Source organism: Marinobacter sp., assembly GCF_046484525.1.
Taxonomy (GTDB): Bacteria; Pseudomonadota; Gammaproteobacteria; order Pseudomonadales; family Oleiphilaceae; genus Marinobacter.
Window position 1 is genome coordinate 1 of sequence record NZ_JAWOIS010000026.1, and the last position, 56,913, is coordinate 56,913.

General features: G+C 60.1%; 53 protein-coding genes, 4 tRNA genes and 2 pseudogenes (1 of these 59 only partly in view). 20 read left to right on the top strand and 39 right to left on the bottom strand.

Annotation, left to right across the window (positions count from 1 at the left end; all coding sequences use genetic code 11):
• Positions 1-715 (top strand): annotated as a pseudogene (locus R6W86_RS05880) (protein BatD); the annotation flags it as partial.
• 22 nt (positions 716-737) lie between these two features.
• On the opposite strand, the gene ccmI reads toward R6W86_RS05880, so the two are convergent.
• From ccmI to R6W86_RS05940, 12 genes are all read right to left on the bottom strand, one after another.
• The gene (gene ccmI / locus R6W86_RS05885) at positions 738-2,006 is read right to left on the bottom strand and encodes a c-type cytochrome biogenesis protein CcmI (RefSeq protein ID WP_410328448.1); all 1,269 of its coding nucleotides are present in this window, start codon (positions 2,004-2,006) and stop codon (positions 738-740) included.
• A 51-nt stretch (positions 2,007-2,057) separates the two neighbouring features.
• Complete coding sequence (locus R6W86_RS05890; RefSeq protein ID WP_410328449.1) at positions 2,058-2,537, bottom strand: cytochrome c-type biogenesis protein; 480 nt, start codon at positions 2,535-2,537, stop codon at positions 2,058-2,060.
• Positions 2,537-3,073: a DsbE family thiol:disulfide interchange protein gene (locus tag R6W86_RS05895; RefSeq protein ID WP_410328450.1), complete on the bottom strand. Its 537-nt coding sequence runs from the start codon at positions 3,071-3,073 to the stop codon at positions 2,537-2,539. The genes R6W86_RS05890 and R6W86_RS05895 overlap by 1 nt, the downstream gene beginning before the upstream one ends.
• A complete protein-coding gene (locus R6W86_RS05900) occupies positions 3,070-5,073 on the bottom strand; it encodes a heme lyase CcmF/NrfE family subunit (protein ID WP_410328451.1) in 2,004 nt (667 codons plus the stop codon). The genes R6W86_RS05895 and R6W86_RS05900 overlap by 4 nt, the downstream gene beginning before the upstream one ends.
• 32 nt (positions 5,074-5,105) lie before the next feature.
• Positions 5,106-5,576, bottom strand: a complete 471-nt coding sequence (ccmE, locus tag R6W86_RS05905; protein WP_410328452.1) for a cytochrome c maturation protein CcmE — start codon at positions 5,574-5,576, stop codon at positions 5,106-5,108.
• A gap of 14 nt (positions 5,577-5,590) precedes the next feature.
• The gene (ccmD, locus tag R6W86_RS05910; RefSeq protein WP_410328453.1) at positions 5,591-5,824 is read right to left on the bottom strand and encodes a heme exporter protein CcmD; all 234 of its coding nucleotides are present in this window, start codon (positions 5,822-5,824) and stop codon (positions 5,591-5,593) included.
• A gap of 3 nt (positions 5,825-5,827) precedes the next feature.
• The gene (gene ccmC / locus R6W86_RS05915; protein WP_410328454.1) at positions 5,828-6,571 is read right to left on the bottom strand and encodes a heme ABC transporter permease CcmC; all 744 of its coding nucleotides are present in this window, start codon (positions 6,569-6,571) and stop codon (positions 5,828-5,830) included.
• 125 nt (positions 6,572-6,696) lie between these two features.
• Complete coding sequence (ccmB, locus tag R6W86_RS05920; RefSeq protein ID WP_410328455.1) at positions 6,697-7,419, bottom strand: heme exporter protein CcmB; 723 nt, start codon at positions 7,417-7,419, stop codon at positions 6,697-6,699.
• On the bottom strand, positions 7,409-8,047 hold the full coding sequence (gene ccmA / locus R6W86_RS05925) for a cytochrome c biogenesis heme-transporting ATPase CcmA (RefSeq protein WP_410328456.1): 639 nt from the start codon (positions 8,045-8,047) through the stop codon (positions 7,409-7,411). The genes ccmB and ccmA overlap by 11 nt, the downstream gene beginning before the upstream one ends.
• Before the next feature lie 176 nt (positions 8,048-8,223).
• Complete coding sequence (locus R6W86_RS05930) at positions 8,224-9,333, bottom strand: ATP-binding protein (protein WP_410328457.1); 1,110 nt, start codon at positions 9,331-9,333, stop codon at positions 8,224-8,226.
• Positions 9,330-11,612 (bottom strand): ATPase, T2SS/T4P/T4SS family, encoded by a 2,283-nt coding sequence (locus tag R6W86_RS05935; RefSeq protein ID WP_410328458.1) that lies wholly within the window; start codon positions 11,610-11,612, stop codon positions 9,330-9,332. The genes R6W86_RS05930 and R6W86_RS05935 overlap by 4 nt, the downstream gene beginning before the upstream one ends.
• Positions 11,613-11,647: 35 nt before the next feature.
• Positions 11,648-12,454, bottom strand: a complete 807-nt coding sequence (locus tag R6W86_RS05940) for a MinD/ParA family protein (protein ID WP_410328459.1) — start codon at positions 12,452-12,454, stop codon at positions 11,648-11,650.
• Positions 12,455-12,620: 166 nt separating this feature from the next.
• Between R6W86_RS05940 and upp the strand changes: the two genes are divergently transcribed.
• On the top strand, positions 12,621-13,259 hold the full coding sequence (upp, locus tag R6W86_RS05945) for a uracil phosphoribosyltransferase (RefSeq protein WP_410328460.1): 639 nt from the start codon (positions 12,621-12,623) through the stop codon (positions 13,257-13,259).
• Between the two features lie 2 nt (positions 13,260-13,261).
• Positions 13,262-14,518 carry a uracil-xanthine permease family protein gene (locus R6W86_RS05950; protein WP_410328461.1) on the top strand — a complete coding sequence of 419 codons (1,257 nt, stop codon included), beginning with the start codon at positions 13,262-13,264 and terminating at the stop codon, positions 14,516-14,518.
• Positions 14,519-14,570: 52 nt separating this feature from the next.
• Here R6W86_RS05950 and R6W86_RS05955 read toward each other — a convergent pair whose 3' ends face one another.
• The 5 genes from R6W86_RS05955 to R6W86_RS05975 all read right to left on the bottom strand — a co-directional run bounded on the left by R6W86_RS05955 (position 14,571) and on the right by R6W86_RS05975 (position 18,903).
• Positions 14,571-14,918, bottom strand: a complete 348-nt coding sequence (locus tag R6W86_RS05955) for an Hpt domain-containing protein (RefSeq protein ID WP_410328462.1) — start codon at positions 14,916-14,918, stop codon at positions 14,571-14,573.
• The gene (locus tag R6W86_RS05960; protein ID WP_410328463.1) at positions 14,908-16,650 is read right to left on the bottom strand and encodes a PP2C family protein-serine/threonine phosphatase; all 1,743 of its coding nucleotides are present in this window, start codon (positions 16,648-16,650) and stop codon (positions 14,908-14,910) included. Before R6W86_RS05960 ends, R6W86_RS05955 begins: the two co-directional genes overlap by 11 nt.
• Positions 16,647-16,952 carry an STAS domain-containing protein gene (locus R6W86_RS05965; protein WP_410328464.1) on the bottom strand — a complete coding sequence of 102 codons (306 nt, stop codon included), beginning with the start codon at positions 16,950-16,952 and terminating at the stop codon, positions 16,647-16,649. The genes R6W86_RS05960 and R6W86_RS05965 overlap by 4 nt, the downstream gene beginning before the upstream one ends.
• A 113-nt stretch (positions 16,953-17,065) precedes the next feature.
• Positions 17,066-18,517 (bottom strand): sigma-54 dependent transcriptional regulator, encoded by a 1,452-nt coding sequence (locus R6W86_RS05970; protein WP_410328465.1) that lies wholly within the window; start codon positions 18,515-18,517, stop codon positions 17,066-17,068.
• 134 nt (positions 18,518-18,651) lie between these two features.
• Positions 18,652-18,903, bottom strand: coding sequence for a DUF1329 domain-containing protein (locus tag R6W86_RS05975; RefSeq protein ID WP_410328511.1), 252 nt, complete (start codon positions 18,901-18,903; stop codon positions 18,652-18,654).
• Positions 18,904-19,141: 238 nt separating this feature from the next.
• On the opposite strand from R6W86_RS05975, the gene R6W86_RS05980 reads away from it, so the two are divergent.
• On the top strand, positions 19,142-19,654 hold the full coding sequence (locus R6W86_RS05980) for a hypothetical protein (RefSeq protein ID WP_410328466.1): 513 nt from the start codon (positions 19,142-19,144) through the stop codon (positions 19,652-19,654).
• 51 nt (positions 19,655-19,705) lie between these two features.
• Positions 19,706-19,966, top strand: a complete 261-nt coding sequence (locus R6W86_RS05985; RefSeq protein WP_410328467.1) for a hypothetical protein — start codon at positions 19,706-19,708, stop codon at positions 19,964-19,966.
• A gap of 34 nt (positions 19,967-20,000) precedes the next feature.
• Here the strand turns inward: R6W86_RS05985 and R6W86_RS05990 are convergent, their stop codons facing one another.
• Both R6W86_RS05990 and lexA read right to left on the bottom strand, forming a co-directional pair.
• A complete protein-coding gene (locus R6W86_RS05990) occupies positions 20,001-20,492 on the bottom strand; it encodes a cell division inhibitor SulA (protein WP_410328468.1) in 492 nt (163 codons plus the stop codon).
• Positions 20,493-20,538: 46 nt separating this feature from the next.
• A complete protein-coding gene (gene lexA, locus R6W86_RS05995; protein ID WP_410328469.1) occupies positions 20,539-21,147 on the bottom strand; it encodes a transcriptional repressor LexA in 609 nt (202 codons plus the stop codon).
• Positions 21,148-21,344: 197 nt separating this feature from the next.
• On the opposite strand from lexA, the gene R6W86_RS06000 reads away from it, so the two are divergent.
• Genes R6W86_RS06000 through R6W86_RS06010 form a run of 3 tightly spaced genes read left to right on the top strand, consistent with a single transcriptional unit; the run spans position 21,345 to position 23,787 of the window.
• A complete protein-coding gene (locus R6W86_RS06000; RefSeq protein ID WP_410328470.1) occupies positions 21,345-22,346 on the top strand; it encodes an amidoligase family protein in 1,002 nt (333 codons plus the stop codon).
• Positions 22,339-23,088, top strand: coding sequence for a gamma-glutamyl-gamma-aminobutyrate hydrolase family protein (locus R6W86_RS06005; protein ID WP_410328471.1), 750 nt, complete (start codon positions 22,339-22,341; stop codon positions 23,086-23,088). The genes R6W86_RS06000 and R6W86_RS06005 overlap by 8 nt, the downstream gene beginning before the upstream one ends.
• A gap of 15 nt (positions 23,089-23,103) precedes the next feature.
• Positions 23,104-23,787: an SIMPL domain-containing protein gene (locus tag R6W86_RS06010; RefSeq protein WP_410328472.1), complete on the top strand. Its 684-nt coding sequence runs from the start codon at positions 23,104-23,106 to the stop codon at positions 23,785-23,787.
• 7 nt (positions 23,788-23,794) lie between these two features.
• Here the strand turns inward: R6W86_RS06010 and R6W86_RS06015 are convergent, their stop codons facing one another.
• Together R6W86_RS06015 and R6W86_RS06020 are read right to left on the bottom strand one after the other, a co-directional pair.
• On the bottom strand, positions 23,795-27,544 hold the full coding sequence (locus R6W86_RS06015; RefSeq protein ID WP_410328473.1) for a translocation/assembly module TamB domain-containing protein: 3,750 nt from the start codon (positions 27,542-27,544) through the stop codon (positions 23,795-23,797).
• On the bottom strand, positions 27,541-29,337 hold the full coding sequence (locus tag R6W86_RS06020) for an autotransporter assembly complex protein TamA (RefSeq protein WP_410328474.1): 1,797 nt from the start codon (positions 29,335-29,337) through the stop codon (positions 27,541-27,543). The genes R6W86_RS06015 and R6W86_RS06020 overlap by 4 nt, the downstream gene beginning before the upstream one ends.
• Positions 29,338-29,455: 118 nt before the next feature.
• Here R6W86_RS06020 and R6W86_RS06025 point away from each other — a divergent pair, with 118 nt between their 5' ends.
• Together R6W86_RS06025 and R6W86_RS06030 are read left to right on the top strand one after the other, a co-directional pair.
• Positions 29,456-30,463, top strand: a complete 1,008-nt coding sequence (locus R6W86_RS06025; RefSeq protein WP_410328475.1) for a hypothetical protein — start codon at positions 29,456-29,458, stop codon at positions 30,461-30,463.
• Between the two features lie 38 nt (positions 30,464-30,501).
• On the top strand, positions 30,502-31,977 hold the full coding sequence (locus R6W86_RS06030; protein WP_410328476.1) for an amidase: 1,476 nt from the start codon (positions 30,502-30,504) through the stop codon (positions 31,975-31,977).
• Between the two features lie 68 nt (positions 31,978-32,045).
• On the opposite strand, the gene R6W86_RS06035 is transcribed toward R6W86_RS06030, so the two are convergent.
• A tRNA-Met gene (locus R6W86_RS06035) sits at positions 32,046-32,122 on the bottom strand.
• Between the two features lie 227 nt (positions 32,123-32,349).
• Positions 32,350-33,675 (bottom strand): acetyl-CoA C-acetyltransferase, encoded by a 1,326-nt coding sequence (locus tag R6W86_RS06040; protein ID WP_410328477.1) that lies wholly within the window; start codon positions 33,673-33,675, stop codon positions 32,350-32,352.
• 321 nt (positions 33,676-33,996) lie between these two features.
• Between R6W86_RS06040 and R6W86_RS06045 the strand changes: the two genes are divergently transcribed.
• Positions 33,997-35,403: a 3-oxoacyl-ACP reductase gene (locus tag R6W86_RS06045; RefSeq protein WP_410328478.1), complete on the top strand. Its 1,407-nt coding sequence runs from the start codon at positions 33,997-33,999 to the stop codon at positions 35,401-35,403.
• Between the two features lie 214 nt (positions 35,404-35,617).
• Here the strand turns inward: R6W86_RS06045 and R6W86_RS06050 are convergent.
• From R6W86_RS06050 to R6W86_RS06075, 6 genes are all read right to left on the bottom strand, one after another.
• A tRNA-Val gene (locus R6W86_RS06050) sits at positions 35,618-35,693 on the bottom strand.
• A 9-nt stretch (positions 35,694-35,702) separates the two neighbouring features.
• A tRNA-Asp gene (locus tag R6W86_RS06055) sits at positions 35,703-35,779 on the bottom strand.
• A gap of 76 nt (positions 35,780-35,855) precedes the next feature.
• A tRNA-Val gene (locus tag R6W86_RS06060) sits at positions 35,856-35,931 on the bottom strand.
• Positions 35,932-36,097: 166 nt separating this feature from the next.
• The gene (locus tag R6W86_RS06065) at positions 36,098-36,340 is read right to left on the bottom strand and encodes a hypothetical protein (RefSeq protein ID WP_410328479.1); all 243 of its coding nucleotides are present in this window, start codon (positions 36,338-36,340) and stop codon (positions 36,098-36,100) included.
• Between the two features lie 102 nt (positions 36,341-36,442).
• Entirely contained in the window at positions 36,443-37,285 is an 843-nt protein-coding gene (locus tag R6W86_RS06070; RefSeq protein ID WP_410328480.1) for a DUF2846 domain-containing protein, read from the bottom strand.
• 139 nt (positions 37,286-37,424) lie between these two features.
• A complete protein-coding gene (locus R6W86_RS06075) occupies positions 37,425-38,393 on the bottom strand; it encodes a hypothetical protein (RefSeq protein ID WP_410328481.1) in 969 nt (322 codons plus the stop codon).
• Positions 38,394-38,795: 402 nt separating this feature from the next.
• On the opposite strand from R6W86_RS06075, the gene purE reads away from it, so the two are divergent.
• The 5 genes from purE to R6W86_RS06100 all read left to right on the top strand — a co-directional run bounded on the left by purE (position 38,796) and on the right by R6W86_RS06100 (position 44,027).
• Positions 38,796-39,287, top strand: a complete 492-nt coding sequence (purE, locus tag R6W86_RS06080) for a 5-(carboxyamino)imidazole ribonucleotide mutase (RefSeq protein WP_410328482.1) — start codon at positions 38,796-38,798, stop codon at positions 39,285-39,287.
• Positions 39,288-39,442: 155 nt separating this feature from the next.
• Positions 39,443-40,561, top strand: a complete 1,119-nt coding sequence (locus R6W86_RS06085) for a 5-(carboxyamino)imidazole ribonucleotide synthase (protein ID WP_410328483.1) — start codon at positions 39,443-39,445, stop codon at positions 40,559-40,561.
• Between the two features lie 127 nt (positions 40,562-40,688).
• A complete protein-coding gene (gene sodB / locus R6W86_RS06090; protein WP_410328484.1) occupies positions 40,689-41,267 on the top strand; it encodes a superoxide dismutase [Fe] in 579 nt (192 codons plus the stop codon).
• Positions 41,268-41,455: 188 nt separating this feature from the next.
• Positions 41,456-42,043 (top strand): LemA family protein, encoded by a 588-nt coding sequence (locus R6W86_RS06095; protein WP_410328485.1) that lies wholly within the window; start codon positions 41,456-41,458, stop codon positions 42,041-42,043.
• A gap of 10 nt (positions 42,044-42,053) precedes the next feature.
• On the top strand, positions 42,054-44,027 hold the full coding sequence (locus R6W86_RS06100; RefSeq protein WP_410328486.1) for a M48 family metallopeptidase: 1,974 nt from the start codon (positions 42,054-42,056) through the stop codon (positions 44,025-44,027).
• A 227-nt stretch (positions 44,028-44,254) separates the two neighbouring features.
• Here the strand turns inward: R6W86_RS06100 and gspD are convergent, their stop codons facing one another.
• The 7 genes from gspD to R6W86_RS06135 form a co-directional block, all read right to left on the bottom strand.
• Entirely contained in the window at positions 44,255-46,210 is a 1,956-nt protein-coding gene (gspD, locus tag R6W86_RS06105) for a type II secretion system secretin GspD (protein WP_410328487.1), read from the bottom strand.
• A gap of 32 nt (positions 46,211-46,242) precedes the next feature.
• Entirely contained in the window at positions 46,243-47,094 is an 852-nt protein-coding gene (locus R6W86_RS06110; protein ID WP_410328488.1) for a type II secretion system protein N, read from the bottom strand.
• Between the two features lies 1 nt (position 47,095).
• Entirely contained in the window at positions 47,096-47,887 is a 792-nt protein-coding gene (gene gspN / locus R6W86_RS06115) for a type II secretion system protein N (RefSeq protein WP_410328489.1), read from the bottom strand.
• A 166-nt stretch (positions 47,888-48,053) separates the two neighbouring features.
• Positions 48,054-49,706, bottom strand: a complete 1,653-nt coding sequence (gene groL / locus R6W86_RS06120) for a chaperonin GroEL (protein ID WP_410328490.1) — start codon at positions 49,704-49,706, stop codon at positions 48,054-48,056.
• A 74-nt stretch (positions 49,707-49,780) separates the two neighbouring features.
• The gene (gene groES, locus R6W86_RS06125) at positions 49,781-50,068 is read right to left on the bottom strand and encodes a co-chaperone GroES (protein WP_011785505.1); all 288 of its coding nucleotides are present in this window, start codon (positions 50,066-50,068) and stop codon (positions 49,781-49,783) included.
• Entirely contained in the window at positions 50,065-50,268 is a 204-nt protein-coding gene (locus tag R6W86_RS06130; protein WP_410328491.1) for a hypothetical protein, read from the bottom strand. Before R6W86_RS06130 ends, groES begins: the two co-directional genes overlap by 4 nt.
• Positions 50,265-50,804 (bottom strand): FxsA family protein, encoded by a 540-nt coding sequence (locus tag R6W86_RS06135; protein WP_410328492.1) that lies wholly within the window; start codon positions 50,802-50,804, stop codon positions 50,265-50,267. The genes R6W86_RS06130 and R6W86_RS06135 overlap by 4 nt, the downstream gene beginning before the upstream one ends.
• Before the next feature lie 357 nt (positions 50,805-51,161).
• Between R6W86_RS06135 and R6W86_RS06140 the strand changes: the two are divergent.
• Positions 51,162-51,272: pseudogene (locus R6W86_RS06140) on the top strand (short chain dehydrogenase); the annotation flags it as partial.
• Between the two features lie 78 nt (positions 51,273-51,350).
• The gene (locus tag R6W86_RS06145) at positions 51,351-51,659 is read left to right on the top strand and encodes an MGMT family protein (protein WP_410328493.1); all 309 of its coding nucleotides are present in this window, start codon (positions 51,351-51,353) and stop codon (positions 51,657-51,659) included.
• A 209-nt stretch (positions 51,660-51,868) separates the two neighbouring features.
• On the opposite strand, the gene R6W86_RS06150 is transcribed toward R6W86_RS06145, so the two are convergent.
• The gene (locus R6W86_RS06150; protein ID WP_410328512.1) at positions 51,869-53,260 is read right to left on the bottom strand and encodes an AmpG family muropeptide MFS transporter; all 1,392 of its coding nucleotides are present in this window, start codon (positions 53,258-53,260) and stop codon (positions 51,869-51,871) included.
• A gap of 15 nt (positions 53,261-53,275) precedes the next feature.
• Positions 53,276-53,758: a YajQ family cyclic di-GMP-binding protein gene (locus R6W86_RS06155; protein WP_410328494.1), complete on the bottom strand. Its 483-nt coding sequence runs from the start codon at positions 53,756-53,758 to the stop codon at positions 53,276-53,278.
• Positions 53,759-54,112: 354 nt separating this feature from the next.
• Between R6W86_RS06155 and R6W86_RS06160 the strand changes: the two genes are divergently transcribed.
• Both R6W86_RS06160 and R6W86_RS06165 read left to right on the top strand, forming a co-directional pair.
• Positions 54,113-55,084 (top strand): response regulator, encoded by a 972-nt coding sequence (locus R6W86_RS06160; protein WP_410328495.1) that lies wholly within the window; start codon positions 54,113-54,115, stop codon positions 55,082-55,084.
• A 420-nt stretch (positions 55,085-55,504) separates the two neighbouring features.
• On the top strand, positions 55,505-56,539 hold the full coding sequence (locus R6W86_RS06165; RefSeq protein ID WP_410328496.1) for an AraC family transcriptional regulator: 1,035 nt from the start codon (positions 55,505-55,507) through the stop codon (positions 56,537-56,539).
• Between the two features lie 212 nt (positions 56,540-56,751).
• On the opposite strand, the gene R6W86_RS06170 is transcribed toward R6W86_RS06165, so the two are convergent.
• Positions 56,752-56,913, bottom strand: partial view of an argininosuccinate synthase gene (locus R6W86_RS06170; RefSeq protein WP_410328497.1) — the 3' portion only. Its footprint extends 1,050 nt past the window's final position; only the last 162 of its 1,212 coding nucleotides appear in the window; its start codon lies off the right edge, out of view; its stop codon occupies positions 56,752-56,754.

The window sequence follows — 56,913 nt, forward strand, 5'->3', positions numbered from 1 at the left end:
ATTGATCTCCACCCTGGAACAGACCATCGCGCTGGTCCCCGTGCAAGCCGGTGAGATGACGTTACCGGAGATCAGGATTGCCTGGTGGGACACCAACACCGACAGCCAGCAGGTCGCGATGATTCCTGCCCGGACCCTGTCAGTAACCGATACCGGCGCCGCCGTGCCACCCTCCCCGCAACCGCCTGCGGACGGTTCCACAACAACCAGCACGGCCAGCGAGCCGGAGCCTGGTAGTTCGCCGGAAGCAACTGACTCGGTCTGGCCCTGGGTCAGTCTGGCCCTGGCAGTCGCCTGGGCTGCCACTGTGGCTGGCTGGTGGTGGTCCGGAAGGAATGGCCGTGGGGCGCATGAACGGCCCGCACCCCATGAGGGCGACGGCAACGAGCAGGCTTTGTTTGACCAACTCATCATCGCCGCCAGGAAGGGATCCGCGGAAACACCCCATTTCCTGATCCGGTGGATGCAGCATCGGCATCCGGATCAGCTGTTCCACACCGCCGGGGATGTCGTGAAGTTTCTGGGAGATGACACCCTGGCCACCGAACTGGAACACTTGCAGGCGGAGCTGTTTGCGGGGCAAGGGCGAAGTGAGCCTGGCGGGACAAACCGGCAGGCGCTGGTCAGGGCCCTGGAACAGGTTCGGCGCCGGAAACCGAAGACCGCCGTCGGGGACGGCCTGCGCCCCCTCTATCCGGACAATCTGTCGGCCTGACCGGCGCTGGCTGCCCGGAGGATCAGTTGGTCAGTTGCTGGTCGATGACCAGCCGGACCGAGTCAGCATCCTCGCCGGATACAGCAACAGGCTCGTCAACACTGCCTTGCCAGTCGCCGGCACTGGCCTGGACACTACCGGACCGACTGAGGCGGGCCGTCACCAGCACCTCGCCAACGCCGGAGATTTTCATCTGTGGCGACATGGAGTCACCGTCATCCAGGCGCAGGGTCGCCGGCAGATCGCCTGCGGTCAGGCGTGCTACGGCCAGAGGCGGACCGTTCGGGTTACCTGCCTCGCGGGCAAATACGAACAGGGTGGTATCGGCGGGCACCTGGCCCCGGAATGCGTCTGCCAGGGCGACTTCGACGGTCACACCGGGGCCACCGGCATCAGCGGGAGCCTGCACCTCGGGCGGTGTTTCACCCAGACGGTTATAGGCCTCGTTGATGCCACCCCGGATGGAGCCGATCTGCGGGTGATCCGGCGCTACAGTCACGATCCGCTCCCAGTACTCAATGGCCTCGCGGTAGTTCTGCTGACTGAAGGCATTGATCCCGAGCAGCCCCAGTGCGTTGACTTCATCCGGATTCAGGGCACGGGCCTTGCGGATCGCCTCGGTGACAACTTCCGTCATCGCGCCCTGACTGTCGAAGAACAGCGCCTGCGCGGACAGCCCCAGAGCTACCGCCTCTGCCTGGTCATTGTCCTGCACCACCTTGGCGAGCTGACGGAATGCCCAGGCGGCCTCCTGGTACTGTTCCAGGCGCATGTAACTCTGTCCCAGCATGGCCCAGCCATCGGGGTTGTCGGGAGCGGCCTCGAGCCTGTCTCGCAACTGCGCCACCAGATCTGTCATCTGTGCCTGACGACCGGCATCGGTCTGTTGCATCTGTTGCATGGCAACATACTGTTCAACCCGATCCATGGCGCCCCATTCCTGGTACAGGTAGTAGGCCGCACCTGGCAAAACCAGGACCGAGACAAGAGCCACCGCAATGGCACTCTTGCGTCCGGGCACTGCCAGACGGGGCTGCTCTGATTCAGGAACATCATCGAGCATGGAACCTGCCAGTTCCTCTTTCAGCTGCCGGTAGTTGTCCTCATCCAGAATACCGGCCTCGAACTCGTCATCGAGCTCTTTCATCCGGGTCCGGTAGGCCATCAGGTTCTGGTTACGGATATCCGCCCGGGCACGGGCATTGGCGCGCTGGAACAGCACCGGGGAAAGCACAAAAGCCAGGGCGATAATGGTCAGTACCGTCGCGGCAATCCAGAAAGTATCGGTCATGGAGATATCGTCACTGCATTGGAAATGGATTCGATCGGTTCAGGCGAGCGCTCAGCGGTCGCGGGTCTCGTCCTGGTCTGCCAGGATCTGCTCGGCGCGGGCGCGCTCTTCCGCGCTCAGGCCGGTTGCCTGCCGTTCACTGCGCCGGGCACGGATAACCACGCCAGCGACAACAAGCAGGCCACCAAAGACAGCAATGGCCGGTGTCGCCCACAACAGGAAGGTGCGACTGTCCAGTTCCGGCTTGTACCGGACAAATTCGCCAAACCGTGCAACCAGCGCATCGACAATCTCCTCGTTGCTGGCACCGGCCTGCATCATCCGGTACACCTCGTTACGCATATCCTGCGAGATGGGTGCGTTGGAATCGGCGATATTCTGGTTCTGGCACTTCGGGCACCGCAGTTCGGCAATCAGGTTCTGATAACGCACTTCCTGTTCACGGGTATCGAAATCATAGACAGCGGCGACTTCCGCCTGCACCAGGCCTGCAGTCAGCACGAACAGGGTTGCGAGTACGAATCGCATCATCAGCTGTTACCCCGTGCTTCTTCGATCACCGGCAGCAACATTTCTTCCCACACTTTCGGGTTGACCACACCGACATGGCGGTATCGGACCACGCCTTCGGCATCAATCACGAAGGTCTCCGGAGCCCCATAAACGCCCAGATCGAAGCCCAGGGTACCCTTGGGGTCATAGATGGTTGTTCGGTAGGGGTCACCCAGGCGGTCGAGCCAGACCAGGGCATCCTCGCGCTTGTCCTTGTAGTTCAGGCCAATAATGTTGATACCTTTCTCATTCGCCAGCCACATCAGGTCATCGTGCTCATCGCGACAGGACGGACACCAGGTCCCCCAGACATTGAGCAGGGAAACCTCGCCGCGGAACAGGCTGCGGTCCAGCGTCGCCCCCGGGTTATGGAGATCCGCCAGGGAAAACTCGGGCACCGGCTTGCCAATCAGTGCGGACTCGAGTTTGGTCGGGTCCTTGCCGATGCCGGCAAACAGAACCACACCCAGTACCAGGGCCACCAGCAATGGCACGAACAACAGGAAGCGCTTCATGACAAGGCCTCCGCTTCACCTTTAACCCCACCAGCAGGCCGGGCGTTCCGCGGAACCCGCTCATCGGCGCGATCCCGGATCCGGTAGCGCTTGTCAGATACGGCGAGGAAGCCACCGATCGCCATCACCAGGGCGCCGAGCCAGAGCCAGCGGACCAGGGGCTTATACTGCAGGCGGATGGCCCAGGCGTCATCTGTGAGACGTTCACCGATTGCCACGAAGATATCCCGGAACAGGCCTGCGTCGATATCCGCCTCGGTCATGACGCTCATGCCCACACTGTACTGACGCTTCTCAGGATGCAATTCGGCAACCTTCTCGCCGTCGAGCATCACATCAAAGCCACCATACTGGGCGGTGAAGTTCTGGCCACGACGCTCACCGATGTCAGTGAATACGAACTGGTAGTCGCCCACGGTGGCGACGTCACCCGGGGTCATCCGTACATCCCGTTCGATGCCGTAGTTTGAAACCACCGTGGCACCGGCCATCACCATGGCAAGCCCCAGGTGCCCCAGCACCATCCCCCAGTAACTGCGGGATTGACGTTTAAGGCCGTGGAGTCGACCCTTGCGGGAAGATGACTTGTCCCAAAGGTCCCAGAAGGTGGCTACAGTGACCCACATGGCAGTAAAGACGCCGGCAAATGCCCATGGCTTGAATCCGCCATAACCGATGATCACCGCGGTGCTCGCCACGATACTGATTGTAAGAGGCCAGAGCAGCTTGCGACCCAGCCAGCCGCCGTCGGTTTTCTTCCAGCGGGAGAAGATACCGGCACCCAGAAGCAGGCCGGCCGCCACCGCCAGCGGGCTGAAGGTGAGGTTGAAGAACGGCTCACCGATGGACAGTTTACCCAGTTCCAGGTAATCCAGAACCAGCGGATACAGGGTCCCGATCGCCACCAACAAGGTCGCTGACACCAGCAACACATTATTCAACAGGAGAAAGATTTCCCGGGACAGCGAACCATAACGGGCGCGCACATGTACCACGGGGGCCCGGAAAGCATACAGCGCCAGACTGGCAATCATGGTTACCGCGAGCAACATGAGCAGGAACTTGCCCCGCTCCGGGTCCGACGCAAAGGCATGGACGGAGGTCAGCACGCCGGAACGCACCAGGAAAGTACCCAACAGGCTCAACGCAAAGGTGACAATTGCCAGCAGCACGGTCCAGCTCTTGAACACACCGCGCTTTTCAGTGACCGCCAGCGAATGCATCAGCGCGGTACCGGACAGCCAGGGCAGCAGTGAAGCATTTTCCACCGGATCCCAGAACCACCAGCCGCCCCAGCCGAGTTCGTAGTAGGCCCACCAGCTACCGAGCGCGATACCGATAGACAGGAACGCCCAGGCTACGGTAGTCCAGGGCCGGGACCAACGTGCCCAGGCAGCATCCAGCCGGCCGTTGATCAGCGCGGCGATGGCAAAGGCAAACGCAACGGAGAAGCCCACATAGCCCATGTACAGCATCGGCGGGTGCATGATCAGACCGATGTCCTGCAGCAAGGGGTTGAGATCCGCGCCATCAGCCGGCACGTTGGGCAACAGCCGGTCAAAGGGGTTGGAGGTGACGATGATAAACAACAGGAAGCCGACAGCAACCATGCCCAGCACCGACAGCACCTGGGAAATCATCACCGTTGGCAGTCGGCGGCTGAATATCGCGACCGCCATGGTCCAGCCTGACAGCATCAGGATCCACAGCAGCAGCGAGCCTTCATGGCCACCCCAGACCGCACTGAACTTGTAGAACCAGGGCAGCATACTGTTGCTGTTGTTGGCCACATAGGCCACCGAAAAATCGTCGGTCAGGAAGGCGTGAGTCAGCAGGCCGAAGGCCATGGCAATAAACACAAACATACCCGACGCCAGGGGCCGGGCAAATGCCTGGAGGTTGTCCCGGCCGGTCACCGATCCGGCCAGGGGCACAACGGAGAGGAGCACTGCCAGCAACAGCGCAAGAATCAGTGCAAACTGTCCGAGTTCCGGAAACATCAGTATCCCCTATTCAAGCTGGGAGGTTTGGGTCAATACGACTGTGGCTGGACGGTTTCGCCCGCCTTGTGCTGCCCCTTGGAGGCTTTTTCCAGGGCATCGGCCACCTCCGGTGGCATGTAATTCTCGTCGTGCTTGGCCAGCACCTGATCCGCGACGAACCGGCCCTGACCATCAATCTTGCCCATGGCAACCACACCCTGCCCCTCGGCAAACAGGTCCGGCAGGATACCCGTGTACTCCACCGGCACCGAGGAATTGAAATCGGTGACACGGAATACCACCTTCAGACTGTCCGGGTCACGAATCACCGACCCCTCCTCGACCATCCCGCCAGCGCGGATGCGCACATTCCGGGGCGCCTCACCGGCAGCAATCTGCGAGGGATCGTAGAACAGGTTGATGTTCTGCCGCAGAGCGTAGGCGGTCAACGCCACCGCAACGCCGATACCGGCAAGAAGAAAGAGAACAATGGTCAGCCGTTTTTTACGGATCGGGTGCATGTTTAACCTGCTTGTCAGTCCTGGGAAACTTCAACTCGGGTGAATGTGGCGGCCGGTCGCGCTGCCCGCTGCTGGCCCTGGTCCTGGCGCTCATAATTCCTGCGGCAGGCTTCCATCATTACGCTCCGCCGGTGCCGCGACCAGACCATCAGTCCGACCATCAATACGAGAAACACACCGTAGCAGGTCCACACGTAGGGGCCGTGGCCTTCCATTGCAATAAACGCGGAGAGTGAATCAAACGCCATGGATCAGTGCCTCCCCGCCATTACCAGATCTTTCACCCACCGGGTCCGCTGTTCACGGACCATGATCTCCGTCTGCATCCGGAGGCAGGCCAGCCATCCGAAAATCAGATAAAGCCCCAGTACCGATAACAGCAGCGGCACCCACATTTCCGCGGGCATGGAGGGCTTCTCTGTAAGCTTGAAGGTGGCGGGCTGGTGCAGCGTATTCCACCATTCCACCGAGTATTTGATGATGGGAATATTAACCACACCAACCAGCACCAGCACGGCCACGGCCCGGGCAGCGGACTTCTCGTCATTGATGGCCCGGTCCAGCGCAATCACCCCGCCATACAGGAACAGCAGGATCAGCATGGAGGTCAGCCGGGCATCCCAGATCCACCAGGTGCCCCAGGTGGGCTTGCCCCAGACCGCACCGGTGAACAGGGCTAGGAATGTGAGTACCAGGCCGACCGGGGCTACCGCCTTGACGAACACATCGGCCAGCTTCATGCGCCATACCAGGGTAACGACCGCCGCCACGGCCATCATGATGTAGATCGACTGGGCCAGGAATGCGGTCGGCACGTGAATGAAGATAATCCGGTAGCTGTTACCCTGCAGATAATCCTTGGGAGCGAACGCCAGACCCCAGACAATACCTGCCAACAGCAGCAGTGCACCGGAGACCAGTAGCCAGGGCATCAGACGGGTCGCAATCCCGTAGAACCATTTGGGCGAGCCCAGCTTATGAAAAAATTGCCACATGGATTGGTACCCGTTAACCCGTTACCTAATTTGTTGGGAGCCTCTGATTAACTCCGGATCGCCTCTGGCTTGCATCTGCAGCTCTCAGGGCTCGCAGAGGCGATCCGGAGTTAATTAGAGGCTCCCTAGCTATTGGACATACTGATTTTCAGTGCTGATGCCGAAGCAAACGGAGCCAGCGTGAAGGCCAGAACCAGGAATGCTCCCATTAACGCCAGGTAGGCCCCGACCGGAGCCCCCTCGGACGCGGCGGCCACTGTTCCGGTTCCGAATATCAGGACCGGAATGTACAGTGGAATGATCAGCAGGGACAAGAGCACCCCGGCCGATCGCAATCCCAGCGTCAACGCCGCACCAATGGAACCGATCAGACTCAACACGGGCGTACCGATCAGAAGCGTTAGACACAGAATGCCGATAGAGTTCCCCGGCTGATGCACCATAACGCCCAGCACGGGCGTCAGGATCACCAGCGGCAGCCCGGTCAGCATCCAGTGCGCCAGCGTCTTCGCCAGCACCAGCAGAAACAGTGGCTGCGGCTGCAGTACCAACTGCTCCAGTGTCCCGTCGTCAAAGTCATGCCGAAACAGATGGTCCAGGGACAACAATACCGACAACAGAGCCGCCACCCACAGGATACCTGCTCCCGCCTCCCGCAGGAATGACACTTCCGGGCTAACCCCGAGTGGGAACAGGGTTACCACCATCACGAAAAACAGCAGGGGATTCAGCAGATCCTGGCGCTGACGGAAAGCCACCTTCATATCGCGCAGAAATACCGCTTTCATGGCACCGGCAACACCGACACTCTCCCTGACCGGCTGCACACGAACGGGATTACTCGTCATCCGCCTGCCCTCCCCCGAGCACGATGCGCTGCATACCGGGCAGCGCCAGGTCATGGTGGGTTGTGACCACAACAGCACCTCCTTCCGCCGCACGCTGCTGCAATAATGCCTCGATCGCTCTGACCCCGTCGGCATCGATCGCCGTGAATACCTCATCCAGCAGCCACAGGGGCTCATCCGCAACAAGCAACCGTGCCAGCGCCACCCGTCGCTGCTGGCCGGCGGACAGGTTGCGGCACGGCACGTTCTGGTAACCCGCCAGCCCGGTTCCCTCCAGCGCCTGGGACAGCACCTCATCAGAGACCGGGTGTCGGCAGGCCATCAAGGCCCGAAGATTTTCCATGGGGGTAAGCAGTGGCTTGATACCCGGCCGGTGGCCAAGATAAAGCATGTTGCGCAGGAAGCTCTCGCGCTGCCCCGCCCTGGGCTGGCCACACCAGTAAAGATCACCGGACCAGGCATCATTCAGGCCGGCAAGGATGCGCAGAAGGGTTGTCTTGCCTGAGCCGTTCGGGCCCTCAACGCGGGTAACGGTACCCGGCAACACGGAGAAGGAAAGATCACGGAACAGCATCCGCTCATCCCGTTCACACTGGAGATTGACAGCCTGTAGTAACGGCTCAGACATCAGGGCCCCGAATCCAGGCGATGCGCATTTTGCGGCACCGGGTGTATTCATGACTGACACGGCGGGTGCAGACATCGTTGGCGGCAGGGATTGCCGGCGGCGCGTATTATAACCAAAGGTTTTCCGGATTACTCTTGCCGCGCATCAATTTGCCACAAAAGGTCGATGCAGCCTGACTACTGGATCAGCGAACGCAGCGCCCAGGCCTGCTTCCAGCTGTCCCCTTCCCGGGTGGCCACTGCCGTGTCGAAGTAATGCCGCAGACGCCGGCGATCCTCCGGCTGGTCCTTGAGCGCAGAACCGATGATATGGTGCATCAGCTGCTCCACCGTCATTGCGTCACCGCCGTAATACCAGGCGTTCAGGCTGGCGGCGTGGGCTACCGCCACCGCTTCCGCCGTGGACAATGCGGCGCCCGCCAGGCGATCGGTACTGCGGCCGTCGAGGGTCTGGCCATTGCGCAGTTCATGGAACATGGTCACCAGTACCTCAAGCACTCGAGGGTCCGGCTCCACGGAAACACCGGCGGCGGTATTGGCCTTGCGCACTTCCCTGACCACCACATCCAGCTCATCGGCCAGGTTGCGGATCGGCCGGATTTCCTCGAAATCCATTCGGCGCTTGAGGGCGGCGCTCATGGCATGCACACCCTCGTCGATGCTGTTAGAGGTGGCGACCACGTTGAACCCTTCCCGCGCCAGGATCACGCCCTCTTCTCCAGCCAATTCCGGGATCACCACCACCCGGTCCGACAACACCGACAACAGGGCATCCTGCAGCGCCTGGGGGCAGCGGGCAATCTCCTCGAAGCGCACCAGACGCCCTTCCATCATGCCCCGCAGAAGCGGACTGGGCACCATGGCTTTCAGACAGGGCCCTTCATTCTTGAGGATCGCCTCGTTCCAGCTGTACAGCAGCTGGCTGACCTGACTGACCGCCCCGCCCTGCAAGGTCAGGGTGGAGACACCCGAGATCGCAGCGGCCAGCAACTCGGAAAGCCAGGACTTTGCAGTGCCGGGCTCGCCCACCAGCAAACAGCCGCGGCTGGTGCACAGGGAAATGATGATACGGACCACCATGGCCCTGTCCGCCACGAACTTGCGCTCGATACCGAGCACATCGTCGCCCATGACAAACTTCTCCACCGACCGGGGGGACATGCGCCAACCCGGCGGTACGGGTCCCTCGTCGAGGGCCGCAAGTTTCTCCAGTTCCGCGGCGTAGGTAACCTCGGCCGGCTCCCGCTGGGCGGCCTTGTTCTTTTGTGTAGCTTTGCTGGCTGTCATCGGGTACTCCTGCGGCCGCCACGAACTTCCGGTCCCATGCGTTCCCTCGGCAGGATACGCGGCAATTCAGACAAGGGAATCACGCCCTCAATTACATGATCCAGGGCACTGTCACGCATGGTGACCAGGCCGGCATCCAGGGCCCGCCAGCGCAGCTCGCCGATGGGCGGCTGGCTGGAAATGGCGTTACGGATGTCCGAATCCACCTCCATGTATTCGACAATCCCCACCCGCCCGTGAGTCCCCCGACCGTTGCACTTGTCACAGCCCTCACCCTCGAAGCAGCGGAAATCCGTCGGAACGCCCTCGGGGAAAAGCTCTGCCAGGATCGTAGGATCGGGTTCCGCCGGTTGACAGCAATGGCGGCATATTCGCTTGGCCAGCCGCTGAGCGATCACCGCCAGCAACTCTCCGGCAATGGAGTTGGGGTGAACACCGAGGTCATAGAGGCGCTGCAGGGAATCTACCGCATCGTTACAGTGCAACGTGGACAACACCACGTGACCGGTCTGAGACGCGCGGATGGCCTCCAGGGCGGTTTCCTGGTCCCGGATCTCCCCTACCAGAATGACGTCCGGGTCTTCCCGGACAAAGGCCCTCATGGCATCGGCAAAGCCGAAACCAATTTCGGAGCGAACCCGGGTCTGCTGGATGTTGTCGATGGAATATTCAATCGGATCCTCGACGGTGATGACCTTACGCCGGCCATCATCCGCCAGAGTCTGCAGGCCCGCATACAGGGTGGTGGACTTGCCGGAACCCGTGGGGCCAACCACCAGCACCAGACCCGCAGGGTTATCCAGCAGGCGCTGATAGCGGGCGCCGATGGCCTTGGACATGCCCAGCTCGGCGATGGTCATGGCGCGCCCGGTCTGGGGCAGCAACCGGATAACCGCGTGCTCGCCATGCAGCGACGGCTGGGTCTGGACCCGGAGGTCATAGGAGGCCTCCCCCAGCTTCAACTGGGAGCGGCCGCCCTGGGGCAGGCGATGTTCGGCAATGTTGAGCTCGGCCCGCAGCTTGATGACGTTGATCACGCCTCGCAATTCCCGGGGACTGAGCTGGTACTGGGGCAGGTCGTGCAGTTCGCCATCCACCCTGAGGCGGATCCGAACCCGTTCCCCATATTGTTCGATGTGGATGTCGCTGGCCTTCTCGCTCACTGCATCGAGCAGGATCGCTTCATATACCGAGACCAGATAGGGGCTTACCTGCTTGTTGCCACCATGTTCGCCAAGGGTACCGCTGGACTCGGCCCGAGGCTCATGCCGGTCATCACTGCCGGCGCCATGATCAGCCACGAACTGCTTGCCCTGGGCAGTCAGGTCGAGGGCGGACCATACCCTGCGGAAATCCGTCGGCGTAACCAGCAGGCATTCGATCACGGAGTTCTGGGTCAGGCGCTCCAACTGATCGGTGCGAGCATCGGGATCATCGGTGATAACGGTGATCTTGCCGTCGGCCTCTGCCACCGGCAGCAGTCGCGACAGATCCAGGAAGGTCCGGGAGAAGCGGCGGAACAGGGCCGGATGCAGATCCGGCAACAGCTCGTCGGCCTCCTTGAAGACCATGCCCCGCTGCTGGGCCAGGGTCCTGTACAGGTCGATCTCTTCCAGGTTCAGCTTGCGCCGCACCAGATCAAGAATCCGCGCATTTGTCCTGGCCGCCTCACTCTTGGCTTCAGCCAGGACTTTTTCGTCGATAACGCCGAGGTCAATCAGGATCTGCTCAGCATTGCGGTTGAAATCCACCCAGCCGAGGGTGCGCATCCGGACCAGGCCGAATCCCTGCTTTTCAAACATCGCCAGGCTGGGCACCGGCCCTGCCCTGCCCTCCAGGCAGATCAGCCGCCCCTGGTTCCGGAGAAATGGCAGCACCACATCGCGCCGGGGCAGGAAGGTGGTGGAAAGCACCCGATCGCAAAGCACGTCCGGCTCGGGCGCACTCTCGATGTCGGCTGCCACCACATCCACGTTGTGGTGGCCGAGTCGGAAGAACCGCTCCCGGGCAGCCTCGGCCACCACCGGATTGCGCTCCACATAGATTACCCGATGCGCCAGTTCCGACAGCACGGCGGTCAGGTAGCCGGAGCCTCCGCCAACATGCATGACGGTCTCGTCCGGTTCGATTTCCGGCATCAGGGACAAGAGATGCCGGACGGTTTCCTCTCTGGGGATGGAGTGCCCGGTGATGGAAGGAGCAAGATCCGAGCAGGCAACAAACTCGTGACGGGAAACGGCAAGCAGGGCCCCGCTGGCCCTCGGGTACAGTTTAGTCATTACCAGTATCCATCAAGAACAGATCTCGTTCGGGCTCAGACAAGCCGCTCCAAAAAGAATTCCACATGGCCACGGGGAGAGGACGGCAGCGGCCAGCTGTCCACTTTCTCTGCCAGGGCCTTGATAGCCAGCGAGGCCCGGGCCCGAGGATACGTTTCCACCACGGCACGCTGGCGCTGCACCGCCTTTCTGAACGCCTCGTCATGGGGCACCATGCCTACGTACTCTAACGCCACATCCAGAAAACGCTCGGTGACCCGGATCAGCTTTTCATAAAGCTGCCGCCCCTCCTGCTCGTTGCGAACCTGATTGGCGAGTACACGAAATCGGTTGATTCCGTATTCACGGTTCATCAGCTTGACCAGGGCGTAGGTGTCGGTAATGGAGGTGGGCTCGTTACAGACCACCAGCAAAAGTTCCTGTGCCGCCCGCAGAAAACTGACCACCGCGTCGGACACGCCGGAGGCGGTATCAATGATCAGTACATCGATTTCATTCCCCAATTCGCTGAAGGCATTGATCAGGCCGGCGTATTCCGCGGCACCAAGCCGGGTCATGCGCAGACTGCCGGAGGGGGCAGGAACGATGCGGATACCGCCCGGCCCTTCCACCAGGACATCCCTGAGCTCGCACTCGCCGTCCAGAACGTCCTGCAAGGTATGACCGGCGGTGAGCCCCAGCGACACATCGATATTGCCAAGGCCCAGGTCCCCATCCAGAACCACCACCCGCCGACCTCTTTCCGCCAGTGCAACGGCGAGATTCACTGAAATACTGGTTTTACCCGTGCCACCCTTGCCGCCGGATACCGCAATGACCTGAACCGGATTTGCTGTTGTCATTGTACCCATGCCCCTCGCCACGCAGTCCACCGAAATTGCCATCTTATAGCATCACCCCGAGGATTTCATGATACCTGACGCGCCCCTCCAGATACGGTATCCTTGCGCCATTTACGCGCAAATCCGTCAAACTTGATCCGATAATCCCAAACACACAGGTGACCCAATGCCAATCCACGAGGTACGACACCCCCTGATCCGCCACAAGCTTGGCCTGATGCGCCGCGCGGACATCAGCACCAAGAATTTTCGTGAACTGGCACAGGAAGTCGGCGCCCTGCTGACTTACGAAGCCACCAAGGATTTCAACCTGCAGGAAAAAACCATCGAAGGCTGGGCCGGCCCGGTGAACGTGGAGCAGATCCACGGCAAAAAGGTCACCATCGTCCCCATCCTCCGGGCGGGCCTCGGCATGCTTGACGGAGTACTCAGCCTGATTCCGGTTGCCCGGGTCAGCGTGGTCGGCCAGATCCGTAACGAGGAAACCCTGGAAGCCAGCACCTATCTGGAAAAACTCGTGGGCGAACTGGACCAGCGCATGGCCCTGATCGTGGATCCGATGCTCGCCACGGGCGGTTCCATGATCTCCACCATCGACCTGCTCAAGAAAGCCGGTAGCACGGAGATCCGGGCCCTGGTGCTGGTGGCCGCGCCTGAGGGGATCGAAAAAGTCCTGGAGAAGCACCCGGACGTTTCCATCTATACCGCGTCGGTGGATGAGCGCCTGAACGGCAAGGGCTACATCCTGCCCGGCCTCGGGGATGCCGGTGACAAGATTTTCGGTACCAAGCAGAAGGACGTCTGAGCATGCAAGACCACACTAACGACCCGGTCTGGAAACAGGCCATCGCCGGTTCCCAGATGCTGCTGGTCGCCTTCGGCGCCCTGGTACTGATGCCGCTGATCACCGGCCTCGATCCCAACGTTGCCCTGTTCACTGCCGGCATCGGCACCTTGATTTTCCACGTCGTGACTGGCGGGCGGATCCCCATTTTCCTGGCCTCCTCCTTTGCCTTCATCGCCCCGATCATTGCCGCCAAGGGCAAGTTCGGTCTGGAGCAGACCATGGGCGGCCTGATGGCCGCGGGTATCCTGTACATCCTCCTGAGTGCCGCGGTAAAGCTGCGCGGCACCGGGTTCGTCACCCGGTTGCTGCCACCGGTCGTGATCGCGCCGGTAATCATGACCATCGGTCTGGGCCTGGCGCCCATTGCGGTGAACATGGCATCGGGACAGACCGGGGACGGCTCTGCTGAACTGATTCCCTATGACACCGCCATCTGGATTGCCATGATCTCACTGGCGGTCACCATCATCATGACCCTCTGGGCCAAGGGCATCTTCCGCCTGATCCCCATCATGTTCGGTGTTGCTGTCGGCTACATCCTGTCCCTGTTCGCCGGCATCGTCGACATGACGCCGATACGGGAAGCACCCTGGTTTGCCGTACCCGACTTCGTGACCCCGGAGTTCGGCTGGAGCGCCATCCTGTTCATGATTCCGGTGGCCATTGCCCCGGCTATCGAACACATCGGCGATGTCCTGGCCATCGGCAACGTGACCCGCAAGAACTACCTGGAGAAACCGGGCCTGCATCGCACCCTGCTGGGGGATGGCCTGGCCACCAGCGCGGCCTCCATGCTGGGCGGGCCTCCCAACACCACCTATTCCGAAGTGACCGGTGCGGTCATGCTGACCCGGAACTTCAATCCTAAAGTAATGTGGTGGGCAGCGGTCGTGGCCATCGTGCTGGCGTTTGTGGGCAAGTTCGGTGCTGCCCTGCAAACCATTCCGGTACCGGTGATGGGGGGCATCCTGTGCCTGCTGTTCGGTTCCATCGCGGTGGTGGGCCTGAACACCCTGATCCGTCACCAGGTGGACCTGTCCGAATCACGCAACCTGGTGATCGTCGGCGTGCCCCTGGTGTTCGGCATAGGCAACATGGCGCTTGGCCAACTGGAAGGTATCGCGCTGTGCGCGGTGGTGGCGGTTGCCCTTAACCTGGTCCTGCCGGGCAGCAGGGAGGCCTGGGGCAAGGCAATCTACGAGCACAAGGCCGACTGAGGCCTTCCGACCGGATACCGCAGCCCTCGGGGTGCCGGTATCCGGAAACGGATCAGCGCACCAGGAACTCCTCCAGCAGGCCGGTCACGGTCGCAAACTCCTGCTCAATCGCCCCGACCAGTCGGGATGCCTCCCCGAGATCCGGCACCCCGCCGGCTTCTTCCGCCTCCCGGCACAACTCCCCGAGCCGGGGAGCACCAATATTGATGCAACTGCCCTTCAGACTGTGGGCGGTCCTGGCGAATGCATCGGCGTCGGCTGCCGCCAGTGCGGTTTTCAGGCTGGCTATGCGGTCCCGGGAGTCCACGATGTAGGTCTGGATCAGAACATCGAATTCATCCTCCATGACATCCTGGAGTTCCGCCAGAGCCTCTTCATCAAGGTGCAGTCTATCTGTCATCACCATCCCCCTGGTGCGCTGAGAAATTCCAATCATAAACGATTTCAACGTGGTTACCCTTGCCCCGGAATGTGATGTTTTTGCTCAGCCGTTTCAAGAGCAACAAACCACGGCCGGAATACCGGGGACTGTTGTCACCCCCGGCTTCACCGGAAACCAGCGGATGATTCTGGAAATCAAACCCGGGACCACTATCCTCACAGACTACACGCAGGCAACCGCCACCGGGTTTCCGGGTGTGATGCAGGCTGAACCGGATGTAATGGCCATCCACCCGGGCCAACCTGGCTTGCCGCTCGGAGTAATACCGTCCGAATCCCTCGGCACTGCGCTTCCACTCCGACGGCAACTGCAGGACCCCGTGCTCCAGGGCATTGTTGTAGAGCTCTGACAACAGGGTATAGATTTCCCCACCCCTTGTCCTCAAACCAGGCACCTCCAGGCAGATGTGCAGCAGCAACGGCAATGGGCTGAAATCGCCGAGGGTGCGTTCCCGTATTTCATACTCGCACCGCCACTCCGTCGGGCCGGCCAGGGCCGAGGGCGATGCCTGCTCCGACACTTCAGGCACCGCTGACTGATCCGTGATATCGAGGGCAACCAGAGTCAGGTCATCCGACTCGGCGGCATTGGCACTGAACTGGCGCACTGCCGCCAGAACCATATCGAACGGATGCTCGGACGGCTTCAGCTGCTCAAGGCACCGCCGAATTCCGGCCAGTCCGAACAGTGCTCCTTGTTCATTGGCCGCCTCGGGCACGCCGTCGGTCATCACCAACAACCTGTCGCCAGGGCGGACCTGGACAGATTCCATCACGCTCTCGAACTGTTCCGGCGGAAGAATCCCCAGGGGCAGGTGCAGCGAAGGCAACAGCACCGGGTCGCCATCTAAACGGATTACCCAAGCCTCCGGCAGGCCGCCGTTCCAGACCCTGATCTGGCCCAGCTTGAAATCCGCCTCCACCATTGCGCCACAACAGAACATGCCGATTGGCAGGATCAACTTGAGCTTCTGGTTGATTTCCCGGAGCACATCGGAACCACTGAACCCCTTGCGCGCCATCCCGTAGAAAATCTCGGCCACCGGCATGGCACCAATGGCCGCAGGAAGACCATGGCCAGTGAAATCACCCAGGAATATCAGGATGCCGCCCGCCGGCCGCGGCGAAGCAAACAGGACATCGCCGTTGAACACGGACAGAGGCGAGGCATGGTAGCGTATGTTTGGCGAGTCCAGGCAGCCGGTGTGCGCCACGTTATCGAATACTCGCCTGGCGATGGTCTGCTCTTCCAGCAGTTGCCGGTTACGCTCACTGATCTGCTCGTGCTGGCGTGAGAGGGTATCGTGCATCCGGCGCATGCGGTTGAAGGCCTTGATCTTGGCCTCGATGATCACCCGGTTGTAGGGCTTGGTCAGGAAGTCGTCGCCGCCAGCCTCCAAGCATCGCGCCAGATCTTCGGCATCAGAGAGGGAAGTCAGAAAAATGACCGGTACCAGGCGCTCACCAGCCAGGGCCTTGATGTGCCGTGCGGCCTCCATGCCATCCATCCGGGGCATCAGGGCGTCCAGAAGAACAATGTCCGGATTGTCCTCACGGAATTTCTGCACGGCATCAAGGCCATCCGTCGCCTCAATCACCTCATGGCCCAAGCGCTTGATGAGTGCCTGCAGGATCAGACGGTCCGTGTTATTGTCATCAGCAATCAGAATTCGCAGGCTATGGTGGCTCACTTGATGGCAAAAAGCTGCTCGAAATTGGAAATGGAGAGAATCCGGCGAACGTCACTGTTGCAATTCTCGATCGAGATCCGGGCACTGTTGCCACCGGCGTGGTCCCGCAGCAGAAGCAGCATGCCCAGGGCAGAGCTGTCCAGATAGGTGGTATCAGAGAGATCGACAACATAGTTGGTCACCTTGGGGCCGGCATGCTCGTAGGAATCCCGGAACGCCTGGTGGGTGCTGAAGTCAAAGCGGCCTTCAATCCGGATAACCAGCGTTTTGTCGTCCTCGGCGAGGCTCGTCTGTATCGGCATGAACAAAACCTCCAGAAGCAATCCATGTAGCGACTGCGACCAGCCCGGCTGATCCGGCACTGGCCTCGATTCAGGATAGCCGAGAACAGAGCCTTTGTCGCCGGTCCGGGCACTCAGGATCCGGCCGGTCCTTCCCGCAGGCCGTATTTGCGCACCTTCTCCACCAGAGTCGTCCGGCGGATACGGAGTTTTTCGGCAGCCCGGGCGACCACGCCTCCGGCTTCATCCAGGGCCTGCTGGATCAACTGCCTCTCAAGATTGGAAAGGTATTCCTTGAGATCGATGCCATTTACCGGCAGCAATGCCGGAGCATCCAGACCCACCAGGCCGGGCACCCCCGAGGGCATACCGGAGTCCTCCACAGGCCGGTTCTCGTCGTAATCGTCGACATAGCGGAATTTCTTCGGCAGCTCCTGCACGCCGATCACACCGTAGGGGTGCATGATCGCGAGCCGCTCGATCAGGTTTGCCAGCTCGCGGATATTCCCGGGCCAGTCGTGACGGCACAGACTCATGATGGAGGCCGAGTTGAGGCGCAGCGAACCCCGCTTTTCCTTCTCCATGCGGGAGATCAGCTCGTTGATAAGAAGGGGGATGTCCTCCACTCGCTCCCGGAGGGCAGGCATCTCGATAGGAAAGACATTCAGGCTGTAAAAGAGGTCTTCCCGGAATTCCCCCGCATCGATCATGTCTTCCAGGTTCCGGTCCGCGGCGGCGATGATCCGGACGTCGACACTCTCGCTGCGATGGCTGCCCATGCGCTCGAAGGTCTGGTCCTGCAGGACCCGAAGCAGTTTCACCTGTAATGCCAGCGGCAGTGCGTCAATTTCATCCAGGTACAGGGTACCGCCGTTGGCCAGTTCCAGCCGTCCCGCCCGGGCCGAAATCGCCCCCGGAAATGCCCCCTTTTCGTGGCCGAACAACTCGCTCTCCAGTAACTCGGCCGGGGTCGTGCCGCAACTGAGCGGCACAAACGGATGATCCCGCCGGGAGGAATGGTAATGCAGATTGCGGGCGACCACCTCCTTACCGGTGCCGGACTCCCCGGTGATCAGCACCGTCACGTCCATATCCGCCACCTGCTCCATCAATTGGTGCACATGCTGTATCTTGCGACTGGTTCCAACCAGGCTGCGGAACAACTGCAAACCGCGCAAATGCCCCCGCCCCTGCCGGCTGCGGTCAGCGTGGTCCCGGTAGATCTGTGCCCGATAGAGGGAATCGACAAACTTGGCGTAATTCAGAGGCCATTCGAGGCGGGCAATGATGTGGCTGGCACATCCGTCGGACAATCCGGAGGGTTCGGCACCGTTCACCAGCAGAATCGGCACCCCTGGCAAGGCATCACACACTCGGGCAAGGGATTCACCCACCCGACCGCCTTCGCCACTTACAAGAGCAACACCAACCTCTGCCCTTTGCAGGTCATCACCATGAGCCAGCAGCGCCAAAGCTTCGTCGCCGGCAACCACCTGCCCTTCGCCGACAAATTCGAGGATAGTAACCAGATCGTGCCGTCTCAGTTCATCCTCACTGAGCACCAGCACCTTGTTATTTTTAGACATTTTTCCCTTCCGTTGGAGCCTTCTACTGGTATTTAAGACCGCTTGGGGGGAAGAGTCAATTTTATGACAGCGTGAAAGAAGAGGGTGAATGAAGATGGGGCCAGATGAAGGCTTTCATCCGACTCCTTCTTCATTCACCGCCGGGCGGCCCGGCGGGCGGCGGAGGCAGTGAACTCGTTGCCGCGGAAGCCGGGCGCGAAGTCATAGGCCCTGAACCCGTCATCCAGGCCATCGATGTAGTAGCGGCCGGCCTTGAGGTCATAGGTCATTTCCATGGTGGTCCAGAACACCGGCTCGCTGTAGTAGCTGATGTTGTGGGCCTCTGAGACCCGCCAGAGGTTACCCTGCGCATCAAATTCCTCGGAGGCCAGGCCTGCCCGGACAATCCGAACAGTGCCGCCGCTGCACCCGCGGCAATGTGGCTTCGCCTACCTGACATCTCCAGCAGCTCCATAAACGGGCTGCTTTTGCCAAATTCAAACGATCGTTTCAAGCGAATGTTTGTATCTTCTTGTGAAGGCACATCAAATCATGAGACAGGTGCAGAAATCGTTGCACGGAAATGGTATAATCCTCGTTTAATTAATCTGCCAGATGTTCCTTATCCGAAATCGCAGGTACTTCATGGCCTCGCAATGGCATTCGCTGGTCTCACAAAAACTGTTCCTGGCCAAGACGCTGCTGGGGCAGCTTGATCTGCCGGCATTGGCAGCCAACGGGCAGCCGGCACCGGAAGCGGAACAAGCGCTGCGACGGGAAGCGGCGATCCAGGGTGCAACAGAGCTGGTACTCCGTAGCCGGAGATTGTTGCTGGTGATGATCGCCCGGCTTTACCAGGAACGAAATGCCGAGCCGGAAACCCTGGAGGAACTGGCGGCACTTATCGGCGCAGAGGCCAACGAAGTGTGCCGGTTGCGAAACCTCGCATCGGAGCCTGGCAGTTGGTGGAATCATCTGGACCAACTGGAACAGAGTCAGAGTCGCCCACCGGCGACCCGGAAAACCATAACGGATGACAACATCATCGCGGTTTCAGCGGAAACCGGACCAGACAGGTCAGCTACCGGATTGCTTAGAACCCTGGGCGCACTCAAACATTTTGCAGACGATCTGGAAGAACAGCACAGCGAGTGGTGAATAACCGCCAGATGCTGGATTCCGGATCTCAACAACAGACAGGTTTACCGAATGTCACCATCGTTTTTTGAAATTGTACAGCTGAGCAACGGCGACTATGCGCTGCGTCGGATCGACGACGACAGCGCGCCACTGGTGAAAATCTCGTTCTCGCAGGAAGCCCGGGAAATGATGGAAGATCGTGACATGAATGTGGCAAAGGCCATGATCGCTGCCGGCATTGAAGCTGTGGGCGACATCACCCATGACATTGACTGGGAAGAGGAGGAGGTCGAGGCAATCGACCCGCAGCCCTCCTATACCCTACACTGACCTGGCGGTAGGCGCCCCGGCCCTCCCCCGAGCCTCAACGCTGGCGAAGCACCACCCCGTGACTGTTACCCTCGGCTGATGCGCTCTGGAGCGATTCCAGTGCGGAGCGGCCGAGTTTACTGGTCCACATCACAACGGCGTGGCAGGTACCGGCCCTGAGTGCCCGCTCAGCCAACTGCTGGGCAGGCAGATCAGACGTCGAGCGCAGCACCAGCAATTCCCCCGTGACAATGCCATGCATCTTCTGCCACTTGCTGACCAGCTCCTGTGGCGGATCAATCCAGGCCAACCAGCGCTTTTCCTGGTTGAGCTGGGTCAGCATCGGCAGTAGCAACTGGAAGTTCTCCACCTGTCCCTGGGGCAGGATAATCTCGGTCACGTTACCGGCAACGTCCGCTGGACGCGGCTCGGAACTGCGGCGGGTGCGGATGACAGCCCGTCGCCCGGGAACGCCCGACGCCGGCTCGGAATGGGACAGGACGCCTTGCTGATAGGCCAGATTCTGGTTGAAGCTCAGTTGTTCCATACGTCACCCGCTTGTTCTTTTATCGATTGGCTGTGGCTGGCCTGGCTCAGTGGAGGTCGGAGCGGCGTATGACCCCCACGCCCAGGCCTTCGATAAACAGTTCCTGCTCGGTCAGATCCACTTCGATGGGCTCGAACTCGTCGTTCTCGGCAATCAGGTACACCTTGGTTCCGTCCTTCCGGAACCGCTTGACGGTCACTTCTTCCCCGACCCGTGCCACAACCACCTGGCCGTTGTGCACATCCTGGGTGCGGTGAACCGCCAGCAGATCGCCATCGAGAATGCCGATGTCCTTCATACTCATGCCGCGCACCCGCAGCAGGTAGTCTGCCGACGGCGAGAAGAAATCGGGCTGCAGAGTACAGTGATCCTCGATATGCTCCTGGGCCAGGATCGGACTACCGGCTGCCACCTGACCGATCACCGGCAGGCCCGGATCTTCCTCGGCTTCCGGCAAGCGGATGCCGCGGCTGGCACCGGGCACCATTTCGATCGCGCCCTTACGGGCCAGCGCTCTCAGATGCTCCTCCGCCGCGTTGGCAGAGCGAAAGCCCAGCTCCGCCGCAATTTCCGCCCGGGTGGGCGGGTAGCCGGTCTCGTCGACATAGCGCCGGATAATATCCAGTACCTGTTGTTGCCTGGCAGTCAGCTTCATTCCGTTACTCCGGTCGATCCAGGTGACAGACCCGCCCTGATGGACACGCCTGTTTTTTTATACAGTGATTTGACTATATACAGTGTTTTATCCAGTGTAAAGCCCGCCCACCGATTTTCTGTCACCTGCGTAACCCGTTGGCAACCAGGGGATGTGTTATGGTGAAAAAATCCATACATGCAGACTCAGGGAGCCCGATGTCACAGACCAGTACCTGCACGTTACCGGACGTGCGGCTCAACAGCGAAGGAGGGGAGCGCCGCGTTGGCGTCGAGGTGGAGCTGTCCGGCCTGGGCTATGAAGTGCTCGTGGATTATGCATCCCGCCTGCTGGACGCGCCTGCCACAACCATCTCGCGGTATGTCACGAGGATTGATACCCCTCTGGGCCCTTTCACGATCGAGCTTGATTCGGATCCGATCAAGGAGCTGGACCTGGCAGATGAACGCCTGCCCAGCTCCATCCGCGAGCTGGGAGGCCAGGCGATGGATGTGATTGATGCTGCGGCCGAGCGTGTCGTTCCACTGGAAATCGTGACACCGCCAATTCCCCTGTCCCGCCTGCAGGATATCGAAACCCTGGTGGATGAGTTCCACCTGCTTGGCGCCCTGGGGAGCCGGGAGGCTATCTATTTTGCCTTCGGCCTGCAGCTCAACCCCGAACTGCCGGATCTCGAACCGGCAACGGTCGTCCGCTATCTGCAGGCCTTCGCGGCCCTGTACGACTGGCTGAAGGCCAGGCACCAGCTGGACTTCAGCCGGAAGTTCACCACCTACATTGAACCCTGGGCCTCCCGCTATACCGACGTGCTGATGGTGGATAACTACGCTCCCAACCAAACACAGCTGATGCGGGACTACCTGGAGTTCAATCCGACCCGAAACCGGGCCCTGGACCTGCTCCCGCTGTTCTCACACCTGGACGCCGACCTGCTTGGCCAGTACGTGCGGGACCCGCGCATCAAGAGTCGCCCCACCCTGCATTACCGGCTACCGGATTGCGACATCGACAACCCGGAATGGCATTTTTCCAGCGTGTGGAACGACTGGGTTATTCTGGAACAGATTGCCAACCGGGCCGGTGACCTCGCCGAACTGAGGGGGTTGTTCCGGGACAGCCGGAAATTCAGTTTTCACAACCTGACCCACAGCTGGCAGGAAACCACAGACCAGTGGCTGCGTACCAAGGGTTATGTCTGACGCATTACATGAAGCCCCGGAAATCCCGGGGGTCACCATCGGCATCAGTGGGCCGGCCCGACGCAGCCTGGCCCATCGTCTGATCAGCCTTGCGCTGCGGATGCATGGTGCCCGAACTCATTATATTCGCCCCGGCTCCCGGGTGGATGTATCACTGCTGGACGGCCTGGTGCTCTCCGGCGGCACTCACGTCCACCCGGAAAACTTTGGCCAGCAGCCCCAGGTTACCGCCCGCTACGACCGGCGGCGGGATGCCACTGACCAGCGACTGCTGAAGGAAGCTGAGGCCATTGGCATCCCGGTGCTGGGAATCTGCCGTGGGGCACAGTTCATCAACGTATTCCATGGCGGGTCCCTGTGCCAGAACGTCACACCCCTGAGAGTCCATACCCGGCACAGGCCCCTGCTGTTGCCCCTGCAAACCGTCAGGCTGGTCAGGGACAGCCGGCTCGGGCAGTTGATGCAAGGGCCAGTGATCGGAGCCAACCGCATCCATAGTCAGGCCATCAAGCGGCTGGGGAAGAACCTGAGGGTGGTTGCCGTAGACAACGATCTGTTTGTACAAGCCATCGAAAACTCCCGCGGCCAGTGGCTCATGGGTGTGCAATGGCATCCGGAATACCTGCTGTATCACGGCGGGCACCGACGCATTTTCGGCCACTTTGTCGAAGCCGCCCGCAATTTCAAACTGGCCCGGCTGGAGCCCGAATCTGGTCTGGCCACCCATGAAATCACACCCTGAAGGAGTATTGCTCCCATGAACGGACGGAACCACTTACTGCTCCCGCTCATCTCTCTCACGATGGCACCAGCACTGACGATGGCCGGTGAGCTGACACTCACCGGCGAAGGTACGGTGCGCTACGAACCGGACAGCGCCCACCTCCAGTTCACTGCCAGCGCCGAGGATCCCCTCGCGAACAAGGCCAGCGACCAGGTCCGGCGACAGATGGAGAAATGGCGGGAAGGCATCGAGAGCTGGCGGGACCAGCTCTCTGACTACAGCGATGCACAGCTGAACCTGTACACCCGGACGATCCCGCCGGCAGAACGGGGTGGCCAGTCGACACAGCAGGCAGTCGCCTCCCAGACCGTGACCTTCAGTATCAGCGACCTGACGCTGCTGAACCCGCTGCTGGAACAGGCTCAGGCGCTGGGCATGGAATACAGCCTGGGGCCACAGCAGCTCTACCACTCCAACGAGCCGCAACTGGAGCGGGAAGCCCTGGCAGCCGCCATCGCCGATGCCCGGGCCCAATGCGAATTCGTGGCCCGGGAACTGAAGCAGTCCTGTGGCGAAGTGGTCACAATGAACATCAACAGCGGTTACCGGCCGGGACCGATGATGATGGCCGAGGCCCGTGCTGCAAAGGATGTGGTGACCAGCGTCGGAGTCCGCGAGATGACGGCCTCGGTTTCCGCCACCTTCACCCTCGAGTGATCCGCGCTCAGAAATTCCGGGTGTAAAAGATATCGAGCGAGGCCGCCAGACCACTGGCGGCTTCCAGGTAGAAATATTTGCCGAGGTCATATCGCAATGCCACGGTAGTAATGGGCTCGAAGATGCCCACGCCGTAGCGCACGCTGAGGTCCTCCGTCAGATAACCACTGGCCACCACCGAGGTCTGGTCACCGGTGCCTTCGGCTTCCAGGGTCAGTTGCCGGATGCCCAGCTCTTCTCCAAGTTCCCCGGTAACCTTGCTGGCCTGGGTCAGACCCAGTGACAGGGCAGCGCGGCTCATCTGTCCTTCGTCGCCCCGGCTCTGTGGCGCCCGACCAAGGATGAGGTAAGACAGCGCATCGGATTGTGGCATGTCCGGGTTCGAGAAGACTTCGGTCGACGGCGCCTGGACCGGGCCACTGAGCCGCAGCCCGGCCACCACCGTATCCACCTCACGTATCGCCTCGATCTCCAGGTAGGGCCCGGTAATATTGCCCACGAACAACAATCGGGCAGTGCGCAGTTCCAGCTCCTGGCCATAGGCTTCGTAATTCCCCTCCACCAGCTGCAGCGTGCCCCGGGTATCCATATCATTGCCGATGCGCAGGGTGCCCTCGAGATTACCGGTGACCCCAAAGGCAGCGAAGGTGACTTCGTCCTCCCCGACCCGGACGGTGACATCCATATTCATGGAACGGATGGCCGGCTCCTCCTGTTCCACGCCCACGATGACCTCATCCTCGGACACCTGGACCGCCTGCGCCGGCAGGGACTTGATTTCAATACTTCCCCGAGGGACAGCCACCTCGCCCGTGACCCCCAGATCCCCCTCGCTGAAGGTCACCTCCAGGTCCGGGGCAATTTCCAGCCGGGCATAGGGCTCAATATTGAGCGGAATCCGGCTGCCGGCAATGACCAGCCTCCCCCTCGGCGCACCGGACCAGTCGAAACTGCCATCCACAGTGATTTCACTTCGATCATTGCTGCGAATCCGGCCGCTCAGATCAGCGGAATACCCGTTCAGGTCAAACTGGAGCAGGATATCCTCAAGAGGCACGGGCAACGTTGGATCCATGATCCGGCCATCCACCAGTGCCAGCTCTCCTGTCACCGCAGGTTTCATCAGCGGACCGGACAATCGCCCCTGGCCACTGATTTCGCCGGCCACCTCCCGCAGCCCGGTAAAAACCCCGGCCAGGGCCAGATCCAGGCCTTGAAGACTGAAGTCCCCTTCAACCCGGCGGTCGGGGCTGTCGGGATCGACGGCCAGATTAAGACGAAAACTGCCGAGCGCATCGCCATCCAGCCGGACATCGATATTCGCCACCTCCGGCTGCAAAGCGAGTTCCGCCGTCAGTGACGAGTAACCCAGCGCCTCCCAGCTGCCATCGACCAGGACATCGAACTCGCCACTGCCAGCATCAATAAACACACGGCCGGTAGGGCCTGCATCACCCTGGGTGAATGACACCTCGGCGTTCAGCTCCGACTGCCACCGGAGTGTTTCCGGCAACAGCGGTGCCAGGGCCCCGGTCGGGAAGCGACTGATCCGATAGCCAATCTCCGGACGCGGATACAGTAACTGGTCCTCTGCGCACACCGAGCTTTGCTGCCAGACCCAGCAATGGGCGCCGAACCGTACCCGTCCATCCGGCTCCCAAGCCAGTTCCGCGGGCACCTGCAGGCGCCACCGCTGATCCTGTTCCGGGATCGAGATATCTCCTGTAGCAAGACTCCCCAGCCAGCTTTGCCAGCGCTCGCCAAAGCCGCCTTCAAAACCCACGGTGACCCGGGCATCCGCATGTTGCGCATCCACCGTCAGCGTATGATCCTCCCGGGTGCCGGCGGCATTCAATACCAGCATTTCCAGCTCCTGACCTGCCGACTCGATCTTTCCGGCCTCCACGCTGGCATCGAGTACCTGGCCTTCCGACAGGGAGGCGTTCACCGCCAGGCTGCCGATGGTCAGTTGGTCCTGCCAGACCAGAGCCTGGCCATTGGCCGCAAGCTCTGCAATCGGGTCCTCCGGACTGCCGGAAAGGTTCAGCGTCGCCTCGAGCTCGCCGCCCAGGCCGGCAAGAAATTGATCCGGCTTCGACAAGGACAGGGTCAGATCTGCGGAAAGTTCACGCCCCCAGGTACCGTCGCCGGAAATCCGGTTGTCCCCTACGACCAGTTCCAGCCCGGATACCACCCAACTGCCGGATGAGGTATCCAGAGCGCCGGTGGCCAGGGTCTCGTGGGAGCGCCAGCTCCCCGTGAGATCCCAGCTTGCGGTCATACGCGGCACCGGAGCTTGCTCAAGTGAGCCCTCGCTTTTGACCTCGCCATTCAGCGACGCCTGCAGCGCGGGCATCCAGAAGCCCGGATTGAAATCACTGAGTTCAAGGACAGCCTGCCAGGTCACTGGTCCGTCAAAGCCGACCCGGCCACTGCCGGTGGCTGATCCGGCGCCGGTTTCCAGGGCAAGCTCAGAGAGGTTGACCGCCTTGAGATCCCCATCCAGGGAAGCTGCAACGGTTGCTTCCCCAATCGGGCCACGTGTCTCCGCCTTGAGAGAACCCTGATACTGATTGGCCGCCCAACTGAAGTTGCCTGTCAGGGTATTGAGTGCAACCGGCGGCTCCGACAAACCCGGCACCAGCGAATACCAGGGGAATCGATCCAGCGCCAGGTCGGCCTCGGCGGAAAAGCCGTCAGTCCAGCTCAGGTTACCCCGGACACTGGCTTCGCCGGGCTGCTCCCCTTCGGAGGCCAGAACCAGCTCAAGCTTATCGGCACCGGCGGTGGTGACCAGGCCAGACAGCTTCAATGCCACGGGTCCGGCGGTACCCGGCAGCGTGGCCTTGCCATTGGTGCGGAAACCCTGCTCCAGCGATCCGTCTACCTCCACGACAAGCTCCTGGAAGGTGAGTGTTTCGGGCAGGGCATCCAGTGCCGTGAACTGGTCAGCGACAACCCGCAACCGGGCAGGTAACGCCGGATCCAGAGGCGCTACCCGGCCTGACAGCCGGGCATCCAGATAGCCACGGCTGGTACCATCCAGGCGCAGATCCTCGACGCTGCCCGACAGGTTCACCGAAATCTCCCACTGATCCCCACGGGGTGGCGGCAGTGTGGCGATGACTTCCAGGTCGACCGGCCAGTCTCCCCTGGTTTCTGCCCGTCCCCGGGCAGTAACGACATAATCCGCCAATTGGTAATGAACCCGCTCCAGCTGCCAGCTGGCACCGGATCCGCCGGCATCCAGTTCAAACCGGTCCCAGACAGGGGTCTCGTTGACCGTGAATGCCCCGATACGAACATCCGGGATTTCCAGGGACAACGGGATGTCGACCACCGGCAAGGTGAAGCCCGAAGCGGGTTTCGTGCCGTCTGACGAGGGTGCTGTTTCCAGGTCCATCGCCTGTGCGTGCAACGTGTCGACGCACAACCGCTTCTGGAACAGGCAGGAGGGCGACCAGTCCAGCAGCGGCTGCTGCAAATCCAGATTGATGCCATAGCCCTGCCATTGCAGCCGCGTTGCCTGCCACCGCCCCAGCAGGGTGCCCTGCCCTTCGTTCACCGTCAGGCCCGGTACCTGCTCGATAATCCAGGCCGTCCCTGTCTCCGAGCGAACCACCAGCAGGGCCGCACCGATCAGCAGCACCGGTAGCAGGATGATCACCGCCAGGATCAGCCCCAGCCAGCGCAACGGATGCCACTTGCGGGGGGCGTGTTCGTTGGCCGTGTCCATCGCCTGGTTCTCGTCCGTCACAGCTCAGGCCCCATCGAAAAGTGAATTCGCCAGTCCCCGCCGAATTCCGGATCCAGGCCCTTGGCAATATCCAACCGTAAAGGCCCCACCGGGCTGACCCAGCGCAGGCCGATACCGGCACCTGTGGCCAGGGGATCAAGCAGATCGTTGATTGCGTTGCCGTGATCCACAAACACCGCTGCCCGCCAGCGCTCGGCAAACTCGTACTGATACTCGGCACTACCCGCCATCAGATACCGACCGCCCACCGGCACGCCATTGTCGTTTTCCGGGGACAGCGTTTCATAGCCGTAGCCCCGGACACTCTGGTCACCACCGGCGAAGAAACGCAGCGAGGGCGGCACATCTTCAAAGCGATTGGTGCCGACCGCTCCGATCTGGAAACGCCCCAGGAACCGGTGATTGTCAAACAGGGTATACAGCCCCTTGGCCTGGGCGTAGACGTGCAGGATGTCCACCTTGGACAACACCGCCCGATGCGAACCAGTGACATCCAGCTGCAAGCGATAGCCCCGGGAAGGGTCCAGGGGAGAATCCTGGCGCAGCCTGGAATAGCCGACGCCGGGCAGTAGCAGGCTACTGGTGCCTTTTTCATCATCGCCGATATTGAAGCGCTCGCCCTCCCAGCGGATTGACAACACCTGCAACCAGCCATTATCCAGCTGGTGCTGCCACTGCTGGCCGAGGATCAGCAGTTCGGATTCCACATTCTCGATATCCTCCCGCTGGTAACCCGCGGTCAGGCGGATCAGATCCGTCATCGGCGGGTCCAGGGGCAGCTCGTACCAGGTACTGAGGTTCTGCCGGGGCTGGGATATTTCGGTTTCGGCACCCCGTTTATGGCCCATGGGATTGATCCAGTGCTCGCGCCAGGTGCCACGGACACGGGGGCCAACGTCCGTGGAGAAACCCACCCCGGTCGCCACCGAACGGCGCTCTCGGCGCGTCACGGCAACACTCACCGGGATAACCCCATCGACCGCATTCCCCGGCACGGCATCCACATCCACACCGGAAAAATAACCACTGCTGGAGAGGTCCCGGTTCAGTCGGGCGATGAGGTCCGTGTGATAAGGGGTGCCCGGCTCAAAGGTGACAAAATCCTCCAGCAACGAGGTCTCGAACCAGTGCCCCTCCTCAAAGGTGACCTCTCCCAGGCGGTACCGCTCACCGGACTCAAAAACCAGCACAATCTCTGCGGTATTCTCCTCCGGATTAACGCGCAGTGTCCGGGTAACAAACTGCCCCCCAAAATAGCCCCGTTGGCGGGCCCGGGTCTGGATGGCACTCCGCAGGCCGGAATACTCACCGTGATCCAGAACATCCCCCACGGCCGGTGTTTCCGGCAGCCCACTCATGAACGCCGGGTCCTCCTCTGCGGGGCCCCGGATATCAACCTCCCGCGAGGTGACTTTCACCGGCTCACCCGGATCGATCTCCAGAATGAGCAGGGCCGGGCCTTCTTCATCCCCCGCTTCCACTCGCCAGTCGATTCGAGGGTTGTAATAACCCAGGGCCCGCAGCGCCTCACCAGCCTGACGAACGGCCGTAACGGCATATCGGCGCAGGTTGGCTTCGCTGCGGCCCTCTACTTCACCAATAAAGGCCTTCGCGTTGGCTTCCAGCTCCGAATAGTCGCCGTTGACCCGAACCTCGACCTGCCGGGCATACCCCGCAGCCGGCCATAGCCACACCAGTAGCAACAACAGGCAGAACGGGTAAATTCTCGGGATCGGGTTAATAGACAGACTCCGGCTTCTGATGTTCTTTCCGTAGGGGTGTATACGTATCATTAAAGATTGGAAGTTTAACGTCAGGCGGTCAAGTTGAGGAGCCTGTCGTGCTTGGGGTACAAATACGCTAACCTGTCAGGCACTTACACAGCCTCCAGATCGGATAAGATGCCACCGCATGCTGCATATAAACCGGGAAAACCTGAAGTCCAGTCACCAACTCATCTGGTTCATCATCGATTTCCTGATGCTCGGCCTGCTCATCCTGAACCTGGCGTTCATCATCTGGGACTTCATCTACAATTTTGTCGCCATCCAGAACCTGTTGAAAGAGCAAGCGCCGGCGCTGCAAACCGCTTACCACCCCATCCACGAGCGGTTCATTTTCTACGACATGATTTTCGTGACCATCTTCCTCACCGAATTCTTCGTGCGCTGGGCTTATGCCATCAAGGCCAGTGTCTATGACCGGTGGTATTTCTACCCGTTCATTCACTGGTACGACCTGGTGGGCTGTATCCCGGTGGGCAGCCTGCGTTTCCTCCGGATCCTGCGGGTGATCTCCATCATCTACCGGTTGCACCAGTACCGGATCATCGACATCACCAGCACGAAAATCTATCGGTTCGTGAACTTTTATTATGAAGCGTTCATGGAAGAGCTGTCGGACCGGATTGTGCTCAAGGTCCTCAGCGGCTTCCAGGACGAGGTCCGCCGGGGTTCTCCCCTGTTTGACCGGATCCAGAAAGACATCCTGTATCCGCGCCGTGACATGCTCTCGGACTGGATTTCCCAGCGCGTTGCCGAGGCGGCACAGGAAGGCTACGTGCCCAATCGTGGCGCACTGCGCAACTACCTCGAAGGCCGGGTGGACCACGCCCTGAAGCAGAACCTGGAGTTGTCGCGCCTGAAATACCTGCCGATGGTTGGCCCCACCATCCAGGAGACCCTGGAAGATGCTGTGGGTGACATCGTTGCCAACGTAATTCACCAGATCCTGGAAGATCTTGCTTCCAGCTCCAACCACGCCTTTATTGAGGACATCGTGAATGTCTTCCTGCCCACCCCGGATCAGGTGGCCGCCGATGAAACCCAGAACCAGGCGCTGATCGACCTGATCATCGAGATTCTGGATGCCATAAAAGGCCAGGTTAAGGTCAAGCACTGGCGTGCCCAACTGCCGTAACGTAAAAGAAAGACGCCCAAAACAACAAGAGATTGCCCATGGACGCTCTGCATTACCAACCGGCCCACGAACTCCTGCGCCAGCTTGAGAACGGAACACTGACCAGCGAACAGCTGGTCCAGGCCCTGCTGGCCCGCATTCGGGAACAGAACCCTGCCCTCAATGCGGTGGTCACGCTGGATGAAAATCGTGTGCTGGAGCAGGCCCGGGAGGCGGACCGGCAGCGCGCGAACAACCAGGACCTGGGTCCCCTGCATGGCTTGCCGCTCACCCTGAAGGACACCTGGGAAGTCGCCGGCATGACCTGCACCGCAGGCGCCCCTGCCCTCAAGAATCACCGGCCGGAACGCCATGCGGATGTGGTCCGCCGCCTGGAAGAGGCCGGTGCCATCATCCTCGGCAAAACCAACATTCCGCTCTACGCCACAGATCTGCAGAGCTACAACAAGCTGTTCGGTGTCACCAACAACCCCTATGACCCGAGCCGCACCCCCGGCGGCTCCTCCGGTGGCGCGGCGGCCGCCCTGGCAGCGGGATTCACACCTCTGGAAGTAGGCAGTGACCTGGCAGGGTCCATCCGCATACCCGCCCATTTCTGCGGCGTATTCGGCCACAAACCCAGCCGGTCACTGGTGTCGTTCCGGGGCCACATACCCGGGCCGCCCGGCACCGAAACGCAACCGGACCTGGCCGAAGGCGGCCCCATGGCCCGAAATGCGAAGGATCTGGAACTGCTCCTGAAAGTCATCGCCGGCCCGCGCCCGGCAGAAAGCCGCAGCTGGACCCTGACCATGGAGCCCGCGCGGCTCGGGAAACTGGATCAGGCCCGGGTCGGACTCTGGCTCGAAGATCCCCTGTGCCCGGTCGAGGACGAACTCGTTCAGGGTTATCGGTCCCTCGGCAAGAGCCTGGAAGACAAGGGCGCCCTGGTGGCCGAGGCCAACCATCCCCTGCTTGGTCTGGAGCACATCCTGCCCGTCTATTTCAATCTGCTGGGCAGCCTCATCGGCGTTTCCCTGAAACCGGCCCAGCGCCGCCAGATGAAATGGATTGCACTTCTCGAACGCTGGCTACACCTGCTCGGTCCCGTGACACCCTATATCGGCGAATACGCGCGCGGCGTGAACCAGAAGATCTACGAGTGGATGCAGTGGAGCGAAGTCCGGGAAAAGATGCGGGCCGAGATCGAAACCCTGTTCGAGGATTACGATGTTCTGCTCACCCCCATCACCCCCACGGCTGCTATCCACCACGACCACAGCCAACCGATTTTCAAGCGGCGCATCACCGTGGCGGGGAAGCCGAGAGCCTATATGGACCAGTTTTGCTGGATTGCCCTGGCGACATTGCTGGGATTGCCGGCCACCTCGGTGCCGATCGGCCGCACGAAAGAGGGACTGCCCTATAACGTGCAGGTGATTAGCGCGCCCGGGAGGGATCTGACGACGATACGGTTCGGGGAGTTGTTGGAGGAGAATGGTTTGGCGGGCTTCAAGGCTCCGCAGGGCCTCTGAAAAAACGCTGACTCAAAAGCCCCGCGCAAATACAACAAAGCCCGCAAAAGCGGGCTTTGTTTCAAAAATGGTAGCGGGGGCTGGATTCGAACCAACGACCTTCGGGTTATGAGCCCGACGAGCTACCAGACTGCTCCACCCCGCATCAAACTTTCGATCTCGATTTAACTACTGAGTCCGCCGATGGGTCGGGCTCATAAGCCGAAGGTCGAGACTCCCTTCGGCTCTTACGGGATTGGGAGCCCAACGAGCTACCAGACTGCTCCACCCCGCATCAAAACTGGTTGTCTTTCGGGGTAACCCCGATCAACGTGGCGCGCATGATACGGTCTGGAATGGATCCTGTCAAAGGATATTACGGCTATCCCGAAATTATCGTTCCAGGATCGCCGTCACTCCCTGTCCGCCGGCCGCGCAGATTGAAATCAGGCCCCTGCCGCTGCCCTTTTCGTCCAGCAATTTGGCCAGCGTGGCCACGATGCGGCCACCGGTGGCGGCGAATGGATGGCCCGTGGCCAGACTGCTGCCCTTCACGTTGAGTTTGTCCCGGTCGATACTGCCCAGTGGCTTGTCCAGGCCCAGACGCTCCTTGCAGAAGGCGGGATCTTCCCAGGCCTTGAGGGTGGAGAGAACCTGCGAGGCAAACGCCTCATGGATCTCGTAGAAGTCAAAATCGTGCAGCGTCAGTCCGGCCTTCTCCAGCATCCGCGGCACCGCATACGCCGGCGCCATCAGCAAACCTTCCTTCTTGTCGAAAAAGTCCACCGCAGCGACTTCCGAGAACGTCAGCCAGGCTTTCACCTCCAGATTGTTCTCCTTTGCCCACTCCTCACTGGCCAGCAGCACACAGGACGCACCATCGGTGAGCGCCGTGCTGTTGGCGGCCGTCATGGTGCCATTCTCGCGGTCAAATACCGGTTTCAGAGTCGCCAGCTTCTCCAGGGTGGTATCCGGGCGAAGAATATTGTCCTTCTCCAGCCCCGCAAGGGGCGTGATCAGATCACTGAAAAAGCCCTCCTCATAGGCCTTGGCAAGCTTCTGATGACTCTCCCAGGCCAGCTGATCCTGATCTTCCCGGGCAATATTCCACTCCTTCGCCGTTACCTGAGCATGCTCGCCCATCGACATCCCGGTACGCGGCTCGCCATTCTCCGGAATCTCCGGCACCAGATGCCCCGGCCGGAACCGGGCCAGAATCTTCAGCCGCTCCTTGGCGGTCTTCGCCCGATTGAGATCGAGCAGAATCTCCCGTAGCCCCTCACCCACACCAATCGGCGCATCGGAGGTCGTATCGGCACCACCGGCAATCCCGCACTCGATCTGGCCCAGGGCAATCTTGTTCGCCACCAGAATCGCTGCCTCCAGGCCAGTGCCACAAGCCTGCTGAATATCATAAGCCGACGTCTCCGGCGCCAGCCCACAACTGAGCACCGACTCCCGGGTCAGATTGAAATCCCGCGAGTGCTTGATCACCGCACCGGCAACCACCTCACCCATGCGCTTGCCCTGAAGATCAAAACGATCCACCAGGCCACGGAGTGCCGAGGTCAGCAGTTCCTGGTTACTGATCTTGCTGTAGGCGGTGTTGGATTTCGCGAAGGGAATGCGGTTGCCGCCGATAACCGCAACGCGGCGGATTCCGTTATCGGTTTTCTTCGCTGGTGACTTTCTTTGTGTACGTTTCGGAGCCTGTGCCATGATCGTTCCTTGCGTTGAAATGCATTAAGTGGCGGACGATGTAGAATGTATGGGATGACTGGGTGTGACTTTCCAAAACTGTGCGGAGCCATGGATGGCGGAGCTCAAGCGCCACAGGGACGTGCTTGAGCGGGTTTTGGAAAGTCACACCCAGTCATCCTCCCCCATAGCCCGATTATTTCCAAACAGTCTAGCGACAGGTGGGAAAGCCTCATTGGCACCCCTGACAACCAACCAAAAGCATTGAGTCAATACAAAAACTAAAGGATTCTTTACTCTGTAGGTCAAATTGCATCCAACCGCAAATACAAGGAAGACCCAATGTCTGACCTCTACCTAAAAATCGTCAACACCCCCGTCGGCAAATCCGCCGCCCAAACCCTGGGCCTGCCCTCACCCGTGCCCCTTAAACGCCTGAAACGCACCGACCAGCCCTTCATCGAAGGTGACGTCCTCGTTGGCTCAGCCGCCGGTGCCCGGGCCATATCGACGGTGGGTAGCCTCCTCGGCGCCAGCGCCGCCACCCTGCACCATGCCTCCGGCCCGGACACCCTGACCGATTCCGCCAAGGCCGGCAACAAAGCCAGACCCCTCGAGATTGGCGGTGACATCGACCAGAAGTTCTCCGCCCTGGTTTTCGACGGCACCGGCATCAAAACGCCGGAGGAGTTGCGGGCGGTCTACGACTTCTTCCACCCGACCATCAAAAAAATCGCCGGCAATGGCCGGGTATTGGTGATCGGCATGGATCCCGCCAGCTGCCGAAGGGCACCCCAGGCCGCTGCGCAACAGGCCCTGGAAGGCTTTGTTCGCGCCGTGGGCAAGGAAGTCGGCAAGAAAGGGGCCACGGCCAACCTGATCCGGATGGTTCCAGGCGCTGAAAAGCAACTGGACTCCAGCGTCCGCTTCTTCCTCTCCGCCCGCTCCGCCTATGTGGATGGCCAGGTAGTGCGCATCGGCAAGAGCACCGAAGCACCGGCCACCAACCCGGTGGCACCGTTGACAGGCAAAATCGCCTTGGTGACTGGTGCCTCCCGAGGCATCGGTGAAGCCATTGCCCGCACCCTGGCCCGGGACGGCGCCACCGTCATCGGCCTGGACATTCCACCGGCCATGGAAGATCTTCAGAAGGTGACCGATTCCATCAAGGGCAAGGCCCTGGCCTGCGACATCACCGACGAAAATGCGCCGAAACTGATTGCCGACTTCGCCGAGGAACACTTTGGCGGCCTCGACCTCGTGATCCACAATGCGGGCATCACCCGGGACAAGACCCTGGGCAACATGCCCGAGCATTTCTGGGACATGACCATTGCCGTGAATCTGTCTGCCGAAGAGCACATCGACGAAGAGCTGATGAAACGGGAACTGCTGCGGGAGAACGGCCGAATCGTGTGCATCTCCTCGATCAGCGGCATCGCCGGCAACTTCGGCCAGACCAACTACGCCACCGCCAAGTCCGGTGTCATCGGCTATGTCGAAGCCATGGCGAAACAGCTGAAGAACGGCATCACCATCAATGCCGTTGCTCCCGGCTTCATCGAAACCCAGATGACCGCCGCCATGCCCATCACCATCCGCGAGGCCGGGAGGCGCATGAACAGCCTGTCCCAGGGCGGCCTGCCGGTGGATGTGGCCGAGGCGATTGCGTGGTACTGCAGCCCGGCTTCGAATGGCGTGAACGGGAATGTTGTGAGGGTTTGCGGGCAGTCGTTGATTGGGAAGTGAGGTGTCGGGTGGGGTCTGACGCCCCAGGGTCTGGTTGCCCCAGGGGTCTGATGAAAAGCCTCCGGCTTTCCATCTGACCCCAATTTCAGATCAGCCTCGGAGCTGGGGCTAACTTGGGGTTAGAAGAAGGCTTTCTTCAGACCCCTGAGCGGGTATCGGACCCCTGGAACAAAAAAAGAGCCAGTCCTTTCGGACTGGCTCTTTTTCGAAATTCTGGTGGGTGGTGCAGGGATCGAACCTGCGACCCTCGCCTTGTAAGGGCGATGCTCTCCCAGCTGAGCTAACCACCCGGGAAAAAATGGCGGAGCGGACGGGACTCGAACCCGCGACCCCCGGCGTGACAGGCCGGTATTCTAACCAACTGAACTACCGCTCCGCATCAATTCAGCCCGTGGGCTTGAACCTGAAACCGGATGGGGTGATCCGGTGATGCTTGTGAAAGACTCTGAAAGTGGTGGGTGGTGCAGGGATCGAACCTGCGACCCTCGCCTTGTAAGGGCGATGCTCTCCCAGCTGAGCTAACCACCCACTTTCAACCTCGAGAGGCTTCCAAGTCCTTGCTGTCTCAAGCAAGTGAGACGCGCATTTTAAGCATTTCGCTGACGGTGTCAAACCTTTTCCGGAAATTTTCTGAAGAAATCTGCAAGCCATTCAAAATCTGGCGGTTTTTAACCAAAATCTGATCAGAAACCGGTCATTTACCAGAGCCGTTTTTCGGCCCCTTTTCCACCAGCCGCTGGCCAGCCTGTTCCGCCTTCTGGCGCAAGGACAACTCACTCACCTGCGAGCGCCGATCATTGGGAATGGACCGACTCGCCAGCGAGCAATTCAGCTCATCAAGGCGTCTCCGGACATCCTCAAGCCCCTGAATGGCCCGAGGCACCACGTTATCGGCCAGCTTCTCCAGCCTGCCCTGCAATCGATCCTTCAAAGACATCGTCCTGACTTCCTGATTCATTTCACTGAATGCAGTGTAGTAACCAGTTCCGGCATTCACAATTGTGAAACCGCTCCCGCGCCCTGTTGCTTCAGCCAATGCTCAGAAAAACCACCAACCGCCGGATTCCGCCTCTTCCCGACGCTCCCGCTCTTCCTCCAGCGCCGCATATTCCCGCTCCAGCTTGCGGATCTTGCGCTCTGCTTCCAGAGGCACCGTCGGGCCACCGCCGAATGGCCAGTACCACGGCGCCGATTCGTATTTTCCCTCCTCCTTGAGGCGCTCAATCTCCAGCTCCCGCTCTTCCTCCAACCTGGCCAGCGAACGTTCGTAGTCGATATCCTCGTTCACCTCCACAATCGAGGTGGCGGCATGATTAGGTGCCAACAAGTCGCTGTTCAGGAACTGCGTCGATACGATCTCCCCGGCCTGCATGGCATAGCTGCGGGTTACCAGCTGAAGATCCCCCTCGGCCAGGGGATGCTCGGGATCCAGATCCGGATGGATCTGTTCGGGCTCCGTGAGCTCGTTGTAACGCAGGTAGTAGATCTGCCCCGGCTCCACCCGGAGCGTGGCATCGGCAATCAGACTGAGACTGAACGAATTTACCCCCTCCAGCCCCAACAGCGGCCGACGCATGGCGATGTGACGCTCGCCGGGACTTACCTCAAGCCAGGTGTAGCTGTCGTTCCGGATATTGAAATAGTGGTGGTCGTCAATGTAGACGCTGGGCGCCTCGATCTCATCCGCGGCCCACTGGGAATGGGTGCGATAGAAATAAAGCAGGGCGTTATCCTGATTCCACCCGCCATCCGGAATATGGACGAAATCGGGGCCGGACACCGGATGCAGAAAAGACCCGACGCTCTTGCCGACCGACTGGTACACCGTACAACCGGAACCAAGAACCAGAAGCGACAGCGCCAGGAGGGTTCGTTTGCTCATTGCTCTTGCTCTTCATCCCTTTGCGAGTTGCCTGATCATAACAACTGGCCCCCGCCAGAAATGAGAGCTACCGCAAGGGATGAATACAAACTGTTACAAAGCGCCGAACACCTCGTTTAATGAAAACTCAACAGCCCGATCACTGACCGGACATCCTCGCCTCCAGCCGGTCGACCTCATCCGACAAACGCACCAGCCGGGAGGTCAGTTGCGCCCGGGACGCATCGATGGAATCGACCGTCTGCTTGAGTGACGCCAACTGGTTACGCAGGGACCGAACCTCCGAACTGCCCGCTACCCCATCGGTCTTCTTCTCCAGAGCAGCAATCCGGCTCTCCATGCCGCTGAGCCCCAACTTCTGCTCCTGCTCGAACCGGCGAATACGGCTCTCGATCACCTGATCCACATCCGCCATCTGCTGGCTTAGCGTTGTAATCTGTTCCGAGGCCTGGGCGGTGTTTTCCTTCAGGGCAACCATCGACGTCTGCGTTTGCTCATCAAGCTCGGCAATCTCCGAACCCAGCGACGTCCGGGCCTCCTCGAGGGCGGCGTCCAGGCTGGCGATCGCCTGCTTCTCTTCCTCCAGAGCCGACTTCAGCGTCGCCAACTGCTCCTCATGCTCATCCAGCCGCGCCTTGTTCCGCTCATTGGCCACAACCCAGAGCTTACGGATCTCACTGGAAGCCTCCTCAAGCCCCGACTTGTTCGCCGCAATCTGCTCTTCAAGCGACTGCCCCCGCTCCTGCAGATTTTCCCCGGTCTCCGAGAGCTCACCCTCAAACCGGGCCAGCGCCAACTTACTCTGTCGTGCCCAGTAATCCGCCTCCTCAAGCTGTGACTCCAAAGCCTGAATCCGCTGATTCTGGGAGTACCAACCGGCAACTGCAGCCACCGCAACCGCAATCAACAACAACCAGACAGCGGCCAGGCCGCCCTTACCGTTGCCTCCATTTCCATTACCGGCCGACCGCTTCCCGGCACCCCCAGAGCCAGCGGAACCAGTAGCCGTCGCACCGGCAGACTTTTTCGGTGCAGGCCGTTTCCGCTCACTGCTACCAATGGGCGCGTCTGCTCGAAGTTCGTCGTCATCTGGGCGGATGGAATCCATTACTGCTCCTGGGTCTGAGTTCTGGTTGTTGGTTCTTCTACTGGCCGGATCGTTAAATAAGGTATGTCCGGACGGCTCTGTCTGAATTATCGGCGCTTTTCAGGTCAACGTCCGATAATACATGCACTTATGCACGGGGTGAAATGAAGCTCCGATAATGTGGCATGGGGTCGGGGTCAGAAGAAAGCCTTCTTCCGACCTCTCTTTAGCGGCAACCACGGAGACTGACCTTGAGATGGGGTCAGATGAAGGCTTTCATCAGACCCCTGAGGACATGAACGTGCTCGTAGCGGTTTCTGGAAAGTCCGGCCCAACGACGCCTTCCACTGGACTCGCCAAGTTGCATGGCAAGTAACCAAAACATACAATGGCCGGCTTTCCAATTATCTCAGGATGTTGCATATGCAGCCGCTTGTAGGACTCATCATGGGCTCCAAATCCGATTGGCCCACCATGGAACACGCCGCCAACATGCTCGAAAAACTCGGCGTACCCTACGAAACCAAAGTCGTCTCCGCCCACCGCACCCCGGACCTGCTTTTTGACTACGCCAAAACCGCCGCCGACCGCAGCCTGAAGGTTATCATCGCAGGCGCCGGCGGAGCCGCCCACCTGCCGGGCATGGTGGCCTCCCAGACCGCCCTGCCCGTACTCGGTGTACCGGTCCAGTCCAAGGCCCTGAATGGCCTCGACTCCCTGCTCTCCATCGTCCAGATGCCGGGCGGCATTGCCGTAGGCACCCTGGCCATCGGCAAAGCAGGAGCCACCAACGCCGGCCTACTTGCAGCACAAATCATCGGCACGTTCGATAATAACGTCCGAAAAGCCGTAGAAGAATTTCGTTCGACCCAGACCCAAACGGTCCTCGATAATCCGGATCCCGCTGATCAGTAACGTTGGATTCGGAGCAAGAAGCGCGCGGGGCCTTGTGTCCAAAACACGCTACAAGCACCCGCATGCGGGTCCGGCCAGGAGCGTGTTTTGGAAAGCTCTCCCCAACCCGATCACACCACCCAATTTAAATGCCAAACCATGGCAGGAGAACACAAATGAGAATTGGTGTACTAGGCGCCGGTCAACTCGGGCGCATGCTGGCCCTCGCCGGATACCCGCTGGCCAAGACCTTTGTATTCTACGACATGTCCGGCAGCCCCAGCGCCGGACTTGGCGAAGTCATCATCGACCGCGATGGCCAATACCTGGACGACTTCCTGTCCCGGGTTGACCGCGTCACCTACGAATTCGAACACCTCCCGGTCGAGGTTGCCGAAAAACTGGCCAAAGAAAAACCGGTCCACCCCTGCCCCCGCGCCCTGCAGGTGTGCCAGAACCGTGAAGCCGAGAAAATCCTGTTCGGCCAGCTTGGCATCCCCACTCCCGAGTGGAAAATCGCCGACAGCGCCGAATCCCTCAAGGCCGCCGCCGAAGAACTCGGATGCCCGGTAGTCGCCAAGTCCATCACCGAAGGCTATGACGGCAAGGGCCAGGCGGTCCTGAAGGCCCCGGTGGACGCCGAAAGCGCCTGGGAAAGCATCGGCCATCAGCGCCTGATCGTCGAGAAATTTGTCAACTTCAAGCGCGAAGTCTCCATCATCGCGGTGCGCGCCGAAGACGGCGAACTGGCCTTCTATCCGATGGCGGAGAACACCCACCACGAAGGCATCCTGCGCTACTCCATCGCCCCGGCACCCGGCCTGGAGAGGCATGTCCAGGAAGACGCCGAGCGCTACATCAAAGCGCTGTTGAACGAATTGAACTACGTCGGCGTATTGACTCTTGAGCTGTTCGAGACCGAGGACGGTCTGGTGGCGAACGAGATGGCGCCCAGGGTGCACAACTCCGGCCACTGGACCATCGAAGGGGCCATGACCAGCCAGTTCGAGAACCACATCCGCGCCGTCAGCGGCCACCCGCTGGGAAATGTCGCGCCCCGTGGTCTAAGCTGTATGATCAATATCATTGCCGAGCACGGCGACATCGAGCGGATTCTGGAACTGCCCTACGCGCACGTTCACCTCTACAATAAAGGGGAACGGCCGGGCCGCAAGCTGGGTCATGTGAACATCCTGGCGGACAGCTACGAAGAGCTGGTCTGGCGGGTGCGGAACTGCGCGCAGTTCCTGCCAGGCTGCCCGGATTTTACAAGCAGTTTGACGGGGAGCCACTGAATGGCTCGAAAACTGCCTCTCGCAATTTTGAGCCGTTCAGTGGCTCCACGGGTTGATATATCTCAAATCGCCCTTATATTGCGTGATTGTACATCCACATAAACAGAGAGACAGGGAGAACGACCTCATGGCATTTGAACTTCCCGCATTGCCTTACGAAAAAAACGCACTGGAACCGCACATCTCTCAGGAAACCCTCGAGTACCATTACGGTAAGCACCACAACACCTACGTCACCAAGCTGAACGGGCTGATTGAAGGCACTGACAATGCCAACAAGTCCCTGGAAGACATCATCAAGAGCTCCAGTGGCCCGCTGTTCAACAACGCTGCCCAGGTGTGGAACCACACCTTCTACTGGCACTGCCTGAGCCCGAACGGTGGTGGTGAGCCGACTGGTGGAGCCAAGGACGCCATCGAGAAGGCCTTCGGTTCTTTCGAGGACTTCAAGAAAGAGTTCAACGACAAAGCTGCCAACAACTTCGGTTCCGGCTGGACCTGGCTGGTGAAGAAGGCGGACGGCAGCGTGGCTATCGTCAACACCAGCAACGCGGAAACCCCGCTGACTGGCGCGGACAAGCCGGTACTGACCGTAGACGTGTGGGAGCACGCCTACTACATCGATTACCGGAACTCCCGTCCGAACTACCTGGAAGCATTCTGGAACCTGGTTAACTGGGATTTCGTCAACGAAAACCTGGCATAATCAGCCGATTCCGGCTTTCAGACGGCGGTCCATTGGGGCCGCTGACAAGCGCCCGCCTCCGTGCGGGCGCCTTTGTATCCGATCAGCACCAAAAATGAACAAATTGATACAACCCTGCCGGGAAATCTCTGAAAAAATCATGGATACTCAATGAAGTAGATTCAGACCAACCATTCAGAGGAGTTGAAATGGGAACGACCCTTATTGGCCTGGCAGTGATCGCTGTCGTCGTTATCTACCTGGTGTTCATCTACAACCAGCTGGTATCCCTGCGTAACCAGTTCAAGAACGGCTTTGCCCAGATTGATGTTCAGCTGCAACGGCGCCATGACCTGATCCCCAACCTGGTGGAAGCCGCCAAGGCCTATCTCACCCACGAGAAATCCACCCTCACCCAGGTGATGGAAGCCCGCAACAACGCGGTCAGCGCCCAGAAGGACGCCGCCACCGATCCCGGCGACGGCACCAAAATCCAGCGCCTGGGCAGTGCGGAGAACCTGCTCACCAAGGCCCTGGCCAACTTCTACGCCGTGGCCGAGAACTATCCGGAGTTGAAGGCCAACGAAACCATCCAGCAACTGATGGAAGAGCTCTCCAGCACCGAGAACCGGGTCGCCTTTGCCCGCCAGGCGTACAACGATGGCGTAATGAGCTACAACATCTTTCGCGAGAAGTTCCCCAACAACGTCATCGCGGGCATGTTTGCGTTCAAGGAAACCACTCAGCTCCAGCTTGAGTCCCCGGAAGCCCGCCAGGCCCCGAAAGTCGCTTTCTGAGGCCTGAGCCATGGCTCATCCCGGATTTTTTCAGCGCCAGGCCCACGCCCGGCGCAACACCGGCATGCTGGTGTTCCTGTTCCTGACCGCGGTGGTGCTGATCACCCTCGCGGTTTGTGTCGTTGGCTACCTGGTCACCCGCAGTGAAACCTCCAGCCTGGCCTTCCACCACTGGCTACTGTCCAGCCATGGCGTCATAACCGCTTCTGCCGTGGTTGCCCTTATCGGCATCGGTTCGCTGGTGCGCTGGATCGACCTGGCCAGCGGTGGCGAGCGGGTTGCCCGCATGGTCGGCGCCCGCGCCATTGATCCGGACACCCGCGACCCGGACGAACGCAAACTGCGCAACATCGTCGAAGAGATGGCCATTGCCAGTGGCGTCACCGTGCCGGAATTGTATGTGATGGACCAGGAGACCGGCATCAACGCCTTTGTCGCGGGCTACACCCCCGGCGAGGCCGTGATGGTGGTTACCCACGGCACCCTCACCCAGCTCACCCGTGACGAGCTTCAGGGCGTAGTGGGCCATGAGTTCAGCCACATCCTCAACGGCGATATGCGGATCAACGTCCGCCTGATTGCTTTGCTCGCCGGCATCCTGATGATTGGCCAGATCGGCCAGTTCCTGCTGCGCGCGGGGTTTTACAGCAGTCACGGCGTCCGGTCCCGAAACCGCGACGGCCGCACCCAGGCCGCCATGGCACTGGTGGGTCTGGCCCTGATGATCATCGGCTACGTGGGGGTATTCTTCGGTCGCCTGATCCAGTCTGCCGTGTCCCGCCAGCGGGAAATGCTCGCAGACGCCTCATCGGTACAATTCACCCGTAACCCCGAAGGCATCGGTGGCGCCCTGTTCAAGATCGGCATGAAAGGCGGCTACCTGGATACCACCAGCCACGCCAGCGACATGAACCACATGTGTTTTGGCGAAGCCGCGCGGATGAAGTTCACCTCCCTGCTGGCCTCACACCCGCCCATCGACGTGCGGATCAACACCATCCAGCCCGGCCTGCTGGCCCGCCTTCGCAGCCGGCTGCGGGATACCCGGCCCAGCCGGGATCTTCGCACCGGGGCACAAGCGCCGGTCGGTAGCGCAGGCATCGCCGACGTCGCCCGTGAAATATACCAGCCGGTCCGCTCCGGGCGGACCTCCCCCATTGCCAGGGCCGCTCCGATGCCGGCCAAAGAACTGTCGAGCCAGGTGGGCACGGTCACCCAACGGGGTGAAGACTTTGCCATTGGCTTCCTGGAGCAGTTGCCGGCCACGTTCCGCACCCTGCTCTATACCCGGGCCGGTGCGATCCAGCTGTGTTATGCCATGCTGGTATACGAGCTCTCAAGGGAACAACAGAAAGAGCGCTTGGCCCTGCTACCCGAGCACCCGGTGCTGGGCTGCCAGCCAGACATCATGGGAAAAATCCTGCCGGCCCTGAAAAGTATCGGCGAAGGTGTCCGTTTCCCTGCCCTGGAACTGGCCATGCCGGCATTGCGCAAGCTCGACCCGGAGGAACGGGAGGGGCTGATCAACAGCGTTCGCAAACTGGCGGCTGCGGACGAGAAGATCAGCCTGTTCGAATTGACATTGACCAGCTTCCTGTCCCGCCACCTCGGCGATCATGCCGGTCGTGCGGTCCCGGTCCGCTACAAGAGCTACAAGCCACTGTTGCCGGCAATCCAGCGCTTGTTAAGCCTCATGGCCCGCGCCGGCACCGCCGACAACACCGAGGCGCAAAAGCTCTACCAGGAAGCCATTGCGGGCTTTGTGGATACACGCAAAGACGACCTCTCCACGCTGGAGAAAGTCACCATGCGGCAGTTGCAGGAGGCTCTGAAAGCACTCAACAGCCTCTCGCCACTGCTGAAGCCTGCCATCATCGACGCCTGCGCCCACTGCGTGAGCCACGATGGCAAAGTGGAAATCAGAGAGTATGAGCTGATGCGGCTGGTGGCGGACCAGATGGACTGCCCGATGCCGCCGTTGTAGGCGGCGTGAAAGTGGAGTCTGGGAGTATGGAATCCAGGCTGGGGCCACAACTCAGGGGTCTGATGAACGCTTTCATCTGACCCCATGTTCAGGCGGAACTCCGGAGTCCAGGTCCAAGCCGGGGTCAGATGAAAGTCTTCATCAGACCCCAAGAGGCATAGGCAGAATTTGGAAGCCAGGGATTCAAGCCGGGGTCAGATGAAAGTCTTCATCAGACCCCTTGTTCATCACTGGGCTCGCATCTCACTACCGGAATCAAACATCTCACCAATCGCTGGCCGCTCATCCGGGTTTGGCAGGCCGAGCTTTTCGCGAACATTCAGGTTCACGTCCCACAGCGCCTTGTACTTTTCATCGGTTGCAGCTACCGCGTCCACCTTGTTCAGCAAGATTTTCGGTCGGAGGAATACAAGCAGGTTGCGCTTCTCACGGCGCTCTGATTCCGAGGAAAATAAACGCCCAATGAACGGAATATCACCCAGTAACGGTACTTTGCTATTGATAACCTGGTAATCGTCAGTGGTCAGGCCGCCCAGGACAATGGTTTCACCGTCATCCGCCAGCACGGTGGTCTTGATCTCGCGCTTGTTAGTCACGATATCTGACGCATTCTCGATGCTGTCTGCAACGCTCTCGGTTGTTTGCTCGACCACCAGACGAACCAGCCCATCGGCGCTGATGGTGGGGGTAACTTTCAAGGTCAGACCAATATCACGACGTTCGATCGTGGTGAAGGGATTAGTCGTACCATCACCTGTTACCGTGGACTCGCCAGTACGAAACGGCACGTTCTGACCTACGATGATTTCCGATTCCTGGTTGTCCAGTGTAATGATGCTTGGCGTCGAGAGCAGATTCGCGGCCGCGGATGTAGAGAGCGCCTGGAGCAGAACCCCCCAAGTGATACCATCCTCGTCTCTCTCGCCTACGCCAAGGGTGAGGCCCCCTGTGGCTGGTGTAATAACCGATTCGGTCAGAATCGCGCCAAGCACATCACCCAGACTTCGGCCAACATTGCCAAAGTTCGAGCCAGCCACCGGCGTGGACTCCCCGGATTCATCACCCACGGCAAACTGGACCCCCAGATCCTGACCCACCTCGTCACTGATCTCCACAATGGCCGCCTCGATCATCACCTGGGCCCGGCGAAGATCCAGCTGTGCGACAATCTGCTCGGCTTCCTGCATCAACGAGGGTGCGCCACGGACCACGAGGGCATTCAGGCCTTCGTCGGCGAATACCGAGAAATTGTTGTCGGGCATGCCTGAAGCCCCGCCGCCGGCGGCGCCTCCACTGCCCTCTTTCACCACTTCACCCATCACCCCCTTGAGAATCTCGGTCAGGTTCTTGGCATCGGCGTGCTTCAGGCGAATCACCTTGGTGGTGCCGCCGGTGGCGGAGGGCTGGTCCAGCTTACGGATCAGCTCACGCATCTTGTCCCGGAACGTCTCGTCGCCCCGCAGAATCAGGCGGTTGCTGCGCTCATCAGCGGTCAAGCTGTATTTGCGGGCGGCATTCTCGCCACCGGCCTTTCCCAGTTCACCCGGTGCCAGTTCCTGCAACAGGGTCACCATGTCACCAACCCAGGCTTCCCTGAGCTGGATCACTTCCACTTCGTACTTGGAGGGACTGTCCAGCTCCCGGACGATCTGCTCGATGCGTTCGATGTTGGAGCGATGGTCACTGACAATCAGGGCATTGGCGGCCGCCACACCGGCCAGGTGCCCGTACTTGGCTACCAGCGGGCGCAGGATGGGCACCAGCTCCAGGGCGTTGGCGTTATCAATCTGGATGACCCGGGTGATCAGCTGCTCGGAAGGCGTTTCGGGAAATCGGTCCAGTATCTCGGCGGACTGTTTGGCGTCCACCTGCTGAACGATCTTGATCACCTCCTCCCCGGGAATGGCAGTAAAGCCGTGCACATTCAGCACCGCCAGGAACAGATCGTAGATTTCATCCTTGTTCATGGGGGCGCTGGAGAGCACCGTCACCTTCCCCTTCACCCGGGGATCCACCACAAAACTGTAGCCGGTGATATCCGCCACCTGGGTCACAAACGCCCGTATGTCCGCGTCCTTGAGATTCAGCCTCCAGGTCTCTTCCTGTCCGTGCGCCAGGGACATCAGGGGGAGAAGGATCAGCAGAGCAATGGCCCGTAGAAGATTGGTCTTGTGGTTATACATCTGGCGATTTCGTCCTGTATCGTTGATCCCGGTCAGCGCCACTGCTCGGGTATGGCGTAACTAACGGTGAGGATGCTTCCGTCACGCTCTATTTCGATTTCCAGCTGGGCCTGGCCTCGCCAGCTTTCCAGCAGGGATTTGTCCTGTTCCAGATCACCCAGACGCTGACCATTGATGGCGGTAATCACGTCGCCGGCCTGCAAATTGACGGCATTGAGCATGGCATTGGAACCGTCGTAGACATAACCGGACACACCGCTGTCATCCACCCGGCTCAGGCCGTATTGGGCCAGCGCCGCCGCGCCCTGACTGTCCAACTGCTCACGGGCATTGGCCAGGAAGGCATCCGGTGACGATTCTGCCGGCACATCTTCCACTTCTGCAACCATGCCGGAATCAACCGATTCCTCAAAGGTCAGCGATTCATATCGCCCCCCCCGACGCAACAGAATCCGGTCCGGTTCCACCTCGGCCAGCTCGGCATTGCCGGGCAACATGTCACCCACCCGATAATACGCGGTTTCGCCGTTACTTCCTGCAACTATAGCACCGGAACCCTCGGGGCGTTCGCCAACCAGCACCCCCTCAAGCCGAAGGCGCAGGCCGGTCTCCGGCGCCGAGCGCTTCACGGATTCCGCCACACCTGCCTTGACACTGGGTCGACCAAAGAAATCATAACCGGCAATCGGAAAATCCTGCCCCCCGGAGCCGGCCACTCCCGGCGTCTCCCCGGACGGTGCCACCGGCACCGGCCGGTCATCCCAGGCTACCAGCCAGGTGACCCGGGCCAGGACAACCGCGAGGTAGAGAGCCAGCCCCAGCAGCAGCAGATTGGCGAGAATCCGGGACACACGGGCCTGGGCCTGGCGAGGAAACAGCATCATATTACCGGCCTCCGGAAATCAACGGTTGCCGGACCCGGAACACCACATCGTCCGGACTCGCCGAATCCGACCAGGGCTGGCCGGCCAGATCCACCATACGCTTGTAGACCTGTATTTCCATCATACCGTTCCAGAGCAGGTCCGCCTGAGCGGCGGGGCCATCACCACCCTGCTCCGAAATCTTCAGTTCCACCCCGCCCTGGACCGTATCCAGGCTGGCCAGCATGGGCGGGAAGTCCGCCGTTCCGGTCTGATCCCCCATGGGCCAGGTCACCCGGCCACCTGGCCAGCGCGCCAGGCCATCGGCCCGGGTAACCCGATTGTCTTCCCAGGCCAGTTGCAGGCGTTCGATGCTCACGTCACCTTCAATCATGGCGCCACGGCTCTTGCGGATCAGTTCGCGAAATTCTGAAACCCCGATGTGACCAGAGCCCTCCAGCGCCGCACTCAGAGGCCAGCCCAGCGTCAGATTTCCCTGAAGCGAGGATTGTGCCGTACCCAGCTTGATATCCACGGGCACGGTCATTCCTTCAAGGAAAGGCCAGCCCAGCACCCAATCCACCCGCAGCGAATAGCCTGCGACCACGACGCCGGCGGCACCGTCCCACACTTTGCCAGACACCTGCCGTACCTGTACCTGGGGTGGCAGATTTATATGGGCGGACGCCTGCTGCCACACCCAACCGGCGGGCACCAGAATCACGAGTGCCACCACATACACCAGCGCCCCGAGCAGTAACAGCAACAGTAGCTTGCCCAGGCGGAAAAAGGATTTGGTTTCGGTGGCACTCATTCATTAATACACACAAAAAGGTCTGGAATCCGAGTCTAACAAAGGCATGGGGCAAGTTCATGACAAAAAAAGAAAAACCCCGCACCGGGTCACACCGGTGCGGGGTTTTCCAGGGTAGATCGGGCCAGGTCTCAGAATTCAGGACCCGGTCGGGATCTGGCCGGCATTACATCATGCCGCCCATGCCTCCCATTCCGCCCATGCCACCCATGTCCGGCATGCCACCGCCAGCGCTTTCGTCCTGCGGCTCATCCGCAACCATCGCCTCGGTGGTGATGATCAGGGAAGCCACGGAAGCCGCAGCCTGCAGTGCGGAACGGGTTACCTTGGCAGGATCAAGGATACCCATTTCCAGCATGTCGCCGTAGGTTTCGGTAGCGGCGTTGTAACCGAAGGAGCCTTCGCCTTCGCGAACCTTGGCAACCACCACAGAAGACTCACCGCCTGCGTTGTATACGATCTGACGCAGCGGAGCTTCCATGGCACGGCGCAGGATGTTCACACCGGCTTTCTGCTCTTCGTTGATGGCGTCCACCTTGTCCAGAGCCGCAACGGCACGGATCAGGGTGACACCGCCACCCGGCACAATGCCCTCTTCCACCGCAGCGCGGGTAGAGTGCAGCGCGTCTTCAACGCGGGCCTTCTTCTCTTTCATTTCCACTTCGGAACCGGCACCAACCTTGATCACCGCAACACCGCCAGCCAGCTTGGCTACGCGCTCCTGCAGCTTCTCCTTGTCGTAGTCGGAGGTGCTGTCTTCGATCTGCTTGCGGATCTGCTCAACGCGAGCTTCGATATCTGCCTGTCCACCGGCACCGCCAATGATGGTGGTGTTCTCCTTGGTGACGTTGACACGCTTGGCGGTGCCCAGATCATCCAGGGTGGTGTTTTCCAGGGTCAGACCCACTTCTTCAGAGATGACAGTACCACCGGTCAGGATGGCGATGTCCTGCAGCATTTCCTTGCGACGGTCACCGAAGCCAGGCGCCTTCACGGCGTTGACCTTCACGATACCGCGCATGTTGTTCACCACCAGGGTCGCCAGGGCTTCGCCCTCGATGTCCTCGGCGATGATCTGCAGCGGCTTGCCTGCCTTGGCAACGGCTTCCAGCACTGGCAGCAGCTCGCGGATGTTGGAGATCTTCTTGTCGACCAGCAGGATGTACGGGTCATCCAGCTCGGCAGACATGTTGTCCTGGTTATTGATGAAGTACGGGCTCAGGAAGCCACGGTCGAACTGCATACCTTCAACCACGTCCAGCTCGTCTTCCAGGCTGCGACCTTCCTCAACCGTGATGACGCCTTCCTGACCAACACGCTCCATCGCATCCGCGATCAGCTTGCCGATGGTCTCGTCGCCGTTGGCGGAGATGGTACCAACCTGGGCGATGTTACGGCTGTCGTTGCAGGGCGTCGCCATTTCGCGAATCGCCTTCACGGCTTGGGTGGTTGCCTTGTCGATGCCGCGCTTCAGATCCATCGGGTTCATGCCGGCAGTCACGGCCTTGATACCCTCGTTGACGATGGACTGGGCCAGAACGGTTGCGGTGGTGGTACCGTCACCGGCGTTCTCGTTGGCCTGGGAAGCAACTTCCTTCACCATCTGGGCGCCCATGTTCTCGAACTTGTCTTTCAGTTCGATTTCCTTGGCCACGGAAACGCCGTCCTTGGTGACGGTCGGAGCACCAAAGGACTTCTCCAGAACCACGTTACGGCCCTTGGGACCGAGGGTTACCTTGACTGCGTCCGCCAGGATGTTGACACCTGCGACCATGCGCTTGCGAGCGCTATCACCGAATTTGACTTCTTTTGCTGCCATGTCTTCTATTCCTGTTCGCTAAACCGAAATTGAACCAATCGGATTAATGAAGTTTCGTGCGAGTCGCTATGCGATCACTCGAGCACGCCGTAGATGTCGTTCTCGCTCATGATGAGCAGCTCTTCACCGTCGACCTTGACGGTATTACCGGCGTACTGGCCAAAGACCACGGTGTCACCCACCTTGACCGCCAGGGCGCGCGTTTCGCCGTTGTCCAGGATACGGCCGTTGCCGACGGCAATCACTTCACCCTGGGAAGGCTTCTCTTTGGCGTTACCCGGCAGCACGATGCCACCCGCGGTTTTCTCTTCTTCTTCCTTACGGCGCACGACAACACGATCGTGTAGCGGACGAATTTTCATTGCTCGGTTTCTCCAATAGTCAGATTAATGTGGCAATGACAGTTGTTGATGAGGTTGGGCAGAGCAATGCCCTGTCCAGCCAAATTGCCCGGCTGCATAAGCGGCTGATTTACAGCCGATATCAGCCCGCAGCGAACTTGTGAGACCTTAATGGGGTTGGCGTAGGTATTTTCAACACCCGGGATGAAAAATTTTTTCACTTTTTTTCGATGCGATCGTGGTCCCGCTCGGTGCGGTCCTGATACTCACCTTCGATGATGTCCCCGTTCTCGTCCCGGTCAAACGGGCGATGCTGACCAAAGGGGTTTTCCCGCCCGCCGAAGGGGTCCTGTCCGAATGGATCTCCACCACCGGCCCGGAAGTAGAAACTACTGCTCTGCCCGGACATCACCATCCGCTTGAGCACCTGGGCGGCCAAGAAATGGCGGGTACCCGGTATCAGGCACAGAAAGCCGATGGTGTCGGTGATAAAGCCCGGCGTCAGCAGCAGCGCTCCACCGACGGCCAGAATCAACCCTTCCGCTACCTCTCTGGCCGGCAGTTCACCACTATTCAACCGCTGGCGAGCCCTCAGCAGTGTCGCCAGCCCTTGCTGCCGCAGCAACCAGGCACCAATCACTGCCGTCAGCAGTACCAGCCCGACGGTATTGAGAACACCAATCATGCCACCCACCTGGATCAGCACTGCCATTTCGGCGATCGGCATGATAATGAATAAAAAAAGAAAGATGGCCAAAGCGCCTCCTCATGGTTTGAATTCGCACAGGGGTCTGCCCTGCACAGGGGTCTGAAGAACACCTTCTTCCGACCCCGATTTAGATCTTACCCGGGAGTTAAAGCCCAAGCAGGGGTCAGATGAAAGCCTTCATCAGACCCCAAGTCCGGCGCCAGCAAAGGGGTCTGAAGAAAGCTTTCTTCTGACCCCATTTTCAGATCCAACCCCAGAGCTCCCGTCCCAGCCGGGGTCAGATGAAAGCGTTCATCAGATCCCATGTTTTGCCCCCGTGTTCACGGTTATACTCCCCACCACAAAAACTAATCATCGCGGCACACAGAAACGTAAAACCACCTGATAACTCAATTAGGGCAAACCATGAAACTTCAAGATTCCGTGATTGCAATCACCGGCTCCGGCCAGGGTCTGGGCCACGCCATGGCCGAATACCTGGCGGGCAAAGGCGCCAGAGTCGCACTGATCGACCTGATGCCTTGCACAGGGGTCTGAAGAACTCGTTCTTCTGACCCCGGCGTCTCCACCCCAACTCCCCACATGCCCCAAATTATGGAACCCACCAAACCCCAAAAAATCTGGCAAGTCGTCCACGCCATCCCCCCGGGCAAAGTGGCCAGCTACGGCCAGGTCGCCCACATGGCCGGCCTTGGCAGACAAGCCCGCTTCGTCGGCCGCGCCCTGGGGCAGTTGCCGGAAGGCCACGAGGTGCCCTGGTTTCGAGTAATTCGCAGCTCGGGTGAGATCGCGTTTCCAAAGGATTCGGAGATGTTCAGGGTTCAGGTTGGGCTGCTTGAGGCCGAGGGTGTGGACGTGGTGAATGGGCGGGTATCTATGCGGCGTTATCAGTGGCAGCCGTAACGCTGACACGAGGGGCTGGAGCAGCCACAGGGGTCTGATGAAAGCTTTCATCTGACCCCGACCTGGCACAGGGGTCTGAAGAACTTGTTCTTCTGACCCCAATTTCAGTCTAACCCCGGAGTTTTCGTCCAAGTTGGGGTCAGAAGAACAAGTTCTTCAGACCCCTGAGCAGGGACTTGACTCGATAACGGGTCAGATGGAGGCTTTCGTCAGGCCCGCACCTCAGGCTCAACCTCCACCTTCGGCGCCAACGCATCCAGCCGCTCCCCCCGGCTCATCAGGAACAGCACCAGCATAATTGCCGGAATCCCCATGATCGCGGAGATGGTAAAGAACTCCGCATACCCGAAGTCCGCCACCACAATCCCGGAGAACCCGCCAAGAAACTTCCCGGGCAAGGTCATCAGCGAACTGAACAACGCATACTGGGTCGCGGTGAACGAAGCACTGGTCATACTCGACAGCCAGGCAATCAACGCCACATTGGCGATCCCGCCGCTCAGGTTGTCGGCACTGACCACCACCGCCAAGGTATAGATGTCCGGCGGATACTGGGCCAGGAGCACAAACAGCAGGTTCGTCGCGGCCGTCATGATCGCGCCGGCCAGCAGGATCTTGCGCACTCCGTAACGCACCACTAGCACGCCACCGACCAGTGAGCCGGCGATGGTCATGAAGAAGCCGAAGATCTTGGTTACATCCGCCACCTGAGTCTTGGAGAAGCCCATGAAATCCAGGTAAAACGGATTGGCCATCACACCCATGGCGATGTCGGCAATCCTGTACACGGCCACCAGCACCAGAATCGCCACGGCCAGCTCCCGGTACCGGCGGAAGAAATCCAGGAACGGACCGGCGACTGCCGCATAGAACCAGCCGGCCAACCGGGCCAGGCGCGGGGGCAGGTGACTGCGGTTCGCCGCCTCCTGCTCAATCTTGTGGGCAATGTCCGCCGCCGCGGCGAAATGATTGACCTGCGGCTCCCGGACGATCAGCACGGTCAGCACGCCAACGCCCACCAGCGCCGCCATCACCTCATAGGACACCTGCCAGGACCAGAACTCCGCCAGATACAATGCCCCGGCCCCGGCCACCAGCAACGCCAACCGATAACCGAAAATATAAGTCGCCGCCAACGCCGCCTGCAGCCGCTCCCCGGCAATCTCGATCCGATAGGCATCGATTCCGATATCCTGGGTCGCCGAGGAAAACGCCACCAGCAGACCGCACCAGGCCAGCAGCTCGGGATTCACCGTGGCATCGACCTGGGCCATCAGGTACAGCCCGGTGGCAATTCCCGCCTGCGCCAGCAGGATCCAGCTCCGGCGCTTGCCGAATACCCGGTCCAGTATCGGCAGTTTCAGGCGGTCAACCACCGGCGCCCAGAACACCTTGATCGAGTAGGTAATCCCCAGCCAGCTGAAGAAGCCGATGGTGGCCGTCTCCACCCCCACGTCCGCCAGCCGGGCATTCAGGGTGGAAAACACCAGCAGGAACGGCAGGCCCGCCGAGAAGCCCAGGAACAGCAGCGCAATGACCTGCCATCGGGTGTAGGTATAAATCGTGTCCCGGATCAGGGCCCAACGGGTATCAAAAAGGATATGAAAATCTCCCGATCAGTCGCGGAAGTTGTTGAACTGAAGCGGAATATCCAGCTCGGCTTCCCGGAGCATGGCAATCGCTTCCTGCAGATCATCCCTCTTCTTGCCGGTCACCCGGACCTTGTCGCCCTGGATGCTGGCCTGGACCTTCATCTTCTGGTCCTTGATCATCTTCACAATCTTCTTGGCCTTGTCGGTCTCGATGCCCTGCTTGAGGGTGAAATGCTGCTTGACCAGCTTGCCGGCCTTGCTGTCGCCTTCTTCCGCCAGCGCCCGGGTATCGATGTTGCGCTTGGCAAACGCCATCCGCAGCATGTCCTTCAGCTGCTCCAGCTGGAATTCCTGCTCGGCGCTGATGGTAAGGCGCTCGCCCTCCAGCTCGATATCCGCTTCCACATTTTTGAAGTCCCACCGGTTACCCAGCTCCCGCCTGGCCTGATCCACCGCATTTGTGACTTCGTGCATATCTATTTCAGAAACTATGTCAAAAGAGGGCATGGTCGTCATTCTCCAAAATTTGGCAGAGGTATACTGGCAAAAATGTCGGGGGCTGCCGCGGCATGTCGGGGTCTGATGAAAACCTTCATCTGACCCCAGCTTGGCGGGTCACTCCAAAATGGGGTCAGAAGAAAGCGTTCTTCAGACCCCAGAGTATGGACCCGCGAGTTCAAGGCCAACCGGGGGTCTGATGAAAGCCTTCATCTGACCCCAGCTTAGCGGCAAAGTCGAAAATGGGGTCGGAAGAAGGCTTTCTTCAGACCCCAGGTGCAGAGCCCCGATTCATGCCGAGGATCATACCAAGCCCCGGCAGACACCGCATCTGACAATGGACTGGTAGAAGAAGTAGACGCTATGCCAAACCTCGACCTCCCCATTCTCGTCGTCGATGACGCGAAATTCAGCAGTATGGTGGTTGGACGCACCCTGCGAAATGCCGGTTATCGAGACATACGCGTGGCCAACAACGCCCCCGCCGCCCTCGAAATGATCGAGCAGCGGCCAGTGAGCGTGCTGATCGCCGACTGGCTGATGCCGGATTTGGACGGCCTGGCGCTCACGGATCAGGTGCGGCAGCAGGATGAGCTGACCAACCATTACACCTACGTGATCCTGCTCACCGCCCGGGAAGGGGTGCAAGCCCTGTCGGAAGCCTTTGACCGCGGCGTGGACGACTTCATCTGCAAATCGGACATGACCAAGCAGCTGATCCCTCGGATCTTCGCCGCCGACCGCATGGCCGATCGCCAGAACACCCTGCTGCAGGCCAATGCCTTGCTGATCGAAAACAACCGGGCGCTGGAATCCACCAACATCATCGACCAGGAAACCGGACTGTGTAACCACAAATACGCCCGGGACCGCCTGGACAAAACCCTGCGCCACGCCGAAGCCCGGGGCGGCGCTGCCGCTTACGTCCTTTGCGGCATCCGCAACTGGCAGGAACTGAGCCGGAAGCACCCACCGTCAGTGATGCGTGAACTGGCCACCGGCATCGCCCGCCGCCTGAAGTCCCTGGTCCGCCCCATCGACCTGCTGTGCCGCGTAGGTGACAACCAATTTGCCCTGGTTGCCTACGTTCCGAACCGCGAACACTGCACCGCCACCACCTTCCGGCGCATCTTTGACGGCATAAACCACAAGGCCCTGAAAACCTCCGTCGGCTACATCTCCGTGGAGGCGGGCATGGTTCTCTGTCGAGCCGACGCCAGTACCGGTACGCCCTCCGTGCATGACATGGAGCACACCGCCATGGAGGGCCTGATGAGTGCGTACGAGACACGGCGGTTTACCGAGATCTCGCCCAGGGCGCTGCAGGCGGGGTGACCGTACCCCAGGGGTCTGATGAAAACCTTCATCTGACCCCAACTTAGACCGCCACCCCCAAAGCTAAAAAAGGGGTCAGAAGAAAGCGTTCTTCAGACCCCGCCCCCATCTGCAACCACCCCCAGGCTAAAAAAACAATCCGTAACACTGAGACACAACTCACAAACAGACATGTCGAAAGGAAATACGTACTCTAAAACCGTGGATTCAAGCAGTATCCCCCATGGCGGAGGAGCGGTGCAGTACCTCCGCCGTCATATGGGCGATGAATTCACAGGATTAACGAATTTTTTCAGGCACTTTCGTTCTTTCCTTGTTTTCAGGCCAGCTTTTAGCTGGCCTTTTTATTTGGCCTGAGCCCCTCCCTGCTTCTCCTGTATACTCGGCATCAAACGACTACAACAAGCCGTGCCGTTAAACATGACTACTCCCGGAACCGTCTCCGTCGCAGCCCTGCGCCAATACGTCCGTGCCGCCGAAGCCTCGGGCATCGATATCCGCCCTCTCATTACCGGTGCCGGACTAGGCCCCGCCATCCTGGAAACCGATGACGGCCGCATCAACGGCGAACAGTTCCAGAGCTTTATCCGACAGCTGATCGAAGTGGCCGACAATCCCATCCTCGGCCTGGAAACCGGCGATTTCGTGCAACCCGGCTCCTACAGCGTGCTCGGCTACATCACCATGAGCTGCTCCACCCTGGGCGAAGCCATCGCCCGGATTGCCCCGTTTGAAAAGCTGGTCGGCGACATGGGCACCACCCGCCTGTCCGTGCACGGCGACACCCTGAAACTGACCTGGCACTGCAACTACGACGATCCGGTGGTGCGCCCGCACCTGGTGGATAACGTCTTCGCCTCCTGGATCAACTACGCCCACTGGCTGGCGGACGACACCACCACCGCGCCAACCGCCGTCCAGTTGCGCCGGCAATCCCCGGGCAAAGATCTGGAAATCGCCTACCAGGACCGCTGGCGCTGCTCCGTGACCTTCGAAGCTGAGGAAGACTGCATCACTCTCCCCAAAGCTCTGCTGGACACCCGCCTGCGCCAGCCCGACCCGCCGCTCCGCAAAACCCTGGAGGCCCACGCCCTCACCCAACTGGCCTCGCTGGAGACCGACAGCGACCTGACTACCCGGGTAAAACGCAGCATCCAGAAACAACTGAACCACGGCATCACCCGACAAGACCTGGTCGCCGAAGATCTCGGCCTAACCAGCCGCACCCTGCAACGAAAACTGAGCCAGGAAGGCGTGTCCTACCAGCGCCTGCTGGATGACGTACGGCAACAGATGGCAGAGGATTACCTGCGGAACACCGACATGGCGATACCGGATATCGCGCTGAGGTTGGGGTATAGCGAAACCACCTCGTTTCACCGGAAGTTCAAGGCGGTGACAGGGAAGACGCCGGGGGAGTTTCGGCGTGAGAGGTGTGAAGGTGGGGTCAGATGAACGGAGTTCATCTGACCCCGGAGTAACTCAGGGGTCTGAAGAAAACCTTCTTCTGACCCCTGGCTTGAACTCAACTCCAAAGTCAAAACATAAAAAAGGGGTCAGAAGAAGGCTTTCTTCTGACCCCGGTGCTGCAGGCTGACCCCGGCGTTGGGCGCATAACTCTGGGGTCTGATGAACTCCGTTCATCTGACCCCGTCTTCACGTCAACCTCAAAGCTTCCGGCCCTTGGAGGCAGCAATCCGCAACCTCAAAGCATTCAGTTTGATAAACCCTTCCGCATCCTTCTGATCATACGCACCCTCGTCTTCCTCAAAGGTCGCGATCTTCTCGTCGAACAGGGAATCCTCAGACTTCCGGCCAACCACGTCCAC

What these genes read in the sequence shown, in the direction of transcription:
- ccmI (WP_410328448.1), bottom strand. Translation starts at nt 2,006, where the DNA reads ATGACCGATACTTTCTGGATTGCCGCGACGGTACTGACCATTATCGCC.
- R6W86_RS05890 (WP_410328449.1), bottom strand. Translation starts at nt 2,537, where the DNA reads ATGATGCGATTCGTACTCGCAACCCTGTTCGTGCTGACTGCAGGCCTG.
- R6W86_RS05895 (WP_410328450.1), bottom strand. Translation starts at nt 3,073, where the DNA reads ATGAAGCGCTTCCTGTTGTTCGTGCCATTGCTGGTGGCCCTGGTACTG.
- R6W86_RS05900 (WP_410328451.1), bottom strand. Translation starts at nt 5,073, where the DNA reads ATGTTTCCGGAACTCGGACAGTTTGCACTGATTCTTGCGCTGTTGCTG.
- ccmE (WP_410328452.1), bottom strand. Translation starts at nt 5,576, where the DNA reads ATGCACCCGATCCGTAAAAAACGGCTGACCATTGTTCTCTTTCTTCTT.
- ccmD (WP_410328453.1), bottom strand. Translation starts at nt 5,824, where the DNA reads ATGGCGTTTGATTCACTCTCCGCGTTTATTGCAATGGAAGGCCACGGC.
- ccmC (WP_410328454.1), bottom strand. Translation starts at nt 6,571, where the DNA reads ATGTGGCAATTTTTTCATAAGCTGGGCTCGCCCAAATGGTTCTACGGG.
- ccmB (WP_410328455.1), bottom strand. Translation starts at nt 7,419, where the DNA reads ATGACGAGTAATCCCGTTCGTGTGCAGCCGGTCAGGGAGAGTGTCGGT.
- ccmA (WP_410328456.1), bottom strand. Translation starts at nt 8,047, where the DNA reads ATGTCTGAGCCGTTACTACAGGCTGTCAATCTCCAGTGTGAACGGGAT.
- R6W86_RS05930 (WP_410328457.1), bottom strand. Translation starts at nt 9,333, where the DNA reads ATGACAGCCAGCAAAGCTACACAAAAGAACAAGGCCGCCCAGCGGGAG.
- R6W86_RS05935 (WP_410328458.1), bottom strand. Translation starts at nt 11,612, where the DNA reads ATGACTAAACTGTACCCGAGGGCCAGCGGGGCCCTGCTTGCCGTTTCC.
- R6W86_RS05940 (WP_410328459.1), bottom strand. Translation starts at nt 12,454, where the DNA reads ATGACAACAGCAAATCCGGTTCAGGTCATTGCGGTATCCGGCGGCAAG.
- upp (WP_410328460.1), top strand. Translation starts at nt 12,621, where the DNA reads ATGCCAATCCACGAGGTACGACACCCCCTGATCCGCCACAAGCTTGGC.
- R6W86_RS05950 (WP_410328461.1), top strand. Translation starts at nt 13,262, where the DNA reads ATGCAAGACCACACTAACGACCCGGTCTGGAAACAGGCCATCGCCGGT.
- R6W86_RS05955 (WP_410328462.1), bottom strand. Translation starts at nt 14,918, where the DNA reads ATGACAGATAGACTGCACCTTGATGAAGAGGCTCTGGCGGAACTCCAG.
- R6W86_RS05965 (WP_410328464.1), bottom strand. Translation starts at nt 16,952, where the DNA reads ATGCCGATACAGACGAGCCTCGCCGAGGACGACAAAACGCTGGTTATC.
- R6W86_RS05970 (WP_410328465.1), bottom strand. Translation starts at nt 18,517, where the DNA reads ATGTCTAAAAATAACAAGGTGCTGGTGCTCAGTGAGGATGAACTGAGA.
- R6W86_RS05980 (WP_410328466.1), top strand. Translation starts at nt 19,142, where the DNA reads ATGGCCTCGCAATGGCATTCGCTGGTCTCACAAAAACTGTTCCTGGCC.
- R6W86_RS05985 (WP_410328467.1), top strand. Translation starts at nt 19,706, where the DNA reads ATGTCACCATCGTTTTTTGAAATTGTACAGCTGAGCAACGGCGACTAT.
- R6W86_RS05990 (WP_410328468.1), bottom strand. Translation starts at nt 20,492, where the DNA reads ATGGAACAACTGAGCTTCAACCAGAATCTGGCCTATCAGCAAGGCGTC.
- lexA (WP_410328469.1), bottom strand. Translation starts at nt 21,147, where the DNA reads ATGAAGCTGACTGCCAGGCAACAACAGGTACTGGATATTATCCGGCGC.
- R6W86_RS06000 (WP_410328470.1), top strand. Translation starts at nt 21,345, where the DNA reads ATGTCACAGACCAGTACCTGCACGTTACCGGACGTGCGGCTCAACAGC.
- R6W86_RS06005 (WP_410328471.1), top strand. Translation starts at nt 22,339, where the DNA reads ATGTCTGACGCATTACATGAAGCCCCGGAAATCCCGGGGGTCACCATC.
- R6W86_RS06010 (WP_410328472.1), top strand. Translation starts at nt 23,104, where the DNA reads ATGAACGGACGGAACCACTTACTGCTCCCGCTCATCTCTCTCACGATG.
- R6W86_RS06020 (WP_410328474.1), bottom strand. Translation starts at nt 29,337, where the DNA reads ATGATACGTATACACCCCTACGGAAAGAACATCAGAAGCCGGAGTCTG.
- R6W86_RS06025 (WP_410328475.1), top strand. Translation starts at nt 29,456, where the DNA reads ATGCTGCATATAAACCGGGAAAACCTGAAGTCCAGTCACCAACTCATC.
- R6W86_RS06030 (WP_410328476.1), top strand. Translation starts at nt 30,502, where the DNA reads ATGGACGCTCTGCATTACCAACCGGCCCACGAACTCCTGCGCCAGCTT.
- R6W86_RS06040 (WP_410328477.1), bottom strand. Translation starts at nt 33,675, where the DNA reads ATGGCACAGGCTCCGAAACGTACACAAAGAAAGTCACCAGCGAAGAAA.
- R6W86_RS06045 (WP_410328478.1), top strand. Translation starts at nt 33,997, where the DNA reads ATGTCTGACCTCTACCTAAAAATCGTCAACACCCCCGTCGGCAAATCC.
- R6W86_RS06065 (WP_410328479.1), bottom strand. Translation starts at nt 36,340, where the DNA reads ATGTCTTTGAAGGATCGATTGCAGGGCAGGCTGGAGAAGCTGGCCGAT.
- R6W86_RS06070 (WP_410328480.1), bottom strand. Translation starts at nt 37,285, where the DNA reads ATGAGCAAACGAACCCTCCTGGCGCTGTCGCTTCTGGTTCTTGGTTCC.
- R6W86_RS06075 (WP_410328481.1), bottom strand. Translation starts at nt 38,393, where the DNA reads ATGGATTCCATCCGCCCAGATGACGACGAACTTCGAGCAGACGCGCCC.
- purE (WP_410328482.1), top strand. Translation starts at nt 38,796, where the DNA reads ATGCAGCCGCTTGTAGGACTCATCATGGGCTCCAAATCCGATTGGCCC.
- R6W86_RS06085 (WP_410328483.1), top strand. Translation starts at nt 39,443, where the DNA reads ATGAGAATTGGTGTACTAGGCGCCGGTCAACTCGGGCGCATGCTGGCC.
- sodB (WP_410328484.1), top strand. Translation starts at nt 40,689, where the DNA reads ATGGCATTTGAACTTCCCGCATTGCCTTACGAAAAAAACGCACTGGAA.
- R6W86_RS06095 (WP_410328485.1), top strand. Translation starts at nt 41,456, where the DNA reads ATGGGAACGACCCTTATTGGCCTGGCAGTGATCGCTGTCGTCGTTATC.
- R6W86_RS06100 (WP_410328486.1), top strand. Translation starts at nt 42,054, where the DNA reads ATGGCTCATCCCGGATTTTTTCAGCGCCAGGCCCACGCCCGGCGCAAC.
- gspD (WP_410328487.1), bottom strand. Translation starts at nt 46,210, where the DNA reads ATGTATAACCACAAGACCAATCTTCTACGGGCCATTGCTCTGCTGATC.
- R6W86_RS06110 (WP_410328488.1), bottom strand. Translation starts at nt 47,094, where the DNA reads ATGATGCTGTTTCCTCGCCAGGCCCAGGCCCGTGTGTCCCGGATTCTC.
- gspN (WP_410328489.1), bottom strand. Translation starts at nt 47,887, where the DNA reads ATGAGTGCCACCGAAACCAAATCCTTTTTCCGCCTGGGCAAGCTACTG.
- groL (WP_410328490.1), bottom strand. Translation starts at nt 49,706, where the DNA reads ATGGCAGCAAAAGAAGTCAAATTCGGTGATAGCGCTCGCAAGCGCATG.
- groES (WP_011785505.1), bottom strand. Translation starts at nt 50,068, where the DNA reads ATGAAAATTCGTCCGCTACACGATCGTGTTGTCGTGCGCCGTAAGGAA.
- R6W86_RS06145 (WP_410328493.1), top strand. Translation starts at nt 51,351, where the DNA reads ATGGAACCCACCAAACCCCAAAAAATCTGGCAAGTCGTCCACGCCATC.
- R6W86_RS06155 (WP_410328494.1), bottom strand. Translation starts at nt 53,758, where the DNA reads ATGCCCTCTTTTGACATAGTTTCTGAAATAGATATGCACGAAGTCACA.
- R6W86_RS06160 (WP_410328495.1), top strand. Translation starts at nt 54,113, where the DNA reads ATGCCAAACCTCGACCTCCCCATTCTCGTCGTCGATGACGCGAAATTC.
- R6W86_RS06165 (WP_410328496.1), top strand. Translation starts at nt 55,505, where the DNA reads ATGACTACTCCCGGAACCGTCTCCGTCGCAGCCCTGCGCCAATACGTC.